Source organism: Variovorax sp. LG9.2, assembly GCF_035018885.1.
Taxonomy (GTDB): Bacteria; Pseudomonadota; Gammaproteobacteria; order Burkholderiales; family Burkholderiaceae_C; genus Variovorax.
In genome coordinates this window covers 1-55,456 of record NZ_JASJXB010000028.1, presented here as the reverse complement: position 1 = coordinate 55,456, position 55,456 = coordinate 1, and the positions used below count along the sequence as shown (strand labels likewise).

Annotated in this window: 60 protein-coding genes (1 of these 60 cut by a window edge); 36 read left to right on the top strand and 24 right to left on the bottom strand. The window is 64.8% G+C overall.

Features of this window, described 5'->3' with window-relative positions; genetic code table 11:
* The 6 genes from flhA to flhD form a co-directional block, all read right to left on the bottom strand.
* A protein-coding gene (gene flhA / locus QN413_RS21735; protein WP_323498670.1) for a flagellar biosynthesis protein FlhA crosses the window boundary here: on the bottom strand, positions 1–908 show its beginning. 1,165 nt of this gene lie to the left of the window's left edge; only the first 908 of its 2,073 coding nucleotides appear in the window; it begins with the start codon at positions 906–908; its stop codon lies off the left edge, out of view.
* Entirely contained in the window at positions 905–2,086 is a 1,182-nt protein-coding gene (locus QN413_RS21730; RefSeq protein WP_323498668.1) for an EscU/YscU/HrcU family type III secretion system export apparatus switch protein, read from the bottom strand. Before QN413_RS21730 ends, flhA begins: the two co-directional genes overlap by 4 nt.
* A gap of 89 nt (positions 2,087–2,175) precedes the next feature.
* Positions 2,176–3,150, bottom strand: a complete 975-nt coding sequence (gene motB / locus QN413_RS21725; RefSeq protein WP_323498667.1) for a flagellar motor protein MotB — start codon at positions 3,148–3,150, stop codon at positions 2,176–2,178.
* 4 nt (positions 3,151–3,154) lie between these two features.
* Positions 3,155–4,012, bottom strand: a complete 858-nt coding sequence (motA, locus tag QN413_RS21720; RefSeq protein ID WP_187053400.1) for a flagellar motor stator protein MotA — start codon at positions 4,010–4,012, stop codon at positions 3,155–3,157.
* 164 nt (positions 4,013–4,176) lie between these two features.
* The gene (gene flhC / locus QN413_RS21715; RefSeq protein ID WP_323498666.1) at positions 4,177–4,716 is read right to left on the bottom strand and encodes a flagellar transcriptional regulator FlhC; all 540 of its coding nucleotides are present in this window, start codon (positions 4,714–4,716) and stop codon (positions 4,177–4,179) included.
* A gap of 21 nt (positions 4,717–4,737) precedes the next feature.
* On the bottom strand, positions 4,738–5,076 hold the full coding sequence (gene flhD / locus QN413_RS21710) for a flagellar transcriptional regulator FlhD (protein WP_323498665.1): 339 nt from the start codon (positions 5,074–5,076) through the stop codon (positions 4,738–4,740).
* Between the two features lie 546 nt (positions 5,077–5,622).
* Here flhD and QN413_RS21705 point away from each other — a divergent pair.
* The 4 genes from QN413_RS21705 (at position 5,623) to QN413_RS21690 (ending at position 9,222) form a co-directional block, all read left to right on the top strand.
* Positions 5,623–6,813, top strand: a complete 1,191-nt coding sequence (locus QN413_RS21705) for a flagellin (RefSeq protein ID WP_323498664.1) — start codon at positions 5,623–5,625, stop codon at positions 6,811–6,813.
* Between the two features lie 114 nt (positions 6,814–6,927).
* Positions 6,928–8,376, top strand: a complete 1,449-nt coding sequence (gene fliD, locus QN413_RS21700) for a flagellar filament capping protein FliD (RefSeq protein ID WP_323498662.1) — start codon at positions 6,928–6,930, stop codon at positions 8,374–8,376.
* 113 nt (positions 8,377–8,489) lie between these two features.
* A complete protein-coding gene (gene fliS, locus QN413_RS21695) occupies positions 8,490–8,903 on the top strand; it encodes a flagellar export chaperone FliS (RefSeq protein ID WP_323498661.1) in 414 nt (137 codons plus the stop codon).
* A 19-nt stretch (positions 8,904–8,922) separates the two neighbouring features.
* Positions 8,923–9,222 (top strand): flagellar protein FliT, encoded by a 300-nt coding sequence (locus QN413_RS21690; RefSeq protein ID WP_323498659.1) that lies wholly within the window; start codon positions 8,923–8,925, stop codon positions 9,220–9,222.
* A gap of 39 nt (positions 9,223–9,261) precedes the next feature.
* Here the strand turns inward: QN413_RS21690 and fliE are convergent, their stop codons facing one another.
* Positions 9,262–9,579: a flagellar hook-basal body complex protein FliE gene (gene fliE, locus QN413_RS21685; protein WP_187053393.1), complete on the bottom strand. Its 318-nt coding sequence runs from the start codon at positions 9,577–9,579 to the stop codon at positions 9,262–9,264.
* A gap of 149 nt (positions 9,580–9,728) precedes the next feature.
* On the opposite strand from fliE, the gene fliF reads away from it, so the two are divergent.
* The 15 genes from fliF (at position 9,729) to QN413_RS21610 (ending at position 21,552) form a co-directional block, all read left to right on the top strand.
* A complete protein-coding gene (gene fliF / locus QN413_RS21680; RefSeq protein WP_323498657.1) occupies positions 9,729–11,450 on the top strand; it encodes a flagellar basal-body MS-ring/collar protein FliF in 1,722 nt (573 codons plus the stop codon).
* Between the two features lie 13 nt (positions 11,451–11,463).
* Entirely contained in the window at positions 11,464–12,459 is a 996-nt protein-coding gene (gene fliG / locus QN413_RS21675) for a flagellar motor switch protein FliG (RefSeq protein ID WP_323498655.1), read from the top strand.
* Between the two features lie 3 nt (positions 12,460–12,462).
* The gene (locus QN413_RS21670) at positions 12,463–13,158 is read left to right on the top strand and encodes a flagellar assembly protein FliH (protein WP_323498654.1); all 696 of its coding nucleotides are present in this window, start codon (positions 12,463–12,465) and stop codon (positions 13,156–13,158) included.
* A 22-nt stretch (positions 13,159–13,180) separates the two neighbouring features.
* Positions 13,181–14,545 (top strand): flagellar protein export ATPase FliI, encoded by a 1,365-nt coding sequence (gene fliI / locus QN413_RS21665; protein WP_409051325.1) that lies wholly within the window; start codon positions 13,181–13,183, stop codon positions 14,543–14,545.
* Between the two features lie 61 nt (positions 14,546–14,606).
* Entirely contained in the window at positions 14,607–15,065 is a 459-nt protein-coding gene (locus QN413_RS21660; RefSeq protein ID WP_323498652.1) for a flagellar export protein FliJ, read from the top strand.
* A complete protein-coding gene (locus QN413_RS21655) occupies positions 15,065–16,582 on the top strand; it encodes a flagellar hook-length control protein FliK (protein ID WP_323498651.1) in 1,518 nt (505 codons plus the stop codon). The genes QN413_RS21660 and QN413_RS21655 overlap by 1 nt, the downstream gene beginning before the upstream one ends.
* Positions 16,583–16,753: 171 nt before the next feature.
* The gene (locus QN413_RS21650; protein ID WP_323498650.1) at positions 16,754–17,350 is read left to right on the top strand and encodes a flagellar basal body-associated FliL family protein; all 597 of its coding nucleotides are present in this window, start codon (positions 16,754–16,756) and stop codon (positions 17,348–17,350) included.
* A gap of 48 nt (positions 17,351–17,398) precedes the next feature.
* The gene (gene fliM, locus QN413_RS21645; protein WP_323498649.1) at positions 17,399–18,394 is read left to right on the top strand and encodes a flagellar motor switch protein FliM; all 996 of its coding nucleotides are present in this window, start codon (positions 17,399–17,401) and stop codon (positions 18,392–18,394) included.
* The gene (gene fliN / locus QN413_RS21640; protein WP_323498648.1) at positions 18,384–18,758 is read left to right on the top strand and encodes a flagellar motor switch protein FliN; all 375 of its coding nucleotides are present in this window, start codon (positions 18,384–18,386) and stop codon (positions 18,756–18,758) included. The genes fliM and fliN overlap by 11 nt, the downstream gene beginning before the upstream one ends.
* Positions 18,759–18,780: 22 nt before the next feature.
* Positions 18,781–19,077, top strand: a complete 297-nt coding sequence (locus QN413_RS21635; RefSeq protein WP_323498647.1) for a flagellar biosynthetic protein FliO — start codon at positions 18,781–18,783, stop codon at positions 19,075–19,077.
* On the top strand, positions 19,070–19,849 hold the full coding sequence (gene fliP / locus QN413_RS21630; protein WP_323498646.1) for a flagellar type III secretion system pore protein FliP: 780 nt from the start codon (positions 19,070–19,072) through the stop codon (positions 19,847–19,849). Before QN413_RS21635 ends, fliP begins: the two co-directional genes overlap by 8 nt.
* A 22-nt stretch (positions 19,850–19,871) precedes the next feature.
* On the top strand, positions 19,872–20,141 hold the full coding sequence (gene fliQ / locus QN413_RS21625) for a flagellar biosynthesis protein FliQ (protein WP_187053383.1): 270 nt from the start codon (positions 19,872–19,874) through the stop codon (positions 20,139–20,141).
* A gap of 1 nt (position 20,142) precedes the next feature.
* On the top strand, positions 20,143–20,901 hold the full coding sequence (gene fliR, locus QN413_RS21620) for a flagellar biosynthetic protein FliR (protein WP_187053382.1): 759 nt from the start codon (positions 20,143–20,145) through the stop codon (positions 20,899–20,901).
* 49 nt (positions 20,902–20,950) lie between these two features.
* Positions 20,951–21,253 (top strand): type II toxin-antitoxin system RelE/ParE family toxin, encoded by a 303-nt coding sequence (locus QN413_RS21615; protein WP_323498645.1) that lies wholly within the window; start codon positions 20,951–20,953, stop codon positions 21,251–21,253.
* Positions 21,250–21,552, top strand: a complete 303-nt coding sequence (locus QN413_RS21610) for an addiction module antidote protein (protein ID WP_323498644.1) — start codon at positions 21,250–21,252, stop codon at positions 21,550–21,552. The genes QN413_RS21615 and QN413_RS21610 overlap by 4 nt, the downstream gene beginning before the upstream one ends.
* Here the strand turns inward: QN413_RS21610 and QN413_RS21605 are convergent.
* The 6 genes from QN413_RS21605 to QN413_RS21580 form a co-directional block, all read right to left on the bottom strand.
* A complete protein-coding gene (locus QN413_RS21605) occupies positions 21,549–22,178 on the bottom strand; it encodes a response regulator transcription factor (protein WP_187053379.1) in 630 nt (209 codons plus the stop codon). The genes QN413_RS21610 and QN413_RS21605 overlap by 4 nt on opposite strands.
* Positions 22,175–23,266 carry a histidine kinase gene (locus tag QN413_RS21600; RefSeq protein WP_323498643.1) on the bottom strand — a complete coding sequence of 364 codons (1,092 nt, stop codon included), beginning with the start codon at positions 23,264–23,266 and terminating at the stop codon, positions 22,175–22,177. Before QN413_RS21600 ends, QN413_RS21605 begins: the two co-directional genes overlap by 4 nt.
* Before the next feature lie 109 nt (positions 23,267–23,375).
* Positions 23,376–23,963, bottom strand: coding sequence for a fasciclin domain-containing protein (locus QN413_RS21595; protein WP_416352218.1), 588 nt, complete (start codon positions 23,961–23,963; stop codon positions 23,376–23,378).
* A 186-nt stretch (positions 23,964–24,149) separates the two neighbouring features.
* The gene (locus QN413_RS21590) at positions 24,150–26,333 is read right to left on the bottom strand and encodes a malate synthase G (protein WP_323498641.1); all 2,184 of its coding nucleotides are present in this window, start codon (positions 26,331–26,333) and stop codon (positions 24,150–24,152) included.
* A 57-nt stretch (positions 26,334–26,390) separates the two neighbouring features.
* Positions 26,391–27,068: a haloacid dehalogenase type II gene (locus QN413_RS21585; RefSeq protein WP_323498640.1), complete on the bottom strand. Its 678-nt coding sequence runs from the start codon at positions 27,066–27,068 to the stop codon at positions 26,391–26,393.
* A gap of 76 nt (positions 27,069–27,144) precedes the next feature.
* A complete protein-coding gene (locus tag QN413_RS21580) occupies positions 27,145–27,906 on the bottom strand; it encodes an IclR family transcriptional regulator (protein ID WP_323498639.1) in 762 nt (253 codons plus the stop codon).
* 188 nt (positions 27,907–28,094) lie between these two features.
* Here QN413_RS21580 and QN413_RS21575 point away from each other — a divergent pair, with 188 nt between their 5' ends.
* The 7 genes from QN413_RS21575 to QN413_RS21545 all read left to right on the top strand — a co-directional run bounded on the left by QN413_RS21575 (position 28,095) and on the right by QN413_RS21545 (position 35,624).
* Entirely contained in the window at positions 28,095–29,084 is a 990-nt protein-coding gene (locus QN413_RS21575) for a hydroxymethylglutaryl-CoA lyase (RefSeq protein WP_323498638.1), read from the top strand.
* Positions 29,077–30,285 carry a CaiB/BaiF CoA-transferase family protein gene (locus tag QN413_RS21570; RefSeq protein WP_323501867.1) on the top strand — a complete coding sequence of 403 codons (1,209 nt, stop codon included), beginning with the start codon at positions 29,077–29,079 and terminating at the stop codon, positions 30,283–30,285. Before QN413_RS21575 ends, QN413_RS21570 begins: the two co-directional genes overlap by 8 nt.
* Before the next feature lie 8 nt (positions 30,286–30,293).
* The gene (locus tag QN413_RS21565; RefSeq protein WP_323498636.1) at positions 30,294–31,289 is read left to right on the top strand and encodes a tripartite tricarboxylate transporter substrate binding protein; all 996 of its coding nucleotides are present in this window, start codon (positions 30,294–30,296) and stop codon (positions 31,287–31,289) included.
* A gap of 13 nt (positions 31,290–31,302) precedes the next feature.
* Complete coding sequence (locus QN413_RS21560; protein ID WP_323498634.1) at positions 31,303–32,229, top strand: LysR family transcriptional regulator; 927 nt, start codon at positions 31,303–31,305, stop codon at positions 32,227–32,229.
* 64 nt (positions 32,230–32,293) lie between these two features.
* Entirely contained in the window at positions 32,294–33,067 is a 774-nt protein-coding gene (locus tag QN413_RS21555) for a glycosyltransferase family 2 protein (RefSeq protein WP_323498633.1), read from the top strand.
* A gap of 48 nt (positions 33,068–33,115) precedes the next feature.
* Positions 33,116–33,568, top strand: a complete 453-nt coding sequence (locus tag QN413_RS21550) for a DUF2214 family protein (RefSeq protein WP_323498632.1) — start codon at positions 33,116–33,118, stop codon at positions 33,566–33,568.
* Positions 33,569–33,575: 7 nt separating this feature from the next.
* Positions 33,576–35,624, top strand: coding sequence for a fused MFS/spermidine synthase (locus tag QN413_RS21545; protein ID WP_323498631.1), 2,049 nt, complete (start codon positions 33,576–33,578; stop codon positions 35,622–35,624).
* A 67-nt stretch (positions 35,625–35,691) separates the two neighbouring features.
* Here QN413_RS21545 and QN413_RS21540 read toward each other — a convergent pair whose 3' ends face one another.
* Positions 35,692–35,967 (bottom strand): hypothetical protein, encoded by a 276-nt coding sequence (locus QN413_RS21540; RefSeq protein WP_323498630.1) that lies wholly within the window; start codon positions 35,965–35,967, stop codon positions 35,692–35,694.
* A 127-nt stretch (positions 35,968–36,094) separates the two neighbouring features.
* Here QN413_RS21540 and argS point away from each other — a divergent pair, with 127 nt between their 5' ends.
* From argS to QN413_RS21510, 6 genes are all read left to right on the top strand, one after another.
* Positions 36,095–37,780, top strand: coding sequence for an arginine--tRNA ligase (gene argS, locus QN413_RS21535; protein WP_323498628.1), 1,686 nt, complete (start codon positions 36,095–36,097; stop codon positions 37,778–37,780).
* A gap of 14 nt (positions 37,781–37,794) precedes the next feature.
* Entirely contained in the window at positions 37,795–38,544 is a 750-nt protein-coding gene (locus QN413_RS21530; RefSeq protein WP_323498627.1) for an SPOR domain-containing protein, read from the top strand.
* Positions 38,545–38,707: 163 nt separating this feature from the next.
* Entirely contained in the window at positions 38,708–39,349 is a 642-nt protein-coding gene (locus tag QN413_RS21525) for a thiol:disulfide interchange protein DsbA/DsbL (protein WP_323498626.1), read from the top strand.
* Positions 39,350–39,449: 100 nt separating this feature from the next.
* Positions 39,450–40,196, top strand: coding sequence for a lipopolysaccharide transport periplasmic protein LptA (gene lptA / locus QN413_RS21520; RefSeq protein WP_323498625.1), 747 nt, complete (start codon positions 39,450–39,452; stop codon positions 40,194–40,196).
* Positions 40,196–40,975: an LPS export ABC transporter ATP-binding protein gene (lptB, locus tag QN413_RS21515; protein WP_416352219.1), complete on the top strand. Its 780-nt coding sequence runs from the start codon at positions 40,196–40,198 to the stop codon at positions 40,973–40,975. Before lptA ends, lptB begins: the two co-directional genes overlap by 1 nt.
* A 133-nt stretch (positions 40,976–41,108) precedes the next feature.
* Positions 41,109–42,722 carry an RNA polymerase factor sigma-54 gene (locus tag QN413_RS21510; RefSeq protein ID WP_323498623.1) on the top strand — a complete coding sequence of 538 codons (1,614 nt, stop codon included), beginning with the start codon at positions 41,109–41,111 and terminating at the stop codon, positions 42,720–42,722.
* Between the two features lie 9 nt (positions 42,723–42,731).
* Here QN413_RS21510 and QN413_RS21505 read toward each other — a convergent pair whose 3' ends face one another.
* Positions 42,732–44,522: a hybrid sensor histidine kinase/response regulator gene (locus QN413_RS21505; RefSeq protein WP_323498622.1), complete on the bottom strand. Its 1,791-nt coding sequence runs from the start codon at positions 44,520–44,522 to the stop codon at positions 42,732–42,734.
* Positions 44,523–44,546: 24 nt separating this feature from the next.
* On the opposite strand from QN413_RS21505, the gene QN413_RS21500 reads away from it, so the two are divergent.
* On the top strand, positions 44,547–45,836 hold the full coding sequence (locus QN413_RS21500; protein ID WP_323498621.1) for a THUMP domain-containing class I SAM-dependent RNA methyltransferase: 1,290 nt from the start codon (positions 44,547–44,549) through the stop codon (positions 45,834–45,836).
* 24 nt (positions 45,837–45,860) lie between these two features.
* Here QN413_RS21500 and QN413_RS21495 read toward each other — a convergent pair whose 3' ends face one another.
* The gene (locus QN413_RS21495) at positions 45,861–46,400 is read right to left on the bottom strand and encodes a cysteine hydrolase family protein (RefSeq protein WP_323498620.1); all 540 of its coding nucleotides are present in this window, start codon (positions 46,398–46,400) and stop codon (positions 45,861–45,863) included.
* Positions 46,401–46,457: 57 nt separating this feature from the next.
* Here QN413_RS21495 and QN413_RS21490 point away from each other — a divergent pair, with 57 nt between their 5' ends.
* Positions 46,458–46,862: a PIN domain-containing protein gene (locus QN413_RS21490; protein ID WP_323498619.1), complete on the top strand. Its 405-nt coding sequence runs from the start codon at positions 46,458–46,460 to the stop codon at positions 46,860–46,862.
* An 80-nt stretch (positions 46,863–46,942) separates the two neighbouring features.
* Here QN413_RS21490 and QN413_RS21485 read toward each other — a convergent pair whose 3' ends face one another.
* From QN413_RS21485 to QN413_RS21475, 3 genes are all read right to left on the bottom strand, one after another.
* Positions 46,943–47,905: a Bug family tripartite tricarboxylate transporter substrate binding protein gene (locus QN413_RS21485; protein ID WP_409051327.1), complete on the bottom strand. Its 963-nt coding sequence runs from the start codon at positions 47,903–47,905 to the stop codon at positions 46,943–46,945.
* 73 nt (positions 47,906–47,978) lie between these two features.
* Positions 47,979–48,356, bottom strand: a complete 378-nt coding sequence (locus QN413_RS21480; RefSeq protein ID WP_323498618.1) for a hypothetical protein — start codon at positions 48,354–48,356, stop codon at positions 47,979–47,981.
* Complete coding sequence (locus tag QN413_RS21475) at positions 48,353–49,750, bottom strand: acyclic terpene utilization AtuA family protein (protein ID WP_323498617.1); 1,398 nt, start codon at positions 49,748–49,750, stop codon at positions 48,353–48,355. The genes QN413_RS21480 and QN413_RS21475 overlap by 4 nt, the downstream gene beginning before the upstream one ends.
* Before the next feature lie 101 nt (positions 49,751–49,851).
* On the opposite strand from QN413_RS21475, the gene QN413_RS21470 reads away from it, so the two are divergent.
* Positions 49,852–50,766, top strand: a complete 915-nt coding sequence (locus QN413_RS21470) for a LysR family transcriptional regulator (RefSeq protein ID WP_323498616.1) — start codon at positions 49,852–49,854, stop codon at positions 50,764–50,766.
* Between the two features lie 5 nt (positions 50,767–50,771).
* Here QN413_RS21470 and QN413_RS21465 read toward each other — a convergent pair whose 3' ends face one another.
* Both QN413_RS21465 and QN413_RS21460 read right to left on the bottom strand, forming a co-directional pair.
* On the bottom strand, positions 50,772–51,686 hold the full coding sequence (locus QN413_RS21465) for a hypothetical protein (RefSeq protein ID WP_323498615.1): 915 nt from the start codon (positions 51,684–51,686) through the stop codon (positions 50,772–50,774).
* Positions 51,683–53,419: an FMN-binding glutamate synthase family protein gene (locus tag QN413_RS21460; protein ID WP_323498678.1), complete on the bottom strand. Its 1,737-nt coding sequence runs from the start codon at positions 53,417–53,419 to the stop codon at positions 51,683–51,685. The genes QN413_RS21465 and QN413_RS21460 overlap by 4 nt, the downstream gene beginning before the upstream one ends.
* 63 nt (positions 53,420–53,482) lie before the next feature.
* On the opposite strand from QN413_RS21460, the gene QN413_RS21455 reads away from it, so the two are divergent.
* Positions 53,483–54,289 (top strand): UPF0149 family protein, encoded by an 807-nt coding sequence (locus tag QN413_RS21455; protein ID WP_323498614.1) that lies wholly within the window; start codon positions 53,483–53,485, stop codon positions 54,287–54,289.
* Between the two features lie 75 nt (positions 54,290–54,364).
* On the opposite strand, the gene QN413_RS21450 is transcribed toward QN413_RS21455, so the two are convergent.
* From QN413_RS21450 to QN413_RS21440, 3 genes are all read right to left on the bottom strand, one after another.
* Entirely contained in the window at positions 54,365–54,772 is a 408-nt protein-coding gene (locus QN413_RS21450) for a hypothetical protein (RefSeq protein ID WP_323498613.1), read from the bottom strand.
* A gap of 118 nt (positions 54,773–54,890) precedes the next feature.
* Positions 54,891–55,175 carry a hypothetical protein gene (locus QN413_RS21445; protein WP_323498612.1) on the bottom strand — a complete coding sequence of 95 codons (285 nt, stop codon included), beginning with the start codon at positions 55,173–55,175 and terminating at the stop codon, positions 54,891–54,893.
* Between the two features lie 164 nt (positions 55,176–55,339).
* Entirely contained in the window at positions 55,340–55,450 is a 111-nt protein-coding gene (locus QN413_RS21440; RefSeq protein ID WP_323498677.1) for a hypothetical protein, read from the bottom strand.
* Between the last annotated feature and the right edge of the window lie 6 nt (positions 55,451–55,456).

Below are 55,456 nucleotides of genomic sequence, written 5' to 3'. Positions count from 1 at the left end.
ATGATGCCGAGCAAGATGAGGATGCCGGCGGTCAGGCCGAGCACGCGTGGCGAGGTGAAGAGCTGCTGCACGATCTGCCGGCCGACGTCTTCTTCCTTGCCGACGCGCGAGATCACCATGGCCGCGGCAACCGAGATCAGTAGGCCCGGAATCTGCGCGACCAGTGCGTCACCCACGGCCAGCAGCACGTAGGTGTCGGCCGCCTTGCCCACTGGCAGGCCATGCTGCAGCACGCCGATGGTGAAGCCGCCGATCACGCTGATGATCAGGATCAAAATGCCGGCCATCGCGTCGCCGCGCACGAACTTGGAGGCACCGTCCATAGCGCCGAAAAAGTTGGCTTCTTCGGCCACTTCGAGGCGACGGCGCCGTGCTTCTTTCTCGTCGATGTTGCCGGAGTTGAGGTCGGCATCGACCGCCATCTGCTTGCCGGGCATCGCGTCCAGCGTGAAGCGCGCCGACACTTCGGCGATGCGCTCCGCACCCTTGGTCACCACCACGAAGTTGATGACCACCAGGATCGCGAACACGATCAAACCGACCGCGAAATTGCCGCCGATCAGGAAGTGGCCGAAGGCTTCGATCACCGCGCCGGCAGCGCCCGGACCGGTGTGGCCTTCGAGCAGCACGACCCGTGTCGAGGCCACGTTGAGCGACAGCCGCATCAGCGTGGTGAGCAGCAGCACGGAAGGGAATGCCGCGAAGTCCAGCGGCCGCACCATGTACGCGGCGACCATCATCACCATCAATGCGACGGCGATATTGATGGTGAAGAAAGTGTCGAGCAACCAGGGCGGAATCGGCAGCACCATCAGGCCGAGGATGGCGACGACGAGCAATGGCGCCGCGGCGCGCTGGAACATCGCGCCCTGCGCACCGAACCATTGGCGGATCAGGTCCGGATTCATTCAGTGCCTTCGACGGGTTGCTTCGGGTTCTTCGGTTGCTTGGGCGTTTTGTTCAGCGGATCGAGCTCCGGCGGCACGAAAGGCTCCGGCACGACCAGCGGCATCGGCGCTTCACCGCGCAGTGCGGCTTTCAGGCGATACACATAGGCCAGCACCTGCGCGACGGCGGTGAAAAGACTGGCCGGAATGGGCTGGTCGAGCTCGGCGTGCGCGTACAAGGCGCGCGCCAGCATCGGCGACTGCACGATCGGAATCGAATGCTCCTTGGCGATGTCGCGGATCTTCATGGCGAGCAGATCGGCGCCCTTGGAGATCACTTGCGGCGCGCTCATGGTCTGCTCGTCGTAGCGCATCGCCACGGCAAAGTGCGTCGGGTTCATCAGGATGAAGTCGGCGCGCGGCACGGCGGTGATGCTGCTGCGCTGCGCCCGCTCGCGCGCGTTGCGGCGCATCTGGCCTTTCATGTGCGGGTTGCCGTCGGCTTCCTTGTGCTCCTGCTGCACTTCCTGGTGCGACATCTTCAGCTTGGCGCGGTGAAAGTGGTTTTGCAGCGGCACGTCGATCACGGCCGCGGCCAGCACCACCAGCATCACCAGGCTCATGCCCGACACCAGCCAGTCGCCGAGCGCAGCCAGCCCGGCGGCCGACTGCTGCATCGCGAGCTGCGCGATGGTGTGCAGCGAGCCCGCCGCGAACATGTAGCCGACGGTGCCCAGCAGCGCCGACATGAAGACCAGCTTGGCGACGTTGACCAGCTGCTGCTTGGACACCAGATTGCCGATGCCCGACAGTGGATTGAGCCGGCTCAGGTCGGGCGTGATCGACTTCATGCTGGCGACCCAGCCGCCCGTCGCAACGGTGCCGGCGATGGCCGCGAACAGCACGATGGCCGCGAAGATCGCGCAGGCCGCGAGCCCGAGGTTGGTGTACGAGGTGAGCCGGGCCAGCATGTCGCCGGGTTGGGCGATGCTGTGCGCGTCGAAGTGGAATGCATGCGCCAGCGTGCTGCGCATGCGCTCGAAGGCGGTCGGTGCCAACAGCAGCAGGGCGACAGCGCCGGTGCCGAGAACGATCAGATGCGGCAGGTCTTTCGAGCGCGCAGCCTGGCCGTCACGGCGAGCCTGATCGAGCTTGCGTTGCGTGGCGGGGAGGCGGCGGTCCTGACTGCTGGATTCCATGGCGGGCTTTTGGGTGTGCCAGCCATTGTCCGAAGCGGGGGCGAAAACGAAGCGCCGATAAGCGGCGCGAGTGCCTGTCTATTCGTCGATCAGTTCGTTGGTGACGAAGAAGATGCGGCCTTGTCGTGGTCGCGAGCCAACTGGTCGTTGATGGCCTTGACTGCATCCGGCGCATCGAGGCGCGGCGTGCCGAGCAGTCGCGATTCGGCCTCGTGCGTCAGCACCGTGATGCTGATGCGCCGATTCACCGGCGCCATCGCGTTGCCCTTGTCGAGCAGGTCGCTGGCGGCCAAGCCGACCACGCGCACCAGCTTGTCATCGGGCATGCCCGAGGCGACGAGTTCGCGGCGTGACGCGTTGGCGCGATCTGCCGAAAGCTCCCAGTTGCCGTAGCCGCGATCACCGTTGCCGTAAGGCGTGGCGTCCGTGTGGCCGGCCAGGCTGACCTTGTTCTCGATGCCGTTGAGCGCGCTGCCGATCTCATGCAGGATGTCGCGCATCTGCGGCTTCACCAGCGAACTGCCGGTGTCGAACATCGGGCGGTTCTGGTCGTCGACGATCTGGATCTCCAGCCCGTCGATGGTCACCTGCATCTTGATCTGCGAGCGAAAGTCGCGCAGCTTGGGGTTGGCCGCGATCAATGCATCCATCTTGGCTCGCAACTCGTTCATGCGACGCGCGTCCTGCTTGGCCTGTTCTCGCTTCGGGTCTTCGATGTTGAGCGGTGCACTCTCTTTGCCCTTGCTGCCGTCGTTGCGCTTGACCGCGCCCACGGTGCGCGTCAAGTCTTTGCCGCCGCCCGTGACGATGCTCGAACTGGCGCCGGCGCCCGAGCCGCCCGCCATCTCGACCTTGAGCGGCGATTGAAAGTAAGAGGCGATGCCCTGCAAGTCGCCCTTGGCCGTGGAGCCCAGCAGCCACATCAAAAGAAAGAACGCCATCATCGCGGTGACGAAGTCGGCATAGGCGATTTTCCAGGCGCCGCCGTGGTGGGCGTGCGCCGTCTTCTTCACCCGCTTGATGATGATCGGCTGGAGCTTCTTGGTACCGGGGCTGGTGGCCATGTCGTCACTTCTTCTTCACGTGGGCTTCGAGCTCGCTGAAGCTCGGGCGGTCGGTCGAGAACAGCACCTTGCGGCCGAATTCGATCGCGGTCGTCGGGTTGTAGCCCTGCATGCTGGCCAGCAAGGTGGTCTTGATGCACTGCAGTTCCTTGGAGGCGTCTTCGGCCTTCTGCTCGAGCAGGCCGCCGAACGGCTCGACGATGCAGTACGCCATCAGGATGCCGAGGAAGGTGCCGACCAGCGCCGAGCCAATCATCGCGCCGAGCACCGCCGGTGGCTGGCCGACCGAGCCCATGGTGTTGACCACGCCCAGCACGGCAGCCACGATGCCGAAAGCCGGCAGTCCGCCAGCCAGCCGCGCGATGGCTGCGACCGGTGCGTGCTCTTCCTGGTGGTGGGTTTCGATCTCGCTGTCCATCAGCGCTTCGATCTCGTGGGCGTTCAGGTTGCCCGAGACCATCATGCGCAGGTAGTCGGTGGTGAACTCGACGACGTGATGGTCTTTGCCCACGGTCGCGTACTTCTGGAAGATGGCCGAGTCTTGTGGTGCTTCGACGTCTTTTTCGATCGACATCAGGCCGTCCTTGCGCGCCTTCTGAAGAATGTCGTAGAGCAGCGCCATCAGCTCCATGTAGCGCGCCTTGGTGTACTTGCTGCCCTTGAAGGCCTTGGGTACCGCCTGCAGCGTGGCCTTCAGCACCTTCGGCTGGTTGTTCACGATGAAGGCGCCGATGGCACCACCGCCAATCACCATCATCTCGATCGGCAACGCATGCAGCACCACGCCGATGTTTCCGCCGTGGATGATGTAGCCGCCAAAAATGCAGCCCAGCGCGACGACGTAACCGATGATGACGAACATGGGGGAGTGATCAGTTCAAGGCACGAGTGACATGTAAAAAGCGGCAGCAGACATTGCTCCGCGCATGCAGCGATTTGGCACGCATCGATCTCGCCGCACTCCATTGAAAAGGGCCCGTTCAGGGGCCCTTATCGAATCTTTGTGGCCGGTGCGGCCTCGCAGAATTACTGCAAATGAATGCCGCCCGCCGCCGACCCTTTGCCTGCTCGCGCTGGCGGCACGCACATGCCGCAGACGTAGTGCCTGGCGTTTTCGTAGGGTTCGGTCACGAAGTGGCCGCCGCACTTGGAGCACTGGGTCATGGCGAGCATGTTGTTCTCCATGAAGCGCACCAGGCGCCAGGCTCGCGTGATCGACAGTTGCGGCTCGATGTCGCACGAGGAGATCTGCTCGGTGTAGAGCTGGTAGGCCTTGATGAGCACGTCGACCGGTTCAAGGTCGCTCGTCTTGGCCAGGTAGGTATGGATGTTCTGGAACAGCGACGCATGGATGTTCGGCTGCCAGGTCAAGAACCAGTCGGTCGAAAAAGGCAGTTGGCCCTTGGAGGGCGACTTGCCCGCCACTTCCTTGTAGAGACGCAACAGCCGCTCGTAGGAGAGCTCGGTTTCGCTTTCGAGCACCTGCAAGCGGGCGCCGAGGTTGATCAGGCTGACGGCGCGCCCGATCTGCCGGGAATCTCCGAGAACGCTTTTGGAAGTGGCCATGTCGGTGTCTCTCGCTCTGTTTCAGGGAGCGATGGTTTCGGCAGCGTAGCGGCCGGCCATCACGATGCCTGCATGCAAACGCGTCGTCGCGTCGTTGGCAGTGCGGGCGTTGACGTTGTGATTGGTCAACAGGCTCCAGACCATGTCGTCGTCGGCGCGGAAGCGGCACAGCAACATGCTGCCCGATGCGATCTTCATGATCTGCGCAGGGGAGAGTGCTTCGATCAGGTCGGCCGATTCTTCCGGCAGGCCGAGGCGGAACAGGGCTTGCGCCTTGTCAGCGCGGATCAGGCTCTGCGCCAGCATCAGGTAAGTGAGGTTGGCTTCACGAATCTCGGCAAGGATTTGCTCGCTGGTCATATCGGTGCTTTCGTAGGACGTCGTCCGGGTTGCGTTAAAACCGATTCTGACCAGCGTTACAAAAACTTTAATAGGTTAACAACTGTTAACGACGTCTCCGAAATGTGTCGATATGTCATTCATTTGCCTACACCCAAAGTATTCATGTGAACTTTATGAATACACATTTGCGTAAGACTTTGGTCGATTTGAATCACAAGGTATTCATTTCCACTCACACCGTAAATGTGACGGCCGGAAAAGCGCTGACAACACGCCGTTGTTCAAAGCGTGACTTAGTTGGCTCATCTATATGGTCTGTGGCGGCACAGACACGTTTTCTCCTTGATTCGCGGGCCGTGTGTAACTGCATCGGTCGCCCTCACATCTGCCGTTGCGGCGATTTCTAAAGGGTCAGTTACGAAAAATATACCTCTCAAGCTAGTCGCAGTTCGATCCGAAAACAAAACCAACGGGTCACGAATGCGATCCGCCAGGCGGCCAGTCTCTTTGCTGGCGTGACAGTGGCAGCGATGCCGGATTTATTCAGCTCTAAAGGACTTCTCCATGACCTCAGTTATCAACACCAACATCAGCTCGCTTACGGCGCAGCGCAATCTCAACTCCAGCCAGTCGTCGCTCGCTACTTCGATGCAGCGCCTGTCTTCAGGCCTCCGCATCAACAGCGCCAAGGACGACGCTGCCGGCCTGGCGATCTCGGATCGCATGACTTCGCAAATCCGCGGCATGAACCAGGCCGTGCGCAACGCCAACGACGGCATCTCGCTGGCGCAAACCGCTGAAGGCGCGTTGGGCGAAATCGGCAACAACCTGCAGCGCATTCGCGAACTGTCGGTGCAATCATCCAATGCAACGAACTCGACCTCTGACCGCACGGCGATCCAGGCTGAAGTGACCCAGCTCACATCGGAAATCGATCGTGTGTCCAAGCAGTCGGACTTCAACGGCACCAAGCTGCTCGACGGTTCGTTCTCCAGCCAGCTTTTTCAGGTCGGTGCCAATTCGGGCCAGACCATCGGCGTAAGCAAGATCGCCAACAGCACGGCCGGCGCCTTGGGCAACGTCAAGTTCGCCGCTGACCGGGTCGGTGCTGCAGCGGCAGGTGCCACAGCCGCAGCGACGGTGCCTGGCTCGCTGACCGGCTTGGTGCTGAACGGCGTCACGATCAACACCGTCAACTACAAGCTCACCGATACCGCAGCGCAAGTCGGCGCCACCACTGCGGCTGGTATCAACGCGCAGATGGGTGAGACCGGCTTGCGCGCTACTGCAGATGCAACGACCGGTGCTGTCACGCTCGAATCGCTGAAGGCAAACAAGGACTTCACGGTGACTGCCGGCACGTTGGCAGGCGGCGTGACCGCAGTGGGCCTGGGTGGAACTGCGGACACCGCAGTCACCGCTGCTGCGACCGCAAACTTCAGCTTCCTGTCCAACGTCGACGTCACCAGCGTCAAGGGCGCGCAGCAAGCGATGGAAATCGTCGATGCCGCACTGACGCAAGTCAGCAGCAGCCGCGCAGAACTGGGCGCCGTTCAAAACCGCTTCACCTCGGTCGTGACGAACCTGCAGACCAATTCGGAAAACACCTCGGCCTCGCGTTCGCGGATCCAGGATGCCGACTTCGCGGCTGAAACGGCCAACCTGTCGCGCGCGCAAATCCTGCAACAGGCTGGCACGGCGATGGTGGCCCAGGCCAACCAGCTGCCGCAATCGGTGCTGAGCCTGCTCAAGTAATAGAGAGCTCACAGAAAACCAGCGTGCGATGGCGGTGGCGCCACGCATGCATTCAGCGGCTAACGGATTTCCCGTTCGCCGCTTTTTGGCCATTCGGCCGCAGGAGCAAAAGATATGGCGACCGTTTCATCGGCGGGTCTGGGCAGCGGTCTGGATGTGGAGAGCATCGTCACCAAGTTGATGGCGATCGAAAAGAAGCCGCTCACCGCATTGCAGACGCAAGCGACGGCACTCGACAGCAAGATATCGGCTTTCGGCACCATCTCTTCGCAGATGTCGACATTGAACGATGCGATCGCCACGCTCGCGTTGCCTGCGACCTGGAACACGAAGTCGGCGTCTTCGTCGAGCGCTACGGCCGTATCGGCCTCAGTGTCGGGCACCGGCGCCTTGGCCACGTCTTTCAGTCTCGAGGTGTCTCAGCTCGCACGCGCGCAATCGGTCGCCTCCAGCGGAGTGACAGCCGGCAGCGGGTTTGGTGCGGGCACGCTGTCCATTCAGCTCGGTACCTGGGCAGGCACGACGCCGGCCTTTACCGCAAGCGGCGCGGCTGCCATGTCGGTGACGGTGGCCGAAGGCGACAGCATGTCGACCATCGCCGGCAAGATCAATTCGGCCGGTGCGGGCGTGACCGCCACCGTGCTCAAGGATTTGTCGGGCGAGCGCTTGCTGCTGCGTTCGTCTTCCACCGGGGAAGCGGCGGGCTTCCGTGTGCAAAGCACCGATGCCGCTGGCGCGACGGGCCCCAGCCTGGCCGCGCTGTCTTTCGACAATCCGTCGGGCGGTGCCGGCATGGCGGCCAATGCAGTTCAGTACGGTCTCAATGCCAAGGCGACCCTCAACGGCGTAGCGCTGAACTCGGCCAGCAACACGCTGGTGGACACGGTGCCGGGCCTCACGCTCACGCTGTCGCAAGTGACGACGGCGCCGGTCGACATCACGGTCGCCAACGACACTTTTTCCCAAACCACGGCCATCACCGCGTTCGTGAAGGCCTACAACGCGATGAACGACATGTTCAACCAGGCGACGGCATACGACGCGACCACCAAGACCGGCGCGCTGCTGCAAGGCGACTCGACCACCACCAGTTTGCAGACCGCCATGCGACGGCTGGTGGGCGCCATGTCGGGCGGCAGCACAGGCACACTGCACCGCCTGTCGGACCTGGGCATCTCCATATCCAAGGACGGTGGCGGCGATCTCGCGGCCGACTCGACCAAGCTCGCCGCTGCACTCAAAGACCCGGTAGCGGCAGCCAAATTCTTCAGCTCCGCTACCAACGTCGCGTCGGATGGCGAAACCGGCTTTGCCACCCGCATGAAGGCTTTCCTTTCAGGCGCCATCGGCAGCGCCGGCACGATCGCCGCCAAGACCACCTCACTACAAAGCCAGAAGACGACCAACGGAAAAAGCCAGGACCGGCTGAGCGACCGATTGACAACCGTCGAGGCCAATATGCGGAAGCAATACACCGCGCTCGACACCAAGATGGCTTCGCTCACCGCGCTCAACACCTACATCACCCAACAGATCGCCCAATGGAACAAGTCGCCGGGCTGAGGGCCAACTGACCAAATGACCTACAAATGGTCGTTGAGTTCAGCGGGCGGATGCCGATAACTAGAGTGTGAAGTGAATGCTGCGCACCAGCAGAGCAGATTAAGGAACACACCATGTACACCCCGCCCAGCCTCCGCGCCGCAATGGCTTACAAGAACGTCGGCGTCCAGTCGAGCGTCGAGTTCGCCAGCCCGCACCAGTTGATCGACTTGCTGTTCGACGGTCTGGTGGTGGCGCTTGCTTCGGCGCGCGGCGCGTTGCAGCGCGGCGACGTGGCGGCCAAGGGCATTCAGATCATGCGGGCGGTGCGCCTGCTCGACGAAGGGCTGAAGGCGGGCCTGGACAATGAACGCGGCGGCGCGCTGGCCGAAAGGCTCGCTTCCCTTTACGATTACTGCATCGAGCGTCTGACGCTCGCCAATGTGCGCAACGACGGCGAAATGCTCGCTGAAGTCGCTGCCCTCATCGCACCGGTGGCGCAGGGCTGGAAAGAAATCGGTCGACCGAGCGTCGGCCAACCCGCTTGAGGGCGTGACCGGAGGTCCCATGCAAGACGATTTGATGGACTACTACAAGGCAATCGAAAGCTCGAGCCGGCAGATGCTCGATGCGGCGCGCCGAGAAGACTGGGACGACGTCGTGCGCTGCGAAGGCGCCTGCGCGGTGCTGATCGAGCAGCTGCGGTTTTTGGCGAAGTCGCAAGACCTCCCCAAAGACCTTCGCTCCGAGAAGTCGCGGATCATGCAGCGCATCCTGCGCAACGACGCCGAGATCCGCATCCTGGCCGAGCCGTGGCTCAGCACCTTCGCAGAGATGTTCGACGCCAAGCTGCAGTTGATTCACTGACGGGTTTTTATCCACTCTCCCTCCGGGAGAGGGTCACCCTCAGACCTGCATATTCATGATGTCGGTGTAAGCCTGCACCATCCGGTTGCGCACATTCAAAGTTGCAGCAAACCCGATCTGCGACTTTTGCAGCGCGACCATCGTCTGCTCCAGACTGACATTCGGATTTTCGAGCTGCACTTCGCGCTGCAATGCGGTGGCGTCGCCCTGCGATGCACTCACTGCTTTCAAAGCGCCCGACAGGGCCCCGGCAAAGCCGGTTTCCTGCGTGGCACCGGTCGATCCGGTGACGGCGCGGGCGGCCCCGGCCGGGCGCGTGGTGAGCGGTGCGGTAACGGGGGTGAGGCGGAGGTCCATGGCGATGATGCTAATTCGGCAGCGGACGGGCATGGGCGGGAAATGAGCGGGAAAGCGGCGCCTTATCGGGCTTATGCGGAACGGGCCGGCCCGAATAATCGTCTCGTGCAAAGAGCCGACCGGCTTGCTGCCGCACCCACCCACCGCCCATGTCCGCCGTCGCTGAAATACCTGTCCCCCTCGCCACTGCTGCGCCGTGGTCGCGCAAGTTCGAAGGCCTGGCACCCCGCCAGCGCATCCGCTTCGCCATCGGCGTCGTCCTGCTCGTCGCGGTCGCCATCGCGGCCATCGTGATCGGTCGGCAGCCGGATTGGCGGGTGCTCTACGCCAACCTGGGCGACAAGGATGGCGGCGCCGTTATCGCGCAACTCGCGACGATGAACGTGCCCTATAAATATTCCGAGGGCGGTGGCGCCGTCATGGTGCCGGCCGATCGTGTCTACGACCTGCGCCTTCGCCTCGCCTCGCAAGGCCTGCCCAAAGGGGCCGTCGCCGGCTTCGAGCAGATGGAAAACAACCGCTTCGGCATGACGCAGTTCCAGGAGAAGCTGAGCTTTCAGCGGGGCCTCGAAGGCGAACTCACCCGATCGATCCAGGCCATGAACTCGGTGCAAAGCGCGCGCGTTCATCTTGCGCTACCGCAGCAAAACGGCTTCTTCCGCGAACAACAAAAGCCGACCGCTTCCGTGCTGCTCAGCCTGCACCCGGGCCGCACGCTGGAGCGCAACCAGATCGCCGGCATCGTGCATCTGGTCGCTTCGAGCGTGCCGGAGCTGACGCCTGCTGCGGTGAGCGTGGTCGACGACACCGGCAAGCTGCTCTCGGCAACCAGCGAGCCCGGCAGTGGTGCCGATGCGCAGCAGCTTCAGTACGTGCAGCAGATCGAGCAGCAGTACACCCGTCGCATTCTTGAAATGCTGGAGCCGGTGGTCGGCCGTCAAAACGTCAAGGCACAGGTAACGGCGGACGTCGACTTCTCGCAGACCGAAGCGACCTTCGAAGAACACAAGCCGAACCTGGCCGCCGATGCCAGCGCTGTGCGCAGCCAGCAGACGGTGGAGAGCACCGGCCCCGGCGCGGCCGGCGCACCGGCTTCGGGCGTGCCCGGCGCCACGTCGAACCAGCCACCCGGCCCGTCGTCGACCCCGATCAACGGCGCCGCCGCACCGCTGTCGCCGACCGGCACCGCGCCGGGTGCAGCGGCGGCCAAGCCCCCGAGCAAGCGCGAGTCGACCACCAACTACGAAGTCGACAAGACAGTGAAGACGGTGCGCAATGCGACCGGCCAGATCAAGCGCCTGAGCGCTGCGGTCGTGCTCAATTACCAGAACGTGGCCGATGCCCAGGGCAAGGCCGGCCCCTCGACCCCGCTGTCGGCGCAGCAGCTCGAACAGATGACGGCGCTGGTGCGCGAGTCGATCGGCTTCAGCAAGGACCGCGGCGATTCGGTGAACCTGATGAACGCGCAGTTCCTGAGCGAGCGCAACGAAGTGGCCGAGGTACCGATCTGGAAGAACCCCGAAATGCTCGATACGGCGCGCAGCTTCGCCTGGCCGGTCGGCCTGGTGCTGATCGGCGCGATCGTGCTGTTCGGCCTGGTGCGGCCGGGCCTGAAGACGCTGGCGGCGATGCAGCCGCCGCAGCAACTGACCAACGAACCCGGCCGTCAACTCAACGCCATGGTGGCGGACACGCCGCAGCGTCCCTCGCTGTCGTCGCCCTCGGTGGCCGAAGCGCTGCCGCGGCCGGAAGCAGCCGAACAGGCGCGGCTCGAAGGCGCGCGCCAGATGGCGCGACAGAATCCGGTCGCCGTCGCCAACATCGTGAAGACATGGGTCAACGGCGACGACGCCGCGGCCGCGTCGGCCTGAGAGTCGCATCGCCATGGACGAACAAGGCCTCAACGACGCCGCCATCCTGCTTATGTCGCTGGGCGAGATCGAGGCGGGCGATGTGCTGCGCCACCTCTCTCCACGCGAAGTGCAGAAGCTGGGCGAAACCATTTCGAAGACGCGCGCGGTATCGCGTGAACGTTTGGGTGCGGTGGCCGACCGCTTCGTCACCGCGACCGCTGGTCAAAGCCTGTTCGCGGCCGACACCGGCGACTACGTGCGCGCCGTGATGAAGCACGCGCTGGGCGAAGAAAAAGCGTCGATCCTGATGGACCGCATCCTGCAGAAGGCCGACCTGAGCGGCATCGAAAACCTGAAGTGGATGGATGCGCCGTCGGTCGCCGAACTGTTGCGCGTCGAGCATCCGCAGATCGTCGCGGCCATCCTCGTGCACCTCGAGCCCGAGCACGCCGCCGCGGTGCTGGTGAAGCTGCCCGAGCAGCAGCGTGCCGAAGTGCTGCTGCGCGTCGCCACGCTCGAAGGCATCCAGCCTGCCGCACTCGAAGATTTGAATGAAGTGATGTTCCGCGTGCTGGCCAACGGCGCCAAGGTGCTGACGGCTTCGCGCGGCGGTGCCCGTACGGCGGCCGGCATGATCAACCTGCTTGGCAATGGCGTCGATGCGCAGGTCATCGAGGCCATTCGCAACCACGACCCGGATCTGGCATCCGAGATCAGCGAGCTGATGTTCGTGTTCGACGACGTGATGAAGCTGGACGACAAGTCGATCCAGATGCTGCTGAAAGAAACGGCGTCGGAGACGCTCATCATCGCGCTCAAGGGTGCGGCGCCGCCGCTGCGCAACAAGTTCCTGTCGAACATGTCGTCGCGTGCGGCCGAGTCGCTGCGCGAAGACCTGGAGTCGCGCGGGCCGATGCGGCTGGTCGAAGTCGAGGCGCAGCAAAAGGAAATCCTGCGGTCGCTGCGGCGCCTCGCCGACGAAGGGCAGATCGTGTTGGGCGGTGGTGCCGAAGGCGGCATGGTCTAAGCGATGCAAAGCCTGAACAATCTTCGAAATCGCGGGCTGATCGCCAGCGAAGACATCGCACATGTCGCGCGCTGGCAGTTCGGCGCGGTAGCCCCCGACAGCGGCGAGCCTGAGAGCGGCATCTCCGATCCCCAGGCCTTGCGCGCGGCCCATGCCGAAGGGCACGCAGAAGGTTTTGCGGCGGGCCGCGCGCAGGCGCTGGCCGAGGCCGAAGCCCAGCATGCGATGTACCGCGCCAATGAAGGACAAGAGGCGGCACGCCGGCTCGCCGCGTTGCTGCAATCCGCCGAGGCCGGCCTCGCGGAAGCGCAGCAATCGATTGCGCGCGGCACGCTAGAAATCGCCTGTGCCCTGGCGCGCCAGGTGCTGCGCCACGAGCTCGCGACCGACCCGAATTCGCTCGAACCCGTGGTGCACGAGGCGTTGTCGTTGCTGCTCGCCGATGGCCGCAGCGCCACCGTGCGGCTGTCGCCCGTCGACTTCGATTTGCTCGACGGTCCATTGCGTGCGCAGTTCGCCGGTCAGCCCGTCACCGTGCTCTCCGACAACGCAGTGCAGCCCGGCGATTGCCTGGTCGAATCGGCCGGTGCGGTGGTCGACGGCAGCGTGGCGTCGCGCTGGTCGCGTGCGGTGGCGAGCCTCGGGCTGTCGATGCCGTGGCACGAGGAGAGCAATGGAGCAAAGAGCGATGCCGCCTGAGCAGGAAGTCTGGCAACGCTTCATGGCCGACGCGCACGCGCGCGCATCGCAAGACGCGGGGCTGGCGTTGCGCGGCACGCTCACTCGACTGACCGGCCTGGTGCTCGAAGCCGCCGGGTTGCGCGTGCCGGTCGGCTCGCAATGTCTGGTGCGCATGGGCAATCAGCCGCCGGTGCTGGCCGAGGTCGTCGGCTTCTCCGATCAACGTGCCTTCCTGATGCCGGCGGGCGATGTGCACGGACTCTCCAGCGGTGCCAGCGTGATGCCGGCGCCTCCCTATGTGCCGATCCCGCGGCTCGGTGAACCCGAGCGTGACGTGACGGCACGTGTCGGCGTGCTGCGCTTGCCGCTGGGCACCGGCCTGCTCGGCCGCGTGGTCGACCCGCAAGGCACGCCGCTCGATCATCAAGGTCCGCTCGCGGATGTCAGCGCCGAGCCGCTGGACCGCAAGCCCATCAACGCGATGGACCGCGCTCCCGTGCGCGAACCCCTCGACACCGGCGTGCGCGCGATCAACGCGTTGCTCACCGTGGGGCGCGGCCAGCGCATCGGCTTGTTCGCTGGCTCCGGTGTCGGCAAGAGCGTGCTGCTCGGCATGATGGCGCGCTACACCGAGGCCGATGTGATCGTGGTCGGCCTCATCGGCGAGCGTGGCCGCGAGGTCAAGGAATTCGTCGAAGACATCCTGGGCGATGAAGGCCGCGCACGTTCGGTCGTGGTGGCCGCGCCGGCCGATGCGCCGCCGCTGTTGCGCATGCAGGGCGCCGCGTACGCGACCGCCGTGGCCGAGTACTTTCGCGACCGCGGCCAGCATGTGCTGCTGCTGATGGATTCGCTCACCCGCTATGCGATGGCGCAGCGCGAGATCGCCCTGGCCATCGGCGAGCCGCCTGCCACCAAGGGCTATCCGCCATCGTGCTTCGCCAAGCTGCCGCAACTTGTCGAGCGCAGCGGCAACGGGCTGAACGGGGTCGGCTCGATCACTGCCTTCTATACCGTGCTGTCGGAGGGCGACGACCAGCAGGACCCGATTGCCGATGCGGCGCGGGCCATCCTGGACGGGCACATCGTGCTGTCGCGCTCGCTCGCCGAGGAGGCGCACTTTCCGGCGATCGACGTCGAGCAATCGGCCTCGCGGGTGATGCACAACGTGGTGCCGCGCGAGCACACGGATTGCGCCCGCCGCTTTCGTGCGGTGTATGCGCGCTATCGGCAAAGCCGCGACCTGGTGCGGCTCGGCGCCTATGCAGCAGGAAGCGACCCGGCGCTCGACGAAGCGATCCGCCTGCAGCCCGCGATGACCGCCTTCTTGCAGCAGGACATGTACGAAGCCGCGACGCTCGGCGCGAGCGTGGGCGCGATGGCGCAGACGGTGGGTCGAAGCTAAACGCGCACATGACCTGCATGACCTCCCCGTATTTCACTCCTCCGATCCCGAAAGCCCAACCATGTCGAACCTGAGTGCCTTGCAGACCGCCGTGTCTTTGGCCACGAGCGAACGTGATGCCGCGGCACAGCGCCTGGCGCAAGCGCGCCAGGGATGGCTCGCGACGCAGGTGCAGCTAGATCAGCTCGAAACCTACGCGCAGGAAACGATGACGCGATGGCAGGTGCAGTCCGCGCGGGTGACGCCGGAAATCATGGCCCATCACTATCAGTTCATGGAGCGCCTGACGCACGCCATCGGCTTGCAGAAGAGCGCGGTGACGCAACAGGCGAACCAGGTCGCGCTGATGGCCGACCGCATGCGCGTGGCAGAAACGCGCCGCGAAAGTCTGGTGCAACTGCATGCCAAGCGCGAGGCCGAGCAACGCCGCCTGACCGATCGCCGCGAGCAGAAGGTGTCGGACGAGCAGGCCGCATTGCAATACCGTCGCCTTGCCGGCGGCGTGATGGGAGGACTCTGATGGCGATCGAAATTTCACGCAGCAACGAAGTGCCGGCGGCGTCCGGCGCAGCGCGAGGACGATCGGGTTCGAACGACAACGCGGACGGCGTGAGCAGCTTTGCGGCGGCGCTGGCTTCGGCCGATCGGGAGCCGAACGCGGACGCGATGGCAGCGTCGAGGCCAGCGCAATCGAACGGTGGCGCGGACCGCAACGCAGAGCAGGGCGCCACTGCCGACAGTGCATCTCCTTCCGACGCCGCATCTGCAGCCGCCGATCGCGAGAAGGCCGATCGGCGTGAGCGGGCCTCAGCTGCCTCAGCGGCTTCAGCTGCGTCGACTGATGCGGTCAGCAACGCGGCAACCAACGCAGTTGACAACGCGACACCGACCGCGCCTCCCGTGCCGACGCCGGCCGCCGACGCGGCGGCACTGCTGCTGGCGCAAAGCAATCTGAACGCCGTGAGCGCATCGTCGGCGCTCGATGCCGGATCGGCCGCGATGGCCCTGGCCCAGCAAGCGGGCAATGGCTTGTCGAGCGCGCCGGGCCGGGGCGGCGCATCGACGCTGCCCGACAGTACGGTCGCCGGCCTGACCGGTGATGGCGCGAGCGCAGCTGCAAAGGCCGTCGCACTGCCCGAAACCGTGAATTACACCGGAACCGTCAAGAGCGTCGGAACCGTCAAGGACACGGGCACGGTCGACTCGCATTCGGCCGCGCTCGGTGTCGCCTTGCTCGATCGCACCGGCGGCAAGAAAGACGGTGTCAAAGACCTCTCGCGCACTGCATCGACACAAGACGCGTCGACGCCGCGCATCCCCAACTCGACGGCAGCGACTGCCGCAGCAGCGGCGTCGGCCGACGCTGCTGCTGCCAGTCGTGTCGCGGTGTCCGCCACCGCGACGCCAGCGGCCGAAACCGTCGCACTTGCGCAGGCGGCAGCGGCCAGCATTCCGGGCGAAGGTGCGTCTCCGTGGCGTCGCATCGAGCGTCCCGGCGACGCGTCGACCCCATCGGCAGGCGCAGGCTCGTTAGGTTTCGACGCCACAGGCAGCGCCGCATCGTCATCGACTGCGCCGACCGACGCCGCAGCGGTCGCCGCCAACGCAGGCGCTGGCAGCGCCGAGTTCATGGAGCGCATGGTCGATCAGGTGAGTTGGTGGATGGCACACCGCAGCCAGGGCGCCGAACTCAAGCTCGATCTGCCCGGCGGCCAGCCGGTCTCGGTCAGCGTGCAGGTTCAGGGCAACGAGGCGCAGGTCGCGTTTCGCAGCGACCATCCCGAGGCACGGCAGTGGCTGAACGCCGCGATGCCGCAGTTGAAGGAGATGCTGGGCAACGAGGGGTTGATGCTGTCGGGCTCGTCGGTCGGCCAGTCGGGAAGCGGCGCCGAGCAGGAAGCTGCGCGCGATGCGCAGCGGGCCTGGCGCGCAGAAAGCGGCAGCAGCGGCGCCGCGACTTCGACCATCGACACCGCGATGACGACAGCCCCGCGGCCTCGCACGGTGAGCGAACGCGCACTCGATCTCTACGTCTAGCCTGCTCTGCCCTCTACGGGCAGCGGGCCGGGGCAAGCGCCCATAAAGCGCGGCTTTCCCCCCTTTTTTCCGGGCTTGGCGCGAGGGGGTCGCGCCGAATAATCGGTTCCAAGCAGACCCTGCTGCGCGTGGCGCGATGGGTCGTTCTGCCGACGAACCGAAGGAAATCCCGTGTCCGCCCCTGCCGCCACCGCTGCCGCCATACCGGCCCCCGATGCGCCCAAGCGCAAGGGAAAGTCGATGCTGCTCATCATCGTGGCGGCGCTCGTGCTGGCGGGCGGCGGTGCCGGTGGCTGGTTCTACATGAGCAAGAAGAACCACGCGGCCACCGACGAAGAGCCGGCTGCGCACGCGCCCGAGCACGCCGCGGCGCCGACCTACCTCGCGCTGGAAAACATGGTGGTCAACCTGGCCGACCCGGGGGGCGAACGCTTTGCGCAGATCGGCGTGACGCTCGACCTCGAGAACGAAAAGGTCGGCGACAAGATCAAGAGCTACCTGCCGGCGATTCGCAGCAGCGTGCTGATGCTGGTGTCGCAGCGCACCTCGGAAGAACTGTTGAAGCGCGATGGCAAGGAAAAGCTCGCCACCGACATCGTGGCCGAGGTGTCCCGCACGCTGGGCTATGAAGTCGAAGCGCCGGTCAAGAAGTCCAAGGTGGTGGCCGAGTCCGATGACGACGAAGCGCCGGTCAAGGCGAAGAAAAAGCGCAAGGCCGAGCCAAGCCCTATCAAGGGCGTGCTGTTTTCCAGCTTCATCGTCCAGTAACGGCCGATCTCGCTGCCAACAACTCGCTTCGACTGCACACGCCTCCCGATGGACAACATTTTCGACACTGCGACCGATGCTGCGAAAGACGCGGCAGATGCAGCGCCCGACGATGCCGTAGAGCGCATGGCCGATGCCATCGTCCGCGAATACGACATGGCAGCGCAGGAGCGCATGGTGCGCCGGCCGATGCCGACGCTGGACATCGTCAACGAGCGCATGCAACGCTACCTGCGCGCCGGCATCTTTCAGTTTGCGCGGCGCAGCCCGGAGATCACGGTCGAGCCGACTGTGGTGCAACGCTTCTCCGAGTTTCTCGAAGTGCTGCCGGCCCCGGTGCACTTCAGCGTGGTGGCATTGCGCCCGTTGCGTGGAAGCGGATTGGTCGTCTGCGAATCCACCTTGATCTCTGCGTTGGTCGATGCGTTGTACGGCGGCGCCGGCACGTTGCAGGCACCGTTCGAAGGCCGCGATTTTTCGCCGACCGAACAGCGTGTGATCCAGCGACTGCTCACCTTGGTGTGCACCGAATACGCCAAGGCCTGGAAGGGCGTCTATCCGCTCGAGCTCGAATTTCAGCGCTCGGAAACGCATCCGCGCTTCGTCAATGTCGCGGCACCGGCCGACCTGGTGCTGGTGACCACGCTGCAGATCACCTTCGGCGAACTGAAGGGCGCGATTCGCATCTGCAAACCGTGGGCGGTACTCGACCCGGTGCGCGACATGCTCTACGGCGCGCAGCAGGCCGACGCCATCGCAGAAGACCGACGCTGGGTCACGCAGCTGACGCGCGAGATCCAGGCGGCGGAGGTCACGCTCACGGCCGAACTGGCCCAACCCGAACTCACCGTGGGCCAGTTGCTCGCGATGAAGCCCGGTGATTTCATCCCGCTCGAACGCGCCTCGCGCATCGTCGCAGCGGTCGACGGCACCCCTGTTTTCGCCTGCCATTACGGCACCCACAACGCGCGCTACGCCTTGCGCATCGACGAATGTGTGCGAAGCGACAGCGCGCACTGGCTCGGAGGCTCCCATGTCCATTGAAGAACAGACCATCTCTCCATCCGCTTCCGGTGCCGACTGGGCCGAAGCACTCGAGGCCCGTCCCGAAGGCATGAGCAGCGCCGCGAGCGGTGCGCCGCTCAACGACATCCAGCGTGTGCTCGACATCCCGGTGCAGTTGTCGGTCGAGCTCGGCCGCAAGAAAGTGCCGATCAAGCAGGTGCTGCAACTGGCGCAAGGCTCCATCGTCGAGCTCGATGCCATGGCCGGCGATCCGATGGACGTGCTGGTCAACGGCTACCTGGTCGCGCAGGGCGAAGTGGTGGTAGTCAACAACAAGTTCGGCATCCGCCTGACCGATGTGGTGACGCCGGCCGAACGGCTGCGTCGCGTGCACCGCGCCTGAAAAAAATCAACGGATCGAGTCGATGGCACAAAGCCTTTTCACCGTCGTGCTGTTCCTGGCACTGCTCGCCTGCGCGCCCTACCTGCTGCGTCGTCTGCAGGCGCGGCGGCTCGGCGCTTCCGGCATGGTCGATGGCGAGGCGTCGAAGCTGCTGTCGACTGTCGTGGTCGGTCCGCAGCAACGCGTGGTCACGCTCGAAGTCGGACCGCAGGGCGCACGCACCTGGCTCGTACTGGGCGTGACGGGGCAGTCGATCAATTGCCTGCATGTGCTGCCGGCCAATCCGGTTCACGCAACCCAGGACGCCATCGATGTCTGACGCCCGGAGCAAGCGTCGCCATGCATGGGTCGGCGCGCTGGTCGCACTCGGCCTGAGTGCCGTTGCGCCTTCGGTCTTTGCGCAAGCGACGGGGCAGGGCGGTCAGTTGCCGCTGGTCATCGGCACGGGTGCCGGTGGCACGAGTTACTCGGTGCCGGTGCAGACGCTGCTGTTCTTCACCGCTCTCTCTTTCCTGCCCGCCATCCTGCTGATGATGACCGGCTTCACGCGCATCGTGATCGTGCTGTCGCTCCTGCGGCAGGCGCTCGGCACGCAGTCGGCACCGCCCAACCAGGTGGTGGTCGGGCTCTCGCTCTTTTTGACTTTCTTCGTGATGGGTCCGACCATCGACCGGGTCTACAGCGAAGCCTATGTGCCGTACACCAACAACACGCTGCAGTTCGAGGCGGCCCTCGGCAAGGCAGAAGCGCCGATGCGTGAGTTCATGCTCAAGCAGACGCGGCAGTCGGACTTCGCGCTGTTCGCGCGGCTTGCCAAGTTGCCCGCCGACGTGACTGCCGAGACTGCGCCGATCCGCGTGCTGATTCCGGCCTTCGCCACGAGCGAGTTGAAGTCGGCCTTCCAGATCGGCTTCATGATCTTCATTCCTTTTCTGGTCATCGACATCGTGGTTTCGAGCATCCTGATGTCGCTCGGCATGATGATGTTGTCGCCGGTGCTCGTCGCCTTGCCGTTCAAGCTCATGCTGTTCGTGCTGGCCGATGGATGGAACCTGCTGATCGGTTCGCTGGCCGCCAGCTTCGTGCAGTAGCGAAGATAGAGGCAGAGCCCACATGAACGCACAAACCGCATTGACCATCGGCCAGGAAGCACTGGTCCTGCTGCTCACCGTCTCGCTGCCGGTGCTGCTGGCGGTGCTGGCCGTCGGTTTGCTGGTCAGCATCTTCCAGGCGATCACGCAGATCCATGAAGCCACGCTGGCTTTCGTGCCCAAGCTGATCGCCGCCGTCGCCGTGTTCGCCATCGCCGGACCGTGGATGCTCAACACGCTGGTCGACTACATCCGCCGCACGATCGAATCTATTCCGCAGATGGTCTTGTAGGGTGCTGACCTTCACCGAAGCCCAGCTCATGGGCTGGATCACGCCGGTGCTCTGGCCCTTCTTGCGCGTGCTCGGGCTCTTCACTACCGCGCCGCTCTTCTCTACGCGCGCCATTCCCATTCGCGCGCGCATCGGCCTCGCCTTCCTGATCGCGCTGTGCGCGCAGCCCACGTTGCAAGGCCAGCCGATGGTGGCGCTCGACAGCGTCGCGATGCTCGGCACGCTGATCCAGCAGGTCGGCATCGGCATGGCGATCGGTTTTACCGTGCGGCTGGTGTTCACTGCGGTCGAATTGGCGGGCGAGTTGGTCGGCCTGCAGATGGGCCTGAACTTCGCGTCGTTCTTCAATCCGATGAGCAACGCGCAGACCAGTGCGGTGTCGAGCTTCCTCGGCAACATCGCCACGCTTCTTTTCATCGCAATCAACGGCCATCTCACCATCGTCATGGCGGTGATGAAGAGCTTCGACGCCTTCCCGATCGGCGGCAGTTTCATGCAGGCGATGGGCCGCATGCGCATTCACGAACTGGGCACCGAGCTGTTCGCGAGCGCGCTGTGGATCGCGCTGCCGATGATCGGCCTGCTGCTCTTCACCAACCTCGTGCTCGGCGTCATTTCACGCGTCGCGCCGCAGATGAACATCTACGCGATCGGCTTCCCGGTGACCTTGGTCGCCGGACTGGTCGGCATCACCTTGACGCTGCCGATGATGGAGCAGCCGTTGCTGATGCTGATGGAGCAGATGATGGCGCGGATGTAGGGCGCGCCCCGAGGCCATTCTTTTGTATCTCATGTGATACAGTTTGAGCTTGATCGAAGTTCGCCAAACACCTGAATACGAAAAGTGGTTTGCGTCGCTGAAAGATCGAACGTCACGTGCTCGGGTAGACATCCGAATTCGACGCCTGTCGCTCGGAAACCTGGGATCTGTCGAACCTGTTGGAGAAGGTGTTTCAGAGCTGAAGATCGACTATGGCCCGGGCTACAGGGTCTACTTCGTGCAGCATCGGGGTCACTATGTCTTGCTGCTGGTTGGCGGTGACAAGTCCACGCAAGCACGTGACATCAAGAAAGCCAAGCAACTGGCGCGTCATTACGCGGAGCAAATATGACCAAGACGACTCGTATATGGGATCCCGCCGAACATCTTCAAACCGATGAAGACATGGCGGCCTATCTTGAAGCGGCGCTCGAAGAAGGCGATGCATCGCTCGTCGCCGCAGCGTTGGGCGACATCGCGCGTTCCAAAGGCATGTCACAGCTCGCTCGCGAAACTGGCCTCGGGAGAGAGAGTCTGTATAAGGCGCTCTCGCCTTCTGGAAATCCCGAGTTCGCGACCATTCTTCGCGTCGTCGGAGCCCTTGGTATCCGGCTGCATGCAGTACCGGTTGGGGCCAAGCCGGTCGCCTAAATCAAATTGTTCCGAATCGCATAAACCGTCAGCGCCGCATTCGTCGGCAACCCGAGTTTTTCCATCACCCGCGTGCGGTACACGCTCACCGTCTTGGGGCTCAACATCAGCTCTTCCGCAATGTCCGAAAGACGCTGGCCCGATGCGATCTTGATGAGGGTCTGCAGCTCGCGTTCCGACAGCGCGGCATGCGCCGCTTCCAGCGCCGGCCGAGCCACCGAGTCGGCCAGCATCTGCGCGACTTCAGCGGTGACGTACTTGCGGCCTTGCGCGACAGTGCGGGTCGCCGAGATCAACTCGTCGGGGTCGCCGGCCTTGCTCACGTAGCCCTTCGCGCCAGCGCGCAGACAGCGGATCGCGTACTGGTCGGCCGGGAACATCGACACCACCAGCACCTTGATGGGCGAGTCGGTTTCGGTCAGGCCGGTCAGCACTTCGAGCCCCCCGCGGCCGGGCATGCTGAGATCGAGCAATAGCACGTCGCACACCGTGGATCGCAGAAGCTCGCGCAGTTCGGCATAGCCGCCCGCCTCGCCCGTCACCTTGATATCGACCGCTTCCGATAGCGTGTCCCTGATACCCCTGCGCACGACGGCATGGTCGTCGCACAACACCACGTGGATCATGTTTCTGCCCGTTCCAGCGGCACCGACAAAATGATCGATGTGCCGATGCCGCCCTGGTTGCTGATGTCGAGCCAGCCGTCGACGGTGCGGGCGCGTTCGCCGAGGCCTTTGAGTCCGAAGGTCTTGGGCTTGTCGAGTTCGGCACGCGTCAGTCCGCGGCCGTTGTCGGTGACTTCGAGGGTAAGCACGTTCTCGCCGTCCGACAAATCGATATGCACTTCGCTGCATTCCGCATGCTTGGCGATGTTGGTCAGCGCCTCTTGCGCGGTGCGGTAGGCCACCAGCTTGACGGCATCGGACGCATCGATGGTTTCGTGCGTCGCGGTGAAGGATGTCTTCACGCCGGTGCGCCGCTCGAAGGCAGTGGCGAGCCAGTCCACCGCCGCCACGATGCCCTGGTCGAGGATGGGCGGCCGCAGGTCTTGGACGATGCGCTGGCTGGCGTCGATGGCGTGCTGCAGCGTTTCGATCGCGCCGTTCACATGCTCGACGATCGCCGAATCTTTGGCGCGGCGACCGATCCACGCCAGGTCGAACTTGACTGCCGCCAGCGACCCGCCGATATCGTCGTGCACTTCGCGCGCGATCGACTGCCTCTCTTCTTCCAGGCAAGCCTGCAGGTATTCGTTGAGTTCGGACGAGCGCCGCATCGAGCCTGCCAGCTCGGCATGCGAATCTTCCTTGACGGTGCGCATCTGATTGGCGCCGAGCGCCCGCACGATGGCGCGGGGCAAGTCGGGCAGCGCGCTCTTGCGGACGAAGTCGCTGACGCCGCGGCGAATGGCGTCGATGGCATCGCACTCGCTGGCCGAATTTGACAGCACGATGAAGGGTGGCTGCACACCCGATGATCCGAGCACGATGTCCCAGGCGTCCATGGCAGTGAAGCCATTCGCGTAATAAGCAGCGACGATGACATCGCAAACCTGCCGCTCCAGCCGATCGCTCAACTCGGCCAGCGTTTCGACGCGCTCGATGGCGTAGTCGGAACCGTTCAGTTCCAGAGCCGCTCGGGCCTTCGCATGGTCGGCCGCAGACGGCTCGATGTGGAGGATTCGCAGCCGGCGCGGAGGTTGGGCGGGTAACATTTGTGACGAATGATAGTCAGCCTGCGTCGCGTATACCGAGGCAGGCTGACTATCGTTCGCAGATGGCCCCGCGCGGGGGGCCATCTGTTGTTTTACAGAACGGGTGCGATCAGCCTGGGATCAGAACCTTGTTGACCACGTGGATCACGCCGTTTGACTGGTACACGTTGGCGATCGTCACCATCGCGGTGCCGCCCTTGGCGTCGGTGATCAGCACGTTGCCGCCGCTCGTCGTCGCGGTCAGCGTGCCGCCGCTGGCGGTCTTGAGCGTTGCCTTGCCACCACCGGCGGTGATTGCGCTCATCAAGGCTGCTGCATCCATCTTGCCGGGCACCACGTGGTACGTCAGCACCTTCGTCAATGTCGGCTTGTTCTCCGGCTTGAGCAGCGTGTCGACCGTGCCCGGCGGCAGCGCGGCGAAGGCTTCGTTGGTCGGTGCAAAGACGGTGAACGGGCCAGGGCTCTTCAGCGTATCGACCAAGCCTGCGGCCTTGACTGCAGCGACCAGCGTGGTGTGGTCCTTCGAGTTGACGGCGTTGTCGACGATGTCCTTGTTGGCGTACATCGGTGCGCCGCCGACCATCGGATTGGCCGCCATGCCGCTGCTGCCCGACATGCCACTACCGCTCATGCCCATACCGCCCGCGCAAGCGCTGAGCAAGACCGAAACGCCGACTGCAATCATGAGTTTTTTCATTGGAGGCTCCAGAAGAATTAGATGGTTTGAAAAAGCTCTGTGGAAACCGCCAACAGCTCGGAGGCGCCAGGCGCTTGGAGGTGATACGGAGATCGTGTCTCTTTGGATGTGTAGGACAAAACCCGATAGTCACGGGCATGAAAAAAGCGCCCGAAGGCGCTTTGCTCCGAGGGGCAAAAACCCGTATCAGGCTTCGCCCTTCACCTTCAAGCGCCACGCATGCAGCAGCGGTTCGGTGTACCCGCTCGGCTGCTCGATCCCCTTGAACACCAGGTCTTGCGCTGCCATGTACGCAGCCGAAGTCTTGAAGTGCCCGGCCATCGGCTGGTAGATCGAGTCGCCCGCGTTCTGCTTGTCGACCACCGCAGCCATGCGCTCGAAGGTCTCGTTCACTTGCGCCTTGGTCACGACGCCGTGCAGCAGCCAATTAGCGATGTGCTGGCTGCTGATGCGCAGCGTGGCGCGGTCTTCCATCAGGCCGACGTTGTGGATGTCGGGCACCTTGGAGCAGCCCACGCCCTGGTCGATCCAGCGCACCACGTAGCCGAGGATGCCCTGCACGTTGTTGTCAAGTTCCTGCTGCTTTTCTGCGGCGCTCCAGTCGGTCCTGGTGGCTGGCGTCGCGATCGGCACCTGCAGCAGCGCATTGAGGATGTTGTCGCGCTCGCCGTCGGCGTCGATCTTTTCCAGCTCCATCTGCACCGTCGTCACGCTGACCTGGTGGTAGTGCAGCGCGTGCAGCGTGGCCGCAGTGGGCGAGGGCACCCACGCCGTGTTGGCGCCGGCCTTGGGGTGCGCGATCTTCTGCTTGAGCATGTCGGCCATCAGGTCGGGCATGGCCCACATGCCCTTGCCGATCTGCGCCTTGCCACGCAGTCCGCACGAGAGGCCGACCAGCACGTTGTTCTTTTCGTAAGCGCCGATCCATGCGCTCGATTTCATGTCGCCCTTGCGGATCATGGCGCCGCCCTGCATGGCGGTGTGCATCTCGTCGCCGGTGCGGTCGAGGAAGCCGGTGTTGATGAAGGCGACGCGTGCGGCGGCCTCGGCGATGCAGGCCTTCAGATTGACGCTGGTGCGGCGCTCCTCGTCCATGATGCCGAGCTTGACGGTGTTGGCGGGCAGGCCCAGCAGCTGTTCGACGCGGCCGAACAGTTCGCTGGCGAAGGCCACTTCCGCCGGACCGTGCATCTTCGGCTTCACGATGTAGATGCTGCCAGTGCGCGAGTTGCCCTTTCGTTTCAGGTCGATGGTCGCGATGGTCGTCGTCACCACGGCATCGAGGATGCCTTCCGGGATTTCCTTCTTGCCGTCGTACAGCACGGCCGGGTTGGTCATCAGGTGGCCGACATTGCGCAGGAACATCAGCGAGCGGCCGTGCAGCTTCAGTGGCTTGCCGTCGGCGCCGGTGTATTCGCGGTCGGGGTTCAGGCCGCGCGTGAAGGTCTTGCCGCCCTTGGCGACTTCTTCGGTCAACGTGCCCTGCATGATGCCGAGCCAGTTCGAATACGCGACCACCTTGTCTGCGGCATCGACCACCGCCACCGAGTCTTCGAGGTCGAGGATGGTGGAAAGCGCAGCCTCCATCACCACATCGCTCACGCCGGCTGCATCGGTCTTGCCGATTGCCGTGGTCGGATCGATGACGATGTCGATGTGAATGCCGTTGTGCTTCAGCAGGATCGAGGTCGGTGCTTCTGGCGTGCCCCGGTAGCCGACGAAAATGGTCGGGTCCGCCAGCAAGGTGCTGCTGCTTTGCAGTGCGATGTGCAACTGGCCGCCCTGCACCGTGTAGCGGGTCGCCATCTTGTGCGAGCCGTTGTCGAGTGGCGCCGCCTGGTCGAGTGCTTCGCGTGCAAAGCCGATCACCTTGGCGCCGCGAACCGGGTTGTAGCGTGTCCCTTTTTCGGCCCCATCCGTTTCCGGGATCGCGTCCGTTCCGTAGAGCGCGTCGTACAGCGAACCCCAGCGCGCGTTGGCCGCGTTGAGCGCGTAACGTGCATTCAGGATGGGTACCACCAGTTGCGGGCCGGCCTGCAGTGCGAGCTCTGCATCGACGTGGGTCGTGGTCGCTTGCGTGTCCTTCGGTTGCGGCAGCAGATAGCCGATCTTTTCGAGGAAGGCGCGGTAGGCCGGCATGTCGGCGATCGGCCCGGGGTGCGCCTTGTGCCAGATGTCCAGTTCGGTCTGCAGGCGGTCGCGTTCGGCCAGCAGCGCGATGTTCTTCGGCGCCAGGTCGGCCACGATGGCATCGAAGCCTTTCCAGAACGTAGCGCTTTCGACACCGGCGGCTGGCAGCACCTTTTCATCGACGAAGCGGTAGAGCTCGGTGGCGACCTGGAGGCCGTGGGCGGTGGTGCGTTCAGTCATGGGGCTTGTCCGGAAAGTAGGGGGGTTGAGAGATGAGAGTCGAAGACGAAATCGGAATCAGAAGAAAGCCAGCACGTCGCGCAGGCTGCTGCCGGTGCGCTCGGGGGCCGGTCCGATGGCTTCATGGGGCAGGCTGAGCCGATTGATCCAGAGCGTGCGAAATCCATACCATGTGGCGGCCAGTGCGTCCCAGCCGTTGCTGCTGACGAAGACGATGTCGGCCGCTTCGCAGCCCGTCGCTAGCGGCCCGAGGGCGTAGGCATCGGGATGCGTCTTGAACTTGCGCACGGCATCGGTGCTGAGGACGTGATCGAACAGGCCGCTGAAGCCGCCGTTGTGCACCAGCGGCGCAAGCATCGAGGGGTCGCCGTTCGAGAGGATGCCGGTCACGACGCCGCGGGCGCGCAGCGCTTGCAGCACCTCCCGCGCTTCGGGATACGGGGTGAGGCTCAGGTATTGCGCCATCAGTGCCGCTTCGCGTTCGGCCGTCAGATCGAGCGCCAGACGCTGGCAGGCGTAGCGCAATCCGGCGCGCGTCAGTTCACTGAAGGGTTGGTAGTGCGCGCCATCGTTGCTCGTCGTCACGAGGCGCGAGTACTCGATCTGCTTGTCGCGCCACAGCACGCTGAGCACTTGTCCCTGACCGGGAAAGAAGCTTTCGGCCAGTGCGGCGACGCTGTGCACGTCGAACAACGTGCCATAGGCATCGAACAAAACTGCAGAGGGTGTGCGCATGTTCGTACTTTATTTGATACCGGGTCCCGCATTAAGACGCGAAATAGCGATTGATTGATGACTAAAAAATGCGCAATCAAAGCCGTCCGCTGAGATTTGCCGCCGCTTCGCGCACAGCTGGCACAAAGCCGGCGTCGTAGCGGTGCGTCGGCATGGTGAGGGTGACGGCCGCTGCCAGCGAGCCGTCGGCGTGGAAGACGGGCGCCGAGATCCCACCGAGTTCGGCGCTGCGGTCGCCGATCAGCGCGCAATAGCCCTGCGCTCGAATCGTCGCGTAGAGCTTGCGGTCCGTTCGCGAGAGGGACTCGCTCGCCTTCGTGCCGGCGTCGACGCCATCGGTACCGTACGCGATGAGCACCCGCGCGCCGGCACCCCGATCGGCAGGCAGCAGGTCGCCCGCGCGAACGTGGTCACGCACCGTGTGCGGCGAATCGACGCGGTAGAGGCACAGACGCGCCCAGCCGTCGCCGCTGCCCTGGCGCACGTGGTACGACGCGCTCTCACCGGTGGCGGCGACGAGCGACCGCAGCACCGGGAGCACCACATGATCGAGCGAGAACGACGCAGCGTAGAGACCGTGCAGCCGCGCCACCTCGGAGCCGAGTGCATAGCGGCCGTCGTCCAGTTTTCGGAGCAATGCTGCATGTTCGAGCGAGGCGAGCAAGCGCAGTGCAGTGCTTTTATAGAGTTGGGTGCGAGCCGCCAACTCGGCCAGCGTCAGCGCCACGTCGCCCGCCCGAAAGGCGGCGAGCAAGGTCAGCGCGCGGTCCACCGCCGCGGCGCCGCCGGGTGCAGCGTCGGTGTCGGCGACCGACTCGGTTTGGGCTTTTCGGGGCATGCTGCTCTCCTTCTGGACCTTCGACCCGCTTGACGATCTACGGTGCGGTCTGGTGTAATTCAATTTATTAGAACATCGTTCTGTCAGATAGAACAATAAGAATCTGCGCGAAGGCTTTCGACGCCACGACTTTCAGCGCTGCAGCCCTCAACGTAATCACGGCGGCGCGATCTGCTCCGGAGACGAATTTGGAAACCCCATCGAACCGCAAGCTGGACACGCACAGGCCAGGTGACGTGCTGATCAGCGAGGTCGGTCCGCGCGACGGCTTGCAGTCGGTCAAGGCCACCATGCCGACAGCAGACAAGCTGCGCTGGATCGACGCGCTCTACGCCGCCGGCCTGCGCGAGATCGAAGTCGCTTCATTCGTGCCGGCCCGGTTGCTGCCGCAGATGGCGGATGCCGTCGAGGTCGTGCGCCACGCGATCACATTGCCGGGCCTCACCGTCATGGCGCTGGTGCCCAACCGGCGCGGCGCGGAGGCCGCGTTGCGAGCCGGAGTGCACAAGCTGACGATGCCGGTGTCGGCCAGCCCGGCGCACTCCCTTGCCAATGTGCGCAAGACGCCGGCCGAGATGGTCGAAGAGGTGCGCGCCATCAGCGATTTGCGGCGAGAGATCGCGCCGCATGTGCTGCTCGAGGCCGGCATCTCCACGGCTTTCGGTTGCACGCTCCAGGGCCATGTGGCCGAAGACGACGTCATCCGGCTGGCGGTGCAATGCGTCGCCGCCGGTGCCGACGAGTCGGGCTTGTCGGACACCGTCGGCTACGCCAACCCGGCGCAGGTCCACCGGCTCTTCAAGCGGCTGCGTGCCGAGCTCGGCGCCAAGGCCGGCGCCGCGCACATGCACAACACGCGCGGCCTCGGCCTCGCCAATTGCCTGGCCGCTTACGAAGAGGGCGTGCGTACTTTCGATTCTTCTCTTGGCGGTCTGGGCGGGTGCCCGTATGCGCCCGGCGCGTCGGGCAACGTCGTGACCGAAGACCTCGTCTTCATGTTCGAAGCGATGGGCGTGCGCACCGGCATCGACCTCAACCAACTCATCGCCGCGCGCGTGCCGCTGACGGACGGTCTGCCCGGCGAGCCGCTGTACGGCATGACGCCGGAAGCGGGGTTGCCAAAAGGCTTTGCGCAACGGTTCGCGCAAGGTCTCGTGAACGAAGCCGAGCATGTCTGAAGCCACGATGTCCGACACGAAACAGCCACTGCCCTACGAAGGCATCCGCGTCGTCGAATTCACCCACATGGTGATGGGGCCGACCTGCGGCATGGTGCTCGGCGACCTGGGCGCCGAAGTCATCAAGGTCGAGCCTATCGAGGGCGACAACACGCGCCGCCTGCTGGGCTCCGGGGCAGGATTCTTCCCCAACTTCAACCGCAACAAGAAGAGCATCGCGCTCGACCTGAAGCAGCCCGCCGGCGTCGAGGCGGCGCTCCGTTTGATCGCGACGGCCGACATCGTCAGTGAGAACTTCAAGCCCGGCACCATGAAGAAGCTTGGCCTCGACTACGACACGTTGAAGAAGCTCAATCCGCGCCTGATCTACGTCAGCCACAAAGGCTTTTTGCCCGGCCCGTACGACCACCGCACCGCGCTCGACGAAGTGGTGCAGATGATGGGCGGCCTGGCCTACATGACGGGCCGCTCCGGCGACCCGCTGCGCGCCGGCACCAGCGTGAACGACATCATGGGCGGCATGTTCGGCGCCATCGGAGCGATGGCTGCATTGCGCCAACGCGAGCTCACCGGCGTCGGATGCGAAGTGCAATCGGCGCTGTTCGAGAACAACGTGTTTCTGGTCGGGCAGCACATGATGCAGTTCGCCGCGACGGGCAAGGCGGCCGACCCGATGCCGAGCCGCATATCGGCCTGGGGGGTGTATGACGTGTTCACCGTCAAAGACGGCGAGCAGATCTTTCTGGCCGCGGTCAGCGACAAGCAGTGGGCGATCTTCTGCAAGGCTTTCGGCCTCGAAGAAATGATGGTCGACCCGCGCCTCAAAACCAACAACGACCGGGTGATGGCGCGCGAATGGATGATGCCGATCCTCCGTACGCATCTGGCCGACCGCAGCGCCGCCGAGCTGAGCGCAGTGTTCGAGGCGAACGAGTTGCCCTTCGCGCCCATCACGCGGCCCGAGGCGCTGTTCGACGACCCGCACCTGAACGCCAACGGCGGCCTCGCGCCCATTCGAATGAACGACGGCAGCATGTCGAAGGCGCCGCTGCTGCCTTTCACCATGGGCGGCAAACGTGCCGGCATCCGGCTCCAACCACCGCTGCTGGGCGAACACACAGATGCGTTGCTGACCGAGGTCGGCTACAGCGACGAAGAGATCGCCGCCCTCAAAGACCGAAACATCGCGACCGGAAACTGACCTCACCCATGACATTCCCTTCACGGCGCTCACTGCTCGCCTGCGCATCCGCATCGGTTGTTCTCGCCTTGACCACCTTGCCTGCAGGGGCTGCTGGGACAGAAGCCGCATGGCCCGACAAACCGATTCGCTTCATCGTGCCGTACACGCCGGGCGGCGGCACCGACGTCGTGACGCGGCTGATCGCGCAGAAGGTGAGCGAAGACACGCACTGGACCTTCGTCATCGAGAACCGTCCCAGCGGCAACGGCGCCATCGGCATCGACGCCGTGGCCAAGGCCAAGCCCGACGGCTACACGATCGCCATGGGTCAGACCGCGAACCTGGCGATCAATCCGACGCTGTTTTCCAACTTGCCTTACAACGCCTTGAAAGACGTGGTGACGGTGGCGATCGTCGCGTCGCAGCCGGTCGTCATGGTCGTGCGCACAGACGCGCCGTACCAGTCGCTCGCAGACCTCGTGGCTGCCGCCAAGGCCAAGCCTGGCGACATCAAGCAGGCGCTGGCCGGCACCGGCACCCTCGGCCACATGGCCGGCGAGGTGCTGGCCAAGCGGGCCGGCTTCACAGTGCTGAGCGTCCCGTACAAGGGCGCCGCACCGGCGTTGACCGATCTGCTCGGCGGCCAGACCGACTACATGTTCGCGACGCCCGAAGGCGCGCTCGCGATGGTCAAGGGCGGCAAGCTGCGTGCGCTGGCTGTGACTTCCGCCAAACGCCTGCCGACGCTGCCCGATGTACCGACCGTCGGCGAAACCTACAAGGGCTTCGAGGCGGTCGACTGGAAGGCCATCGTCGCCCCGGCCGGGACACCGCCCGAACTGGTCAAAAAGCTCAACGTCGCCGTCGACAAGGCGCTTGGAAAGCCGGCCGCGATCGCCCAGCTTCTGGCTGTCGGCAGCACACCGGTCGGCGGCAGCGTCGAGAGCGCGGCCCAGTACGTCAAAGCCGAGTACGCGAAGTGGGGCGCAGTCGTGCGGGACGGTGGCCTCAAGCCAGATTGAATAATCAGGCGCCATGGACCGCCTGAAACAACTCGAATCCTTCGTCTCGATCGCCACGCGCGGCAGCCTCACGGCGGCGGCCAAGGCGGAGGGCGTGGCGCCGGCCATCATGGGCCGACGGCTCGACGCACTCGAGGAGCGGCTCGGCGTCAAGCTGCTGGTGCGCACCACGCGGCACCTCACGCTGACGCACGAGGGCAGCGCTTTTCTCGAAGACTGCCAGCGCCTGTTGATCGACATGGCCAACGCCGAAGCCAGCGTGAGCGCCGGCGGCGTCAAGGCCAGCGGCCACTTGCGCATGACCGCGCCGGCGGGCTTCGGGCGCCGACATGTCGCGCCGCTGGTGCCGCGCTTTCGCGAGCTGCATCCCGAGGTCACGATCTCGCTCAACCTGAGCGACCGCGTGGTGGATCTGGCGGGCGAGGGCTTCGACTGCGCAGTGCGCGTGGGCGACATGCCGGACTCGTCCTTGGTCAGCTTGCGGCTGGCCGACAACCGCCGTCGTTGCGTGGCCACGCCGGCTTTCATCCAGCGGCATGGTGCGCCACAGCACCCGAGCGAGCTGTCGCGCTTCGCCTGCCTCACGCTGTCGAGCGACGCCTCGCAAACCCGCGGCTGGGCCTTTCGCACACCCGATGCCGCCGGCAAGCTGGAGGTGATCCATTTCAAGCCGCATGGCCCGCTCGATTGTTCCGACGGGCAGGTGCTGCACGACTGGTGCCTGGCCGGACACGGCATCGCCTGGCGCAGCACTTGGGAGGTCGAGGCGGAGATCGATGCCGGCCTGCTGGTGCCGCTGCTCGACGAATACGCCGCGCCGGCCAATGGCATCTACGCGCTGTTTTCGCATGCGCGCCACCTGCCACTGCGGGTGCGGCTCTGGCTGGATTTTTTGAAGCAGCAGTACGGCAGGCCGGAATTTTGGGGAGAAGTTCGCTGAATGGGCGGCGAATCGAGGTCTTGTCTGGGGTTCGACAGCGCTCGCTGCACTGCACAATCCGGCCATGAAAATTTCAGTCGTCACGATTTCCTTCAACCAGGGCGAGTACCTGCGCGCCTGCATCGACTCGGTGCTGAACCAGAACTACCCCGACCTCGAATACATCGTGGTCGACCCCGGCAGCAAGGACGACAGCCGCGCCATCATCGATTCGTACGGCGACAGGATCATCCGCGTCTATGAAAAAGACGATGGCCCGTCGGATGGTTTGAACAAGGGCTTCGCCCATGCCACTGGCGAAGTGCTCGCCTTCATCAATGCCGACGACGAACTGCTGCCCAATTCACTTCAGCGCATGGCCGATGAATTCAAGCGCCAGCCCGACGCCGATCTGGTGATGGGTTGTGGCTATTTCTCCGACGAAAAAGGCAAGCGCGGCAAGCGCATCCTGCCGTCGCGCCTGACGCCCTGGCTTTACGTCAACGGTGGCGTCACGCTGTTCCAGCAGGGCACCTTTTTCCGCCAGGGCATCTTCCGCAAGATCGGCGGCTTCAAGAAGGCCAACCGCACTTCGTGGGATGCCGAACTCTTCCTGGACATGGCGCTGGCCGGCGCCAAGTTCGTTCGCATCGAAGACGACATCGCTCTGTTTCGCATGTACCCCGGCTCCATCACCGGCAGCGGGCGACTGCAAAAGCTGTACGAAGCCGACAACCTGCGCATGTTCAAGGCGGTCATGGGGCGTGAACCGCGGCCGGCCGACCGACTGCTCAACAAGGTGGCGCGGGCGATGAAGTTCGCCGCCGATCCTGGCTACGCGTTGCGCCGGATGCGCTGAAGCGGTTGCAAAATAGACGCGGTGCCGTCTATTTTTAGAGAGCAATCGATGACCCTCGAAGCCATCCTCGCGTACCTGCATTTGCTGGCCATCCTGACGATGGTCGTCTTCATCGCCAGCGAAGCCGCGCTGTGCCGGGTGCAGTGGCTCAATGCGGCCGTGGTCGAGCGGCTGACCAGGGTCGACATGATCTACGGCATCGCGGCCATCGCGGTGCTGGCCACCGGCATCGCGCGAACCTGGTGGGGCGTGAAAGGCACGGCCTGGTACTGGACCAACCCGCTGCTGCACGTGAAGCTGGGGCTCTTCATCATCGTCGGCGTGCTGTCGATCTTTCCGACGCTGACCTTCTTTCGCTGGCGCAAAACGCTGCGCTCCACCGGCAAGCTGCCATTTGAAGGCGACATCAAGAAGACGCGGCGCCTGGTGATGATGCAAGCGCACCTGATCGCACTCATCCCGCTGGTCGCCGTGTTCCTCGCGCGCGGCTTCGGCAAATAAGCGCTGCATGGGACCGGTCGGCATCCAGCTTCTTTTTGCGGGCACGATTTTCAGCAGTGCCTTCCTGCTCTTCCTGGTTCAACCGCTCATCGCCAAGCAGATCCTGCCGTGGTTCGGTGGCTCAGCGGCCGTGTGGTCGATCTGCATGGTGTTCTTCCAGGTCGTGCTGCTGGCCGGCTACGCGTACTCCGACTGGGTTACGCGGCGCTTGGGCGTGAAAGCGCAGGCGCGATTGCACGTCGCACTGCTGCTCGTGAGCCTCGCGTTTTTGCCGATCGTCACCAGCGCGCGCTGGAAGCCCACCGGCTCCGAAGACCCGACGCTGTGGATCCTCGGCTTGCTGCTCGGCACCATCGGTCTGCCTTACTTTCTGCTCTCGACAACCGGGCCGCTGGTGCAGTCGTGGGTGGCGCGCACGCCTTGGGGTGCGCAGGTCTATCGCTACTTTTCTCTGTCGAACCTGGCGTCGCTGGCGTCGCTGCTGGCGTACCCGGTGCTGATCGAGCCGTACAGTTCGCTGGTGCAGCAGGCGCATGGCTGGTCGTGGGGATTCGGTGCCTTTGCCGCGCTGTGTGCGGGCACGACGATCTATGTGTCGCGGCGCTGGGCGAGCGGTGCGCCGCATCTGGCGCCTGTCGCCACGGTTTCTGCGGCACCCGATGTGAAGCCGCGCACCGTCGACTACCTCCTGTGGCTCGCGCTGCCGGCCCTCGGCTCGTGGCTCTTGCTCGCGATCACCAACCACATCACGCAGAACGTGGCGGCGATCCCGTTCCTGTGGGTGCTTCCGCTGTCGGTCTACTTGTTGACCTTCGTGCTGTGCTTCGAAAGCGATCGCTGGTATCGGCGCGGCATTTTTTTACCCGGCGCGGCGGCGATGCTGCTGCTCTGCGCATTCGGCCTGCAAGACAGCGTCGGCTCCGACGTCAAGACCGCCTTGCCGATCTACGTCGCCGGGCTCTTCGTGCTGTGCATGTTCCTGCACGGCGAGATGGCGCGGATGCGGCCGGGGCCGAGCTATCTCACGCGCTTTTATCTGATGCTATCGCTGGGCGGCGCCATCGGTGGCGTGACGGTCGGTCTGCTCGCACCGCACGTGCTGCCAGCGTATTACGAACTCGGCATCGGGCTGGTGCTGACCGCGCTGCTCGGCGCGGTGCTGGCGGGCCGCGGGTCGGGCCAGCGCCGGTGGCTGGGCGGCGCTGGCGTCGCACTCGCCGCCTGCTGTGCATGGTTTCTATCGGTGCAGATTCGCGACGACACGACCGATGCGCGCGGCCTGCTGCGCAACTTCTACGGCACGCTGATCACGCTCGATACGCGCCGGGACGATCCGAACTACAACGTGCGGCAGATGTACCACGGCTCGGTCAAACACGGCGAGCAGTTCCTGGCCGCAGCGCGCCGACGTGAGCCGACCACGTACTACGGCGAATCGGCGGGCATCGGCCGCGCCATCGCGTCGGCGCCCGATGCGCCGCGCCGGGTCGGCCTCATCGGCCTGGGTGCCGGCACGCTCGCAACCTACGGGCGCACTGGCGACGCCTATCGCGTGTATGAAATCAACCCGCAGGTGTTCGAGCTGGCCGATGGCGAATTCAGCTTTCTGAAAGACAGCCCGGCGCGCATCGAGCGTGTGCTTGGCGATGCGCGGCTGGCGCTGGAGGGCGAGGCGCCGCAGAACTTCGATGTGCTCGCAGTGGACGCGTTCTCCGGCGATTCGGTGCCGATCCACCTGATCACCGTAGAGGCGATGGCGGTGTACGAGCGGCATCTGAAGCCCGACGGCGTCGTCGCCTTCCACGTGACCAATCGCTTCCTGGATCTGGCGCCGGTGGTGGCGCGCATCGCCGAGTCGCGTGGGCTGCACGCGGTGCTGGTGCATGACGAGCCGGAGAACGGTGCGCTGCGCAACACCGACTGGGTTCTTGTCGCTCGCGACGCGAAAACGCTGGCGCGTCCGGCGATCGGCCGTGCCGGCGCGGCGATCACGCTGAAGCCCGGCGTGAAACCCTGGAGCGACGACTTCAACAACCTGCTCGGTGTGTTGAAGTAAGCAGTCGCAAAAAAGCCCGCGTGCAGCGGGCTCTTGAGTGCGACGCTGAGGTCGCCTCAGCGCCGTCTCAGCCTTTGGCGTCGGCTTCGCACTTCTTCATGAAGCTGGTCTTGGCGGCACCGGCCAGCGCCTTGCCGTTCTTGTCCATGGCCTTCGTCGCGCATGCGGGCGCTGCCGAGGACATGGTGTCCTTCTCGCACTTCTTCACGAAGCTGGTCTTGGCGGCGCCGGCGAGGGGCTTGCCGTTCTTGTCCATGGCCTTCGTTTCGCAGGCGCTCTGGGCGTGGGCTGCACCGAAAGAGAGACACGCGCCGAGGGCGATCAGGGAAAGGAGCTTTTTCATGGTGTGGATGTCCTGGAGGTTGAGTGACGACAGCAGCCCCGACCGGGGCCAATGATGCTAACGGGGCAAGGTGCCTGCAGGATGACGCAAGAAAGGAGCCCGCTGTTACGCCCGGTAAAATTGGCCGATGCTATTGGTCAAACAGGAGTTGCTCGCGGCGCTCGCGAACACACTCGATACTTTCTCGCCCGGCGCTGGCGCCAAAGCCGCGTTCGAGTCGCCCAAGGTGGCGGCGCACGGCGACTTCGCCAGCACGGCCGCGATGCAACTCGCCAAGCCGCTCGGGCGCAAGCCTCGCGATCTGGCCGAGGAGGTGAGCGCGGCGCTGCTCGCCACGCAATCCTTCCAGCAATGGGTGCAGTCGATCGAAATCGCCGGCCCGGGCTTTCTCAACATCCGCCTGAAGACCGCTGCCAAGCAGCAGATCGTGCGCGAGGTGCTCGATGCGGGCGCCACCTTCGGCCAGCGAGCCCCCACCGGCGAGAAAGTGCTGGTCGAGTTCGTCTCCGCCAACCCGACCGGTCCGCTGCACGTCGGTCATGGCCGCCAAGCCGCGCTGGGCGATGCCATCTGCAACCTGCGCGCCTCACAGGGCGATGCCGTGTTCCGCGAGTTCTATTACAACGACGCCGGCGTGCAGATCCAGACGCTCGCCAGCAGCGTGCAGATGCGCGCCAAGGGCCTGAAGCCTGGCGACGCCGACTGGCCGAGCGGTGAAAAGGCCGCCGCCTACAACGGCGAATACATTGCGGACATCGCTTACGACTTCAGGGCGAAAAAGACCGTCAAGTCGGACGACCGGGAGTTCACCGCCAGCGGCGACATCGCCGATATCGACTCGATCCGCGAGTTCGCCGTGGCCTATCTGCGGCACGAGCAAGACCTCGACCTGCAGGCGTTCCGGGTGCGCTTCGACAACTACTACCTGGAGTCGAGCCTGTACACCAGCGGCCGTGTCGAGTCGACCGTGCAAAAGCTGGTCGCCGCCGGCAAGACCTACGAAGAAGACGGCGCGCTCTGGCTGAAGTCCACCGACTACGGCGACGACAAGGACCGCGTCATGAAAAAGCGCGACGGTACGTACACGTACTTCGTGCCCGACGTGGCCTACCACTTGGCCAAATGGGAGCGCGGCTTCCACACCGTCGTGAATATCCAGGGCACCGATCACCACGGCACGATCGCACGGGTTCGCGCCGGCCTGCAGGGCGTTGGTGAAGGCATCCCGCCGAGCTACCCCGACTACGTGCTGCACACCATGGTGCGTGTCATCAAGGACGGCGAAGAGGTCAAGATCAGCAAGCGCGCCGGCAGCTATGTGACGTTGCGCGATCTGATCGAGTGGACCAGCACCGACGCCGTTCGCTTCTTCCTGCTGAGCCGCAAGCCGGATACGGAGTACACCTTCGATGTCGACCTGGCCGTGGCCAAGAACAACGACAACCCGGTGTACTACGTGCAGTACGCCCATGCGCGCATCTGCTCGGTGCTGACTTCATGGGGTGGTGACGAGGCCTCGCTGAAGACGGTCGACGTGTCACCGCTCGACAGCCCGGCGGCCCAGGCCCTGATGCTGCTGCTCGCCAAGTACCCCGACATGCTGAGCGCCGCTGCCAAGGATTTCGCGCCGCACGACGTCACTTTCTACCTGCGCGAACTGGCCGCGAGCTACCACAGCTACTACGACGCCGAGCGCATTCTGGTCGACGACGAAGCCGTCAAGAAAGCCCGTTTGGCGCTGGTCGCCGCCACTGCGCAGGTGCTGCACAATGGCCTCGCAATTCTTGGCGTCAGTGCGCCACGCAAGATGTGATTCCGAACCTCAAAATGAAATCAAGTACACGCTCAGTTCAGCGCGGCAACATCGTCATCGGGCTGATCATCGGCCTGGTGCTCGGGCTCGGCGTGGCGCTGGGCATCGCGGTCTACGTGACCAAGGTGCCGATCCCGTTCATGAGCAAGAACCAGCGCGGCGGTGCCGAGCAGGACGAAGCCGAAGCCCGCAAGAACCGCGACTGGGACCCGAACGGCCCACTCGCAGGCAAGGCCGGTGCCGTCAAGCCGCAGCCGCCTTCGGTGACCGCACCTGCGACCGTCGGCCCGCTCAATGCGCCTTCGACCGGCCCGGTTCCGGTAGTGGTCGCGCCCGGTGCGTCCACGACCCCGGCTGCGCCGCGCCCGCGCACAGCGCCGGTGCCGGCCGAAGCCAACGCACTGCCGCCGTCGAGCGATCCGTTGGGCGACTTGGCTCGCTCAAGATCCGGCAACAACCCGACCGCCGGCGGCACCATTGCCAGCGCGGCGCCTTCGACTGCTGCTGCCAACGCCAGTGGCGCAGACCCATTCCTCTACTTCGTGCAGGCCGGCGCCTTCCGCACCACCGACGACGCCGAAGCGCAGCGCGCCAAGTTGTCGCTGATGGGTGTCGAGGCCAAAGTCACCGAGCGCGAACAAGCCGGTCGCACCGTGTACCGCGTGCGCGCCGGCCCCTTCAACAAGAAGGACGATGCCGACCACTTGAAAGATCGCCTCGATGGCGGCGGCTTCGATTCCGCACTGGTGCGGGTGCAGCGCTGAGTGCGGTCCGCCGTGGAGCGTTGAGTTTTGGAACGTTGACTTTTCTTTACTCGCCGCGGCGTGACGCACTGCGTCTCTGCCGCGTTGAATCAACCGGGCGCGGAACTCCGCGCGGCACTTCTGGCTCTTTCAGCCGAACAGGAGCACCTCTTTGATGAAACACATGAACCGTCGTGACTTTTCTCTGGCCGCCACATCCCTCGGGTTGATGTCCGCCGCTTCTCTCTCGCATGCCCAGGTTCAGCCCAAGGCCGGCAAGGACTACATCGACTTGAGCCCCCGCGTCCCGGTCGATGCGCCGGCCGGCAAGGTGGAGGTCATCGAGTTCTTTTCTTACAACTGTCCGCATTGCAATGCGTTCGAGCCCGAGCTCGAAGCCTGGGTCAAAACGTTGCCGAAAGACGCCGCGTTCCGTCGCGTTCCCGTGCCGTTCGTCGGCAACGACGTCGAGCCTAAGCAGCGCCTGTATTACGCGCTCGATGCCATGGGCAAGCTCGACGAATACACGATGAAGGTCTTCAATGCGATCCACACCCAACGCCAGAACGTGAACGGCGACGCGGCCATCATTGCGTGGGCCGAAAAGAACGGCCTCGACAAAGTCAAGTTCACGGAGGCGTTCACCTCGTTCGGCGTAGTGAGCAAGGCCAAGCGGGCGACGCAAATCACCGAGCAGTACAAGGTGGCCGGTGTGCCTGCTCTTGGCGTGGCAGGGCGATTTTACGTCGACGGCGAGCTCGCCGGCAACATGACCAAGTCGCTGCAGGTCGCCAATTACCTGATCACCGAAGCGCGCAAAGGTTGAAGCTGTCACACGCGTTTTTTGAGAAGCCCGCTTCGGCGGGCTTTTTCGTCAAGGTCGTGTCAGTTGGCCGCATACAATGCGCAGCAAGTTTCGTGCCTCTATGACCCTGCGCTCAAAATCCCCCCTTCGCTCCTTTCGTTCTGCTTTCGCGATCACCTTTGGTGCATTGCTCGCCTTGGCACTCGGCACCGGCCTGCCGGCGCATGCCGAAAAGGCCGACCGACTGAAGCCGATGAACATCGAGTCGGACGCGCTGCGTTACGACGACCTGAAGCAAACCAGCGTTTTCACCGGCAAGGTGTTCGTCACCAAGGGCACGATCGTGATTCGCGGCGCCCGCATCGACGTGCGCCAGGACCCCGAGGGCTACCAATACGGCGTGGTCACGCCCGAGCCGGGCAAGCTGGCTTACTACAAGCAGAAACGCGACGCCCCGGGCGACGAGTGGACAGAGGGTGAAGCTGATCGCATCGAATACGACAGCCGCGCCGACAACGTCAAGTTCATCGGCCATGCCGTGATGCGGCGGCTGATCGGCACCAAGGTCAACGACGAAACCACCGGCCCGCTGATCGTCTACGACCAGAGCAACGACACCTTCACGGTCAACGGTTCTACCTTGCCGCCGGACGCCAGCGTCGCGGCCGGTGCTTCGGGTGGTCGCGTCAGGGCGGTGCTCACGCCGCGCGCTCCGGCGTCGGCAGCCGGTGGCGCCAAAGCGGCTCCGCCTGCGTCCGGTCCGGGCTCGGGTTCCAGTGCCGCGCCGGCCACGACGGTGCCCGCCACCCCCGCTGCAGGCTCCGGCCTGCGCCAGAGCACCACGCTCGGCGGAGAACCGCGCAAGTGATCGAAAACGCAGACACGATCGACGTCGGCAGCCGCCTCGAAGCGCGCGGCCTCAAAAAGACCTATGGCAGCCGAACGGTCGTCAAGGATGTGTCGCTCGGCGTGCAAAAGGGCGAGGTGGTCGGGCTGCTCGGCCCGAACGGCGCCGGAAAAACGACCTCGTTCTACATGATCGTCGGGCTGGTTCGCGCCGACGCGGGCGAGATCACCATCGACGGCGAGCCGATCGCGCACATGCCGATCCACAAGCGCGCGCGCATGGGTCTGAGCTACCTGCCGCAGGAGGCGTCGATTTTCCGCAAGCTCACGGTCGAAGAGAACGTGCGGGCCGTGCTCGAGCTGCAGCTAGACACCGACGAGTCCGGCAGGGCGGTCCCGATATCGAAGGCACGGATGGAAGAGCGGCTGAGCGAGCTGCTGAACGACCTGCGCGTCGAACATTTGCGCAACTCGCCGGCGTTGTCGCTGTCGGGCGGCGAGCGGCGGCGGGTCGAAATCGCCCGTGCGCTCGCCACGCAGCCGCGCTTCATCCTGCTGGATGAACCCTTCGCCGGCATCGACCCGATTGCCGTTATCGAAATCCAGCGAATCATCAGTTTTCTCAAAGAGCGCGGCATCGGCGTGCTGATCACCGACCACAACGTGCGTGAAACGCTGGGCATCTGCGATCACGCTTTCATCATCAGCGACGGGCAAGTGCTGGCACAGGGCACGCCTTCGGAGATCGTCGACAACGCCGAGGTACGACGCGTCTACCTCGGCGAACACTTCCGGATGTGAACTTGTTGCTCGCCCCCAGGTCGTCGCGCACTGCGTGTCGCTTCTTCCACCCCCTGACCGGGGGCAACACCAACAGCCCGGCAAAGCCGGTTCTGCGGTGTTTCTTGAACAGAGTGTGTCTGGCAGGCTGTCCGTGAAGCAAGGTCTTTCTCTTCGTGTCTCGCAGCATTTGGCGCTCACGCCACAGCTGCAGCAGTCGATCCGGCTTTTGCAGTTGTCCACGCTCGAGTTGAGCCAGGAAGTCGAGCAGATGCTCGACGACAACCCGTTCCTGGAGCGCACGGCCGAAGAAGCCGCACGCGAAGAGTTCGGCATCGACGTGTCCGACGCGCCAGCGCCGCGCGAAGAGCACGACAGCGACCGCCAGAGCGAGAGCGACGGCGAGTTCGCGCCCAGCGCGCTCGCGACCAGTGCCGACGGCGCCAGCACCGCGACCACCGCCAGCGAGACCGAAGCGCCGGCCGCCGAGATGTCCGACCAGGAGCCCGACTGGGGCGGCGACGGCACGGTCGAGATGACGCCGGACGATGGGGAATGGGGCGGCGAGGCGCCAGCCAGCAGCAACAACCTCGGCCCGAACGACGGCAGCGAGCGCACCGACGCCACCGAGCTCGCGCGCAGCCAGGAGTCGCTGCAATCCTTCCTGCACCGACAGGCACTGAGCCTGCGGCTGAACGAAAACGACCAGGCCGCACTGCGTTTTTTGATCGAATCGTTGAATGACGATGGCTATCTCGAAGACTCGTTGCCAGCGCTGGCATCGGGCCTCGCGGGCGATGACAACGACCAGTTCGACGGTCTCGTCCACCACTTCCAGGTGGCGCTCGGCCTGCTGCAAAGCCTGGAGCCGGTCGGCGTCGGCGCACGCGATCTCGGCGAATGCCTGGCAATCCAGCTGAAGGCGCTCGCCCATGAGAACGAGACGGCCGAAGAAAAGCAGATCCGCAAGACTGCGATCCTGATCTGCAAGCAGCCGATGGAGCTGCTCGCGCGGCGCGACTTCAAACGTCTGGCCACGCTCACACGCAGCAACGAAGAAGAAGTGCGCAGCGCGCTGCAGGCGATCGCCAAGCTGGAGCCCAAGCCGGGCCGCCGCTTCGTCGATGTCGAGCGCAACATCGTGGTGCCCGACGTGATCGTCACCCGCACCGGTCGTGGCGCAACGCTCAAGTTCCGCGTGATGCTCAACCCCGACGTGATGCCGCGTCTGCGCGTGCACGACATCTACGCCGGCGCGCTCAAGGCGCACAAGGGCGAGGGCAGCCAGGCGCTGTCGCAGCGGCTGCAGGAGGCGCGCTGGTTCATCAAGAACATCCAGCAACGCTTCGACACCATCCTGCGGGTGAGCAACGCCATCGTCGAGCGGCAGAAGAGCTTTTTCGTGCACGGAGAACTCGCCATGCGCCCGTTGGTGCTGCGTGAGATCGCCGACGAGCTGGGCTTGCACGAGTCGACCATCAGCCGCGTGACCACGGCCAAGTACATGTCGACGCCTTACGGCACGGTCGAGCTCAAGTACTTCTTCGGTTCGGCGCTCGGAACCGAAACCGGCGGCAATGCATCCAGCACGGCAGTGCGAGCGCTCATCAAGCAACTCGTGAGCGCCGAGAGCATCAAGAAGCCGCTGTCGGACAGCCAGATTTCCGACATGCTGAAAGAGCAGGGGATCGAATGTGCGCGGCGCACCGTCGCCAAGTACCGCGAAGCGCTGCGCATCGCACCGGCGAATCTGCGCAAGGCGCTGTAAGGCGTCGGTTTACCGCCGCGCCTGCAACAAAATCCCGCGCAGCTCCGCCGGCTGCACCGGCTTGCGCAACGCATGCCAGCCACGCTCGCGGGCCAGGTGCAGCGTCGCTTCATCGATATCGGCCGAGATCAGCGCGATCGTGAGCGACGGCTTTTGCAGTTGCAGGCGTCGCGCCAGGTCGATACCGTCGAGCTTGCCCGGCAAGCGGATATCGCACAGCGCGACGTCGATGGCCTGCAGGTCGGCGAGCGCCAGCGCCTCGGCCGCGCTCTCGTAGATGCGTGGCAGCGCCTGCCATTGGCGCAGCAGGGCCGCGAGGCTGTCGGCCACCACAGCGTTGTCTTCGACCACCAGCACCGCCAAGCCGGGCGCCAGCGGCATGGCGTCGAGCGCAGCGGTGCTGGTCGCCGCCGCGGTCGCGGCGCGTGCCGTGCGGTCGGGGTGCGCATCGCGAGGGGCCGATGGCAGCGTGAAGCCGAACACCGAGCCGCGTCCCGGCAGCGACCGCAGCGTGATCTGGACCCCCAGCCGCATCGCCAGGCGCCGCACGATGGCCAGCCCCAGCCCGTGCCCACGCTGTAGATTGCGCTCCACGTTCCCGACCTGCTCGAAGTCGCCGAACACCCGCTCCTGCGCTTCGCAAGCGATGCCGATGCCGCTGTCGCGCACCTCGATGCGCCAGCCGTCCGGCCGGCGCCGACAGGCCAGCAACACGCGGCCATTGGGTGCGAACTTGACAGCGTTGTCGACCAGATTGGCGACGATGCGGCGCAGCGCCACCGTGTCGGTCCACACGATGGCTTCGGCCGGGCAACGCACCCGCACCCGGCCGCTGCCTGCCTGCCGTGCGAACTCGTTCAGCAGCGGTGCGAGGGCGACCGCGGTCAACGTGAACGGGTCGGCAGCGGCCTCGATGCGACCGATTTCGAGCAGCTGGTTGGTCAAGCCTTCGAGCGCCTGCTGTGCCCGTGACAGCGCATCGACGGAGCCTTGCACCACGGCGGCGCTTTCGCCGGCGCGCAGTTGCTGCCGCAGCACTTCGGCCTGCAGGCCCATCGCCATCACCGGCTGCCGCAGGTCGTGGTTGGCGGCTGAAAAGAACCGGAGACGCTCGGCCTGCGCCTGTTCCGACGCGCGCAGGCCAGCCAGCGCCTGCACGCGCAGCGCGCTCTCGTTGTGGCGCAGGCTGATGTTTTCTTCGAGCTGGCGCGAGCGCTCCGACACCAGCTTCCACACCATCGCAAGCAGGCCGATGCCGAGGACCGCCGCCGTCACCATCACCGGCTGGCCGTAGGTGAGGCTCATCACGATCATCGGCACCAGCAGCAGCGAGATCGCCAGTTGCATCGCGGGCGTGTGATACGACACCGAGAACGCCGACGACAGCGTCATCGCCATGATGACGACGGCCAGCAGCAGTTGCACCACCGGGTCGGTCGGACTGAACAACAGTACGCCTGCCGCACCGTGCGCGGCCTCGTGTACTGCGATGCGAAAGGTGTGCAGGCGGAGCGCAGGCTGCAGGTTCTCGGGCGTCAGCGAGCTGGGCAGCACTTGCGGAAAAAAGCCGCGCCATGCGGTGCTGGCGGCGATCATGGTGATCCAGATAAGCGCGTGCGATACCGAATACTGCCAGGCGAAGAGGGCTGCAACGCCGCAGTCCAGCAGGAACTGCACGGCCAGCATCGGTCCGGTGGGCTGGGCGCTTAGGCGCAGCACTTCGCACTGCACTGCAAAGCGCACGGCCGGCGACGGAGCGGCCTGTGATGAGGGCGACGCGGGGGCGGACGGGGAACTCATGAGCACGGCCACTATAGTGGGCGGGTGAACGATCTCTCTCTCTTTTTGCCTTGCGCCGCCGGCGTCGAGGAACTCCTGGCGCAGGAAGTCCATGCGCTGACCGGCCGTGTCGGCCAAGACCTGCTGACACTGCGCGGCGGCGTGCGGGTCCGGGCCGAGTGGCGCGACGCCCTCAAGCTCAACCTGCACAGCCGCTTGGCGCAACGCGTGCTCATCGAATTGGCGCATGCGCCGTACCGCAGCGAGAACGATCTCTACGCCATTGCCAGTGGCGTGGCGTGGGAGATCTGGTTCACGCCGAAGCAGACTTTCAAGATCGAGACCACTGCGCAGCACAGCCCGCTGCAGAGCCTGAACTTCGCGACGCTGCGCATCAAGGACGCGATCGCCGACCGCTTTCGCGCCAAAGCCGGCGGCGTGCGGCCGAGCATCGAAACGCAGTGGCCCGACTGCCGCGTCTTCGCGCATCTGACTACCGACGACTGCACGCTCTACATCGACACCAGCGGCGAGCCGCTCTTCAAGCGCGGCTGGCGACAAGACACCGGAGATGCGCCGCTGAAGGAAACGCTGGCCGCGGCCATGCTGGCCGCCAGCGGCTGGTGGAACCCCGAAACGGGCGAGGTCGCAGCCCAACCCTTGTACGACCCCTGCTGCGGCAGCGGCACGATCGCCATCGAGGCGGCGCAGATCCAGTCGGGCATTCCGGCGGGCTGGTTGCGGTCGTTCGGCTTCGAGAAATTGCTGGCGTTTCAGCCGCACGTGTGGGCGGCGATCAAGGCTGCGGCCGAAGAGGCCGGCGCTTCGCACGAGCCGGGGCCGGCCAACATCTTCGGCTCCGACGTGGCGCACCGCATGGTCGATTTTGCCGAGCGCAATGCCGAGCGCGCTGGCGTGGCCGACCGCATCGAGTTCCGTGGCGGTGACGCGTTGCAGCGCATGCCGCCAGTTGACGTTGGCACCACTGGAGGCGTCATGGTCGTGAATCCTCCATATGGCGAGCGCATCGAAGTCGGTGGCATCGCAGGCGCGGACAGCGCAGCCAACACCGCGCGGTTCGGCGCACGCGAGTCGGCGCAGACCGAAGGCGGCGATGCCAGCGGCGACTTCTTCCCGCAGCTCGCCAGCCACTGGAAAAAGAACTACGCCGGCTGGACCGGCTGGGTGCTCACGCCCGACCTGCAGTTGCCCAAGCGCATGCGCCTCAAAGAGTCGCGCCGCGTGCCGATGTGGAACGGGCCGATCGAGTGCCGGCTGTTCAAGTTCGACATGGTCAAGGGCTCGGCGCGCACGCCGAAAGTGCCGGTGACCTGAGCCGCCTCGAGGCACCGGAACGCGTCAGGTGCCGATGCGTAAATCGTCCGTCGACACTGCTGTCACGAGCGGCCCGAAGCTGCTGATGTTGGTGAGGGTGTCGTTGTGGTGCCGGATGACTTGTTGCGGCGACAGGCCGGCATTGCCTTCGGTCGTGTGTGCGTCGGACACCAGCACCACCGGGTAGCCCAAGGCCAGCGCGCGCCGGATGGTCGTGTCGACGCAAAACTCGGTGTGCATGCCGCAAACGATGAGGTCTTCGACGTCGTGCGCCTTCAAGACAGCTTGCAGATCGGTCTTGTGGAACGAGTCCGCGGACGTCTTTCGAATGCGCAGGTCGGTCGGCGCTACGGTGAGTCCATCGGCCAGTTGCCAGGCGGGAGTGCCGTGTTCGAGGTAGCCCGAGCCGGACTCGTGCTGCACGAAGATCACGAAGGCGCCGGCGGCGCGCGCCTTGTCCGAAACCCGGTTGATCCGGTCGATGACTTGCGGCGATTCGAAGGGAGCATGCTCGCCCTCGCACAGGCCTTGTTGGACGTCGATCACGAGCAATGCGGTATTCATGAAAGGGATTGTCGGTCAGGTCTTTTGCAGCCGTGTGGCGGCGCCTAGACTTCCCCGATGATTTCGGCGCCCATCGTTCTCGACACCAACATCGTTCTCGACATCTTCGTGTTCAACGACGTGGCCGTGCAACCCTTGCGCGCCGAGCTAGAAGCCGGGGCACGAACCTGGATCGCGACGGAGGCCATGCGCGTCGAACTCGTGCGCGTGCTGGGCTATCCGAAGATCGTGCCGCGGCTTGCTTTTTATGAAATGAGTGCTGGCGACGTCATCGCCGCCTTCGACCGCCTCACGCGAACCGTGCCCCCGGCAGAAAAAGCAGGCCTGACCTGCAAGGACCCCGAGGACCAGATATTCATCGACCTGGCCGTCGCGCACGGTGCGATGCTGCTGAGCAAGGATGGCGCGGTGCGCGCCTTGCGCAAGCGGCTGGCGGCGCTGGGTGTCGAGATGGAACCCTGAGCGGGACGCCCAGCAGGCCTTGTCTCCTGGCTCACCCGAGCTTCATTGCAGTCATCCCCCCGATTGCATGCGCCGCGACCCTATTCCGCTTCGATCCCGGCCGCCTTCACGATGCTGCCCCACTTCTGCGATTCAGCGGCCTGGAACTTCGCCAACTCGTCGGGCGTGGTCGTGAAGACCTCGGTGCCGGTGGTCGCGTAAAAGCTGGTGCGTGCTGCGTCGCTCTTCGCGGCTTTGACCAGCAGCTCGTTCAGGCGCTTGACGACGGCGGGCGGCGTCGCGGCCGGTGCGTAGGCCGCGAACCAGTAACCCATCTGGTAGCCCTTGACGCCGGCTTCGGCAATCGTCGGGACATCGGGTGCGAGCGGCGAGCGTTGGGCGCTCGACATGCCCAATGCACGCAGCTTGCCGGCTTTGACTTGCGGCAGGCCCGTGGCGGTGTCGGTAATCATCATGTTGATCTGGTTGCCGAGCAGATCGGTCACCGCGAGCGTGTTGCTTTTGTAGGGCACATGCAGCAGCTTGATGCCGGCCATCTGCTGCAGCAACTCGCCCGCCATGCGGCTCGACGAACTGCCGCTGCCGAAGCTGTACTTGCCCGGATCTTTTTTTGCGAGAGCGATGAACTCGGCCACTGTCTTCGCAGGGAAATCGGGCGCGACGACCATGATCTGGCCGCCCTTGCCGAGCGCGGTGATAGGCGCGAAATCCTTCACCGGGTCGTACGGCAGTTTCTTGTACAGATGTTCGTTGGCCGCGTGCGTGGTGTTGGTGGTGATGAGCACGGTGTAGCCGTCGGCTGGAGCCTTGGCGACGTTCTGCGACGCGATGAAGCCGCTTGCGCCGGCCTTGTTGTCGATGACCACCGGCTGTTTCGTCTCGGCCGTGACGGCGTTGCCGAGCGCGCGGGCGATCTGGTCAGTCGCGGTGCCGGCCGCGAAGGGCACGACGAAGGTGATCGATTTTTCCGGGAAGGTCTGCGCCTGGGCCAGCATCGGCGCCAGCGAGAGTGCCAGCGTGGCGGCCACGGCAACGACCGCCATCGAAGCAAAGGAAGGGAGTGGACGGAACGATTTCAAGGGATGTCTCCTGATGTGGTGAGGATGAAAACTCGCGTCAGTCTTCGGATGGACCGGCGAGCAGATGGTGCAGGTGATCGGGCACGTCGACCGGCAGTGCGAGCAACAGAAACGACAGTGCCTTGCCGTGCGTGTCGAGGTTCAGCGCATCGTTGACGCCGCCGTCGAGCACGCCGTCGAGCACGAAGTTCATCGCGTGCAATTTGGGAAGCACGAAGCGTTGTACGCGGCTCGGCGCGCGATGGTGAAACTGCGCGGCCACCGCGTCCGATGTGACTTGCGCGACGAGCAAGTCGAACAGCTCGGGATGCCATGCGATGACGCTGATGTTGGAGCGGTCGCCCTTGTCGCCGGTGCGCCCGTGCGCCAGGCGATACAGCGGAAAAGCATGGGTGCCCATGACGGTCGTGTTCATGGCAAGTCCCCACCGCTGACGATCTCGAAGCGCACCGGCACCGCCTCGCGCGGCAGCAGGCAGGAGAGGGTGCTGAGGCGCGGCGTGAGCGTGGTGCGGACGCCGCCGCCGCCGGCCGGGCCGCAGGTGTAGAGGGCGGTCACTTCGCGGCCGAGCCGCTCGGCCTCGGCGCGATCGGCATGCGTGGCGGCGACGCGCAGGCGGACATCGCGGTGGCCGGCGTCGGGCAACTCGGCGAGCGCCCGGCCGGCGTCGTCGCCGAAGATGCTGAGCGAACCGATCAGGTCGACGCGCAAGCTAAGCCCGACCAATCGGCTGCGCAGCACATCGGCTGCCAAGCGTGCACGGGCCTCGGCGCGCGGGCCGGCGTACGAGATCTCGCCTTCGGCAAGCCAACCGCCTTCGTGGCACACGTTGACCTTGTAGTGCGTCGGACGCGCATGGCCGCGCACGCCCGACAGTCGCACGCGGTCGGCGCCCAGCAGTTCAACTTCCGCGTCGGCGATATCCGCCACCACGTCGGGGGTCAGATAGGCCGCCGGCTCGTGCACCTCGTACAGCAGTTGTTCCTTGACCGTCGCCTCGGTCACGAGGCCGCCGGAGTTGTCGGCCTTGCCGATGGTGCAGCGACCGTCGTTTTCGATTTCGGCAATCGGAAAGCCGACGTTCGCCAGGCCCGGAACATCCTTGAAGCCGGGGTCGGCGAAGTAGCCGCCGCACACCTGCGCGCCGCATTCGAGCAAGTGGCCGGCCATCGTCGCGCGGCCGAGCACGGTCCAGTCGTCGGCGCGCCAGCCGAAGTGCGACATCGCCGGGCCGACCGTGAGCGATGGGTCTGCCACGCGGCCGCAGACCACGATCTGCGCGCCGGCATCGAGTGCGGCCGCAATCGGTTCCGCGCCGATGTATGCGTTGGCGCTGACGATGCGCAAGCCGTCGAGCTGCGCGCCCAGTTGTTCTCGCAGCAGCGCGCGTTGTTCCGGCGAAGACAGATCGTCGCCCTCGACCACGGCAATGCACGGCGGGGGCTGCTGCAGCTCGACCGCCATGCGCGCGATGTGCCGTGCCGCCGCGCGCGGATTGGCCGCGCCGAAGTTGCTCACGATGCGGATGCCGTGCGCCAGGCAGCGCGCCAGCACGGGACGCAGCATGGCATCCAGCAGCGGCTCGTAGCCTGAATCCGGATCGGCACGGCGACGTAACTGCGCGAGCGCAAGCGTGCGTTCGGCCAGCGTTTCAAAGATCAGGAAGGCGCGTTGGCCGGCCGGTCCGCTGGCGAGCCGAGCGATCAGCGTGTCGACCACCGGGCCCGCAGCGTCGGTGCGATCGCCGGAAAAACCGGCGGCACAACCGACGAGCAATGGGGGTGGGCTGGGCGTGACAGGCAACGGCATGGTCCTAATGTAGGCACCGCAGCATCATCCGTAAAATCAAAAATCCGAATAAATTGATCCGAATTTCAAATCACAGAACGAGGTCGTAGAGTGGACTGCAGATGAGAACCCCCGACCTGTCTTCACGCCAGCTGCGCGCCTTTCTTGCGCTGGCCGATCAACGCAACTTCACGCGGGCTGCGCAGACCTGCCATCTGTCGCAGCCTGCCTTCAGCGCGCTCATCCGCACGCTGGAAGCGTCGGTCGGCGCGCGCCTGTTCGACCGCGACACACGCAACGTGCAGCTCACGCCCGAGGGCCGATTGTTCGAGGGTCCTGCGCGGCGCCTGCTCGACGACATGGGTGGCGCCATCGGAGATCTCGCGAACCACGTCGCACTGCGCACGGGGCGGATCAGCGTCGCGGCTTTGCCATCGCTGGCCGCTGGCTGGCTGCCCGCGGTGTTCGCGGAATTCATGCAAGCCTGGCCCGGCATCACGCTCGATCTGCACGACGCGCTGTCGGATGCGTGCGTGGCATTGCTTCGCAGCGGTCGGGTCGACTTCGCACTGGCTGCATCCGGCGCCGGTTCGGCCTCGGCGAGCGACCTGCGCAGCCGCAAGCTTTGCTCCGATCGCTTTCATCTGGTTTGCCGCGCCGACCATCCCCTGGCGCAGGAGCCGCGACTCACGGCCAGGAAGATCGCGCCGTGGCCGTTCATCCAGATGGCGCGCCACAGCAGCGTGCGCCAGTCGCTCGATGCCGCGCTGCATCCGCTGCGACTCAATGCCGTGTTCGAGGTCGAGCATCTGGCGACAGTGATGGGATTGGTCGAAGCGGGGCTCGGCATCAGCGTCGTGCCTGCTCTCACGCTGTTCCATTTCGGGCGGAAGACACTGGTGACGCGGCCGTTTCCGGTGGCGTCCCTGACGCGCAATGTCTATCTGGTGCAGCGTCGTGAGGGCAGCTTGTCGATGGCGGCGCAGGCGCTGCACGACCTCATCGTGAAGCGGCTGGGGTCGATGAAGCTCGATTGATCGCGTCAATCCGACAAGGCAACGCCCTTGCCATGCCAGCGCGACAGCAACCGCGCAACAGCCCGCACCCGCTGCGTATCCCGCCCCCAGCGCCGACCCGCCGGCAGATGCCGCAACCAGCGCATTCGCTGCGCTGCCAGCCGCAACCGCGCGCGTACCTCGATGTCGGCCGCCTTCAGCACCGCGTGCCAGTGATCGGCCGCGGCCTGCGGCGACGCCGCGCGCACCAACATCGCGGTCGAATGCAGGTAGCTCAGCCAGTCGCGCGTCTGGCATTCAGCTAACGGCAGCGTTTCGCCCGGATCGTCTTCGAAGTCGATGTAGCCGATGACGCCGTCGGGGCACTGCACAAGGTTGCGGTCGAAGGCCTGGCTCAGGTACTTGCCACGCGCGTGCACGATGGCGATGGCGTCGAGCCCTTCGCGCCACACGGCAAGCAGCGCGGCGGGGCCGGCGGCGGCTGCGTGATCGAGCTTTTCCTGCAGCACGACGGTGCTGCGACCACTCTCGCCGAGGTCCGACATCAGCAAGCCGTCGGGTTGCTGCGCCAGCACGGCCGGCACGCGCAAACCCGCTGCGCCGAGCTCACGCAGGCGTCGACCTTCGATGGCGATGGCCGCCTCGCCGCCGGGGTTGGGCACGGGCTTGAGCACGTCGAGCCGCAGCAGGCCGGCAACGACCGCGAGCAGGTGATAGCGCAGCTTGCCGTGCCGCGCACCGGCCTTCTTGAGCCACACGCGCTCGGCGCCGAGCCGGTGACTGACGACGTTCTTCGGTTGCTGCCGCAGTGTGATGCGAAGGAACTCGGCGTAGTCGCCCGGTGCAGGTGCGCGCGGAAGCGCGTCGAGTGGCGCAGGCCCCGAGGCCACGCCTTTGCGCATCTGGATGCGCGTGGAGCCGCTGCGTTTGGGAGGGTTCATGCGCTGAGCGCGACCTCTTGCGGCGCCTGCCCTTCGGCCTGCGTTTGTGTTCTTGCTTGCACGTCCGCAGCCTCACGCTGCTTCTGCGCATCGGCCTGCAGCGCCGGCAGCAGCGGCTGAAAACTGGCCGAGTTCGCCAACGGCCAGTACGTGCGAAACACGTTGTGCTGCGCATCGAGTGGCCCGAGCAGCGCACCGGCCTGCACCTGCATCACGAGGTTGCTCAACAGTCGCACCTCGGTGTCGGAAATGCGCCGCACGATGTGGTGCGCGGTGATCTGTTGCGGATGGTCGAGCCCCGCGGCCTGCACCAGCTCCTGCAGTGCGTGCAGCGTGCTGCGATGAAAGTTCTGCACGCGGGCGGCTTTGGTCGGTACGACCAGCGCCTGCTGGCGCAACGGGTCCTGCGTGGTGACGCCGGTCGGGCAGTTGCCGGTGTGGCAGGTCTGCGCCTGGATGCAGCCGAGCGCCATCATGAAACCGCGCCCCGCGTTGCACCAGTCGGCGCCCAGCGCCATCATCCGCGCGAGGTCGAAGGCGGTGATCACCTTGCCCGCACAACCGATCTTGATGCGGCTGCGCAAGCCGACGCCGATCAACGTGTTGTGCACCAGCAGCAGGCCTTCCTGCAGCGGCGCGCCGACGTGGTCGCTGAACTCGACCGGTGCCGCCCCGGTGCCGCCCTCGGCGCCATCGACGACGATGAAATCGGGCGTGATGCCGGTCTGCTGCATCGCCTTGACGATGGCAAACCATTCCCATGGATGGCCCAGGCAGAACTTGAAGCCGGTCGGCTTGCCGCCCGACAGCTCACGCAGCCGGGCGACGAAATTCATCATCTCGACGGGCGTGGCGAAGGCGCGGTGCGACGATGGCGAGATGCAGTCCACACCGATCGGCACGCCGCGCGCCGCCGAGATCTCGGCCGTGACCTTGGGGCCGGGCAGCACGCCGCCGTGGCCGGGCTTGGCGCCCTGGCTCAGCTTGATTTCGATCATCTTCACCTGCGGGTCACGCGCATTGGCGATGAAGCGTTCTTCGCTGAAGCTGCCGTCGTCGTTGCGGCAGCCGAAGTAGCCCGAGCCGATCTCCCAGATCAGGTCGCCGCCATGCACGCGATGGTGTTGCGAGATCGAGCCTTCACCCGTGTCGTGCGCGAAGTTGCCGGCCTTGGCGCCCTTGTTGAGCGCGAGGATCGCGTTGGCCGACAGCGCACCGAAGCTCATCGCCGAAATGTTGAACACGCTGGCGTCGTAAGGCTGCGCGCAGTCGGCGCCGATGACGATGCGAAAGTCGTGGTTCGCGAGCTTGGTCGGCACCATCGAGTGGTTGATCCACTCGTAGCCGGCGATGGTCACGTCGAGCTGCGTACCGAAAGGCCGGTTGTCGGGCTCGCCCTTGGCGCGCTGGTAAACCAGCGAGCGTTGCGCGCGCGAGAACGGCGCGGCTTCGGCATCGCTCTCGATGAAGTACTGGCGCATCTCGGGTCGGATGTACTCCAGTAAAAAGCGCAAGTGCCCGATAACCGGGTAGTTGCGCAGGATGGCATGCCGCGTCTGCCGCAGGTCGTGCACGCCAGTGCCGCTCAGCACCGCGAAGGCCCCGACGCCGACCCAGCCGCGCCAGAGCCAAGGCCACAACAGGACCGTCGCCAGGCTTGCGATCAAGCCGACCACGCACAGCGCGAACGCAATGTAGCGGGTGGGAAAAGGTGTGTTGATCGGTGTCGCGATGGTGTGTTCTCCAGTGCCCGGCGGCCTGCCTGCTGCATCATAGAGGGCTCAAACAGACGCAATATGACGACTCCTTCCGCTCCTGACAACGACCCTGCAACCCAAGCCGCTGCACTACCCACCGCCGACCCCGCACCGCTCGGCCCCGACGACTTCGATGCGCTCGACGGCGACCTCGACGCCATGCGCGAGACCGACGAAGAAATCCCTCAGTGGGAATTCTGCGAAGGCTTCATGGCCGCGCTCGTGTGCTCGCGCCGCCCGGTGCCGACCGAAGAATATTGGCCGGTGCTGCTGGGCGACGGCTTCGTCGCGGCGCAGCACATGGAATTCGTCTGGCGCTGGAAGCGCCGCTGGCGCGAGATCGAGCAGGGCCTCGATGCCGATGTGCAGTCGCTCGATGACGAGCGCACCTGGCAACCAGAAGTGCTCGACACCCGCGGCGCCATCGCGTCGTTGCCCGAAGACGAACGCACCGACATCGAGGGCGAAGAGATCCCCTCGTTCGCGCAAGTGTGGGCGCTGGGCTTCATGTACGCGGTCGAAAACTGGCCAGAAGACTGGGCCGCGCCGCGCGACAAAGAGGCCGCGCAAATGCTCGACGAAGCGCTCGACAGCATCGTTGCCCTGACCGAAGACGACACCGCCAAACCGACGTTGTCGATGTTCAGCGAAGACGGCCCGCCGAGCGTGAGCCAGCAACGGCTCGACGACTTCGGCGAAGCCATCTGGGCCGTGTACGACCTGCGTCAGCTATGGAAGAGCATGGGGCCGAAGGTCGAGACGATTCGGAAGGAAGCGACACCGGGGCGCAATGATTTGTGTCCTTGCGGGAGTGGGAAGAAGTTCAAGAAGTGCCATGGGGGGTGAGGGCGAACGGCTAAGTCGTCGCTCTACGACCGGCAGGTATGGGCCCGAAGCGGTCACTCAAACTGGCTCAGGCGTCTAGGAAAGGCTGCAAGCTCCAGGGAGTCCTGCGCCGAATCGCGCGCCCACCAATACCGCGAAACCGAAGAGCACAACAGCGATAACGGCGGGAGCAGCAACGAACCATGTCGCAATGGTTAAAAAAACCCATAGGAGAAACACCGGAACGGTAGCTGCGATTGCTGTCTGGCGGAGAGATGTAAGACCGAAGGTCCATCCGTGAAGTACGCCGAAGAGGAAGCCCAACATAAGCAGCGCAACGACGTTCGCGCTGATTTCGTACACCGTCCGTCCCGCAGTCGCGGGAGGCACGCCACCGGTGAACTCACCAGATATCAGCGCCGCAATCGGCTTGACTAGAAATACAACGATGACGCCGCCGGCGATTGCAGCGGAGATGCGAGCGAACCTCAAAAAACGTTTCATGTAGTTTAAATCGACGGCATCGACTGACCGGTTTTGGCCCGAAAGAAGACTAAGCCACCTTGAACTTCGCGGTTGCATGGAAAGTCGCTACTTGTACTTAGGAACTGCTATGCGGGAACTATGCGGAAGCAATGATCGCTCCTATAGCGAAGCAGACCATTCCTGCGTACCAAGCGCGCAGCAGCCAAACGCTAACGGGATGACGCCGTGCGTAGACATACGCGTAGAACGGCACGATCAGACAACGCACGCCGAGACCAGGATTGCCCGCGAAGGCGTGCATACAGATTCCAATCTGAGCGCCAAAAGCAACCGCCATGCCCAACATGAGCAAAACCGACCCTATCGATGCGGACATCGCGACCTCCCTTTTTTTTTCGAGTGTGCCGGTGATCCCTTGCATGGACACGGCACTTCCTCACGGCCGGCAAAAGAATCGTCACAGTCGCAAAGCTAGTCTCGGACGCTGTTCACAACGGATTCTCAGAACTTATAGGTGCGGCATACCTTCGATGCGCCGCACTGAGCGGTCGGTACGAACGTCCGCTCCTAGCCCGAATTCTGCCCTTAGCCCATGCTGATCGAAAGCAAAGGCCAGCGCTCGGCGAAGCGCTTGGCTTCTATGCGCTGCCTATAGATCTCAACGCTCGCTCTGAGCGGGTTGTGACGGACGCGCAGATTGAA

Bases quoted from the DNA above. Each gene is read 5' to 3' on its own strand.
- QN413_RS21730 (WP_323498668.1), bottom strand. From the start codon at position 2,086: ATGGAATCCAGCAGTCAGGACCGCCGCCTCCCCGCCACGCAACGCAAG.
- motB (WP_323498667.1), bottom strand. From the start codon at position 3,150: ATGGCCACCAGCCCCGGTACCAAGAAGCTCCAGCCGATCATCATCAAG.
- motA (WP_187053400.1), bottom strand. From the start codon at position 4,012: ATGTTCGTCATCATCGGTTACGTCGTCGCGCTGGGCTGCATTTTTGGC.
- flhC (WP_323498666.1), bottom strand. From the start codon at position 4,716: ATGGCCACTTCCAAAAGCGTTCTCGGAGATTCCCGGCAGATCGGGCGC.
- flhD (WP_323498665.1), bottom strand. From the start codon at position 5,076: ATGACCAGCGAGCAAATCCTTGCCGAGATTCGTGAAGCCAACCTCACT.
- QN413_RS21705 (WP_323498664.1), top strand. From the start codon at position 5,623: ATGACCTCAGTTATCAACACCAACATCAGCTCGCTTACGGCGCAGCGC.
- fliD (WP_323498662.1), top strand. From the start codon at position 6,928: ATGGCGACCGTTTCATCGGCGGGTCTGGGCAGCGGTCTGGATGTGGAG.
- fliS (WP_323498661.1), top strand. From the start codon at position 8,490: ATGTACACCCCGCCCAGCCTCCGCGCCGCAATGGCTTACAAGAACGTC.
- QN413_RS21690 (WP_323498659.1), top strand. From the start codon at position 8,923: ATGCAAGACGATTTGATGGACTACTACAAGGCAATCGAAAGCTCGAGC.
- fliE (WP_187053393.1), bottom strand. From the start codon at position 9,579: ATGGACCTCCGCCTCACCCCCGTTACCGCACCGCTCACCACGCGCCCG.
- fliF (WP_323498657.1), top strand. From the start codon at position 9,729: ATGTCCGCCGTCGCTGAAATACCTGTCCCCCTCGCCACTGCTGCGCCG.
- fliG (WP_323498655.1), top strand. From the start codon at position 11,464: ATGGACGAACAAGGCCTCAACGACGCCGCCATCCTGCTTATGTCGCTG.
- QN413_RS21670 (WP_323498654.1), top strand. From the start codon at position 12,463: ATGCAAAGCCTGAACAATCTTCGAAATCGCGGGCTGATCGCCAGCGAA.
- fliI (WP_409051325.1), top strand. From the start codon at position 13,181: ATGGCCGACGCGCACGCGCGCGCATCGCAAGACGCGGGGCTGGCGTTG.
- QN413_RS21660 (WP_323498652.1), top strand. From the start codon at position 14,607: ATGTCGAACCTGAGTGCCTTGCAGACCGCCGTGTCTTTGGCCACGAGC.
- QN413_RS21655 (WP_323498651.1), top strand. From the start codon at position 15,065: ATGGCGATCGAAATTTCACGCAGCAACGAAGTGCCGGCGGCGTCCGGC.
- fliM (WP_323498649.1), top strand. From the start codon at position 17,399: ATGGACAACATTTTCGACACTGCGACCGATGCTGCGAAAGACGCGGCA.
- fliN (WP_323498648.1), top strand. From the start codon at position 18,384: ATGTCCATTGAAGAACAGACCATCTCTCCATCCGCTTCCGGTGCCGAC.
- QN413_RS21635 (WP_323498647.1), top strand. From the start codon at position 18,781: ATGGCACAAAGCCTTTTCACCGTCGTGCTGTTCCTGGCACTGCTCGCC.
- fliP (WP_323498646.1), top strand. From the start codon at position 19,070: ATGTCTGACGCCCGGAGCAAGCGTCGCCATGCATGGGTCGGCGCGCTG.
- fliQ (WP_187053383.1), top strand. From the start codon at position 19,872: ATGAACGCACAAACCGCATTGACCATCGGCCAGGAAGCACTGGTCCTG.
- QN413_RS21610 (WP_323498644.1), top strand. From the start codon at position 21,250: ATGACCAAGACGACTCGTATATGGGATCCCGCCGAACATCTTCAAACC.
- QN413_RS21605 (WP_187053379.1), bottom strand. From the start codon at position 22,178: ATGATCCACGTGGTGTTGTGCGACGACCATGCCGTCGTGCGCAGGGGT.
- QN413_RS21600 (WP_323498643.1), bottom strand. From the start codon at position 23,266: ATGTTACCCGCCCAACCTCCGCGCCGGCTGCGAATCCTCCACATCGAG.
- QN413_RS21595 (WP_416352218.1), bottom strand. From the start codon at position 23,963: ATGAAAAAACTCATGATTGCAGTCGGCGTTTCGGTCTTGCTCAGCGCT.
- QN413_RS21590 (WP_323498641.1), bottom strand. From the start codon at position 26,333: ATGACTGAACGCACCACCGCCCACGGCCTCCAGGTCGCCACCGAGCTC.
- QN413_RS21585 (WP_323498640.1), bottom strand. From the start codon at position 27,068: ATGCGCACACCCTCTGCAGTTTTGTTCGATGCCTATGGCACGTTGTTC.
- QN413_RS21580 (WP_323498639.1), bottom strand. From the start codon at position 27,906: ATGCCCCGAAAAGCCCAAACCGAGTCGGTCGCCGACACCGACGCTGCA.
- QN413_RS21570 (WP_323501867.1), top strand. From the start codon at position 29,077: ATGTCTGAAGCCACGATGTCCGACACGAAACAGCCACTGCCCTACGAA.
- QN413_RS21565 (WP_323498636.1), top strand. From the start codon at position 30,294: ATGACATTCCCTTCACGGCGCTCACTGCTCGCCTGCGCATCCGCATCG.
- QN413_RS21560 (WP_323498634.1), top strand. From the start codon at position 31,303: ATGGACCGCCTGAAACAACTCGAATCCTTCGTCTCGATCGCCACGCGC.
- QN413_RS21555 (WP_323498633.1), top strand. From the start codon at position 32,294: ATGAAAATTTCAGTCGTCACGATTTCCTTCAACCAGGGCGAGTACCTG.
- QN413_RS21550 (WP_323498632.1), top strand. From the start codon at position 33,116: ATGACCCTCGAAGCCATCCTCGCGTACCTGCATTTGCTGGCCATCCTG.
- QN413_RS21545 (WP_323498631.1), top strand. From the start codon at position 33,576: ATGGGACCGGTCGGCATCCAGCTTCTTTTTGCGGGCACGATTTTCAGC.
- QN413_RS21540 (WP_323498630.1), bottom strand. From the start codon at position 35,967: ATGAAAAAGCTCCTTTCCCTGATCGCCCTCGGCGCGTGTCTCTCTTTC.
- argS (WP_323498628.1), top strand. From the start codon at position 36,095: ATGCTATTGGTCAAACAGGAGTTGCTCGCGGCGCTCGCGAACACACTC.
- QN413_RS21530 (WP_323498627.1), top strand. From the start codon at position 37,795: ATGAAATCAAGTACACGCTCAGTTCAGCGCGGCAACATCGTCATCGGG.
- QN413_RS21525 (WP_323498626.1), top strand. From the start codon at position 38,708: ATGAACCGTCGTGACTTTTCTCTGGCCGCCACATCCCTCGGGTTGATG.
- lptA (WP_323498625.1), top strand. From the start codon at position 39,450: ATGACCCTGCGCTCAAAATCCCCCCTTCGCTCCTTTCGTTCTGCTTTC.
- QN413_RS21505 (WP_323498622.1), bottom strand. From the start codon at position 44,522: ATGAGTTCCCCGTCCGCCCCCGCGTCGCCCTCATCACAGGCCGCTCCG.
- QN413_RS21495 (WP_323498620.1), bottom strand. From the start codon at position 46,400: ATGAATACCGCATTGCTCGTGATCGACGTCCAACAAGGCCTGTGCGAG.
- QN413_RS21490 (WP_323498619.1), top strand. From the start codon at position 46,458: ATGATTTCGGCGCCCATCGTTCTCGACACCAACATCGTTCTCGACATC.
- QN413_RS21485 (WP_409051327.1), bottom strand. From the start codon at position 47,905: ATGGCGGTCGTTGCCGTGGCCGCCACGCTGGCACTCTCGCTGGCGCCG.
- QN413_RS21480 (WP_323498618.1), bottom strand. From the start codon at position 48,356: ATGAACACGACCGTCATGGGCACCCATGCTTTTCCGCTGTATCGCCTG.
- QN413_RS21475 (WP_323498617.1), bottom strand. From the start codon at position 49,750: ATGCCGTTGCCTGTCACGCCCAGCCCACCCCCATTGCTCGTCGGTTGT.
- QN413_RS21470 (WP_323498616.1), top strand. From the start codon at position 49,852: ATGAGAACCCCCGACCTGTCTTCACGCCAGCTGCGCGCCTTTCTTGCG.
- QN413_RS21465 (WP_323498615.1), bottom strand. From the start codon at position 51,686: ATGAACCCTCCCAAACGCAGCGGCTCCACGCGCATCCAGATGCGCAAA.
- QN413_RS21455 (WP_323498614.1), top strand. From the start codon at position 53,483: ATGACGACTCCTTCCGCTCCTGACAACGACCCTGCAACCCAAGCCGCT.
- QN413_RS21450 (WP_323498613.1), bottom strand. From the start codon at position 54,772: ATGAAACGTTTTTTGAGGTTCGCTCGCATCTCCGCTGCAATCGCCGGC.
- QN413_RS21445 (WP_323498612.1), bottom strand. From the start codon at position 55,175: ATGCAAGGGATCACCGGCACACTCGAAAAAAAAAGGGAGGTCGCGATG.